Source organism: Sporosarcina sp. SG10008 (assembly GCF_044569405.1).
Taxonomy (GTDB): Bacteria; Bacillota; Bacilli; order Bacillales_A; family Planococcaceae; genus Sporosarcina; species Sporosarcina psychrophila.
This window is the reverse complement of sequence record NZ_CP172607.1, coordinates 2,580,123-2,637,793: the sequence shown is the minus strand read 5'-3', so window position 1 is coordinate 2,637,793 and position 57,671 is coordinate 2,580,123. Positions and strand designations below refer to the sequence as shown.

Annotated in this window: 61 protein-coding genes (2 of these 61 cut by a window edge); 60 read left to right on the top strand and 1 reads right to left on the bottom strand. The window is 43.1% G+C overall.

Features of this window, described 5'->3' with window-relative positions; all coding sequences use genetic code 11:
* The 7 genes in view from rsmB to ACGLYD_RS12685 are tightly spaced (at most 34 nt apart) and all read left to right on the top strand, a layout consistent with a single transcriptional unit that may run on beyond the window.
* Positions 1 to 1,230, top strand: the 3' portion of a protein-coding gene (rsmB, locus tag ACGLYD_RS12715) for a 16S rRNA (cytosine(967)-C(5))-methyltransferase RsmB (RefSeq protein ID WP_399628253.1). It extends 135 nt beyond the left edge of the window; the window shows 1,230 of its 1,365 coding nt (coding positions 136-1,365); the start codon falls outside the window, past its left edge; its stop codon occupies positions 1,228 to 1,230.
* Positions 1,231 to 1,263: 33 nt separating this feature from the next.
* Entirely contained in the window at positions 1,264 to 2,022 is a 759-nt protein-coding gene (locus tag ACGLYD_RS12710) for a Stp1/IreP family PP2C-type Ser/Thr phosphatase (protein ID WP_067211345.1), read from the top strand.
* Positions 2,019 to 4,034, top strand: a complete 2,016-nt coding sequence (gene pknB, locus ACGLYD_RS12705) for a Stk1 family PASTA domain-containing Ser/Thr kinase (protein WP_399628249.1) — start codon at positions 2,019 to 2,021, stop codon at positions 4,032 to 4,034. Before ACGLYD_RS12710 ends, pknB begins: the two co-directional genes overlap by 4 nt.
* Positions 4,035 to 4,062: 28 nt before the next feature.
* A complete protein-coding gene (gene rsgA, locus ACGLYD_RS12700; protein WP_399628246.1) occupies positions 4,063 to 4,956 on the top strand; it encodes a ribosome small subunit-dependent GTPase A in 894 nt (297 codons plus the stop codon).
* Positions 4,949 to 5,617 carry a ribulose-phosphate 3-epimerase gene (gene rpe / locus ACGLYD_RS12695; protein ID WP_340767431.1) on the top strand — a complete coding sequence of 223 codons (669 nt, stop codon included), beginning with the start codon at positions 4,949 to 4,951 and terminating at the stop codon, positions 5,615 to 5,617. The genes rsgA and rpe overlap by 8 nt, the downstream gene beginning before the upstream one ends.
* Positions 5,614 to 6,267, top strand: a complete 654-nt coding sequence (locus ACGLYD_RS12690) for a thiamine diphosphokinase (RefSeq protein ID WP_399628243.1) — start codon at positions 5,614 to 5,616, stop codon at positions 6,265 to 6,267. Before rpe ends, ACGLYD_RS12690 begins: the two co-directional genes overlap by 4 nt.
* Positions 6,268 to 6,301: 34 nt before the next feature.
* On the top strand, positions 6,302 to 6,427 hold the full coding sequence (locus tag ACGLYD_RS12685; protein WP_399633226.1) for a hypothetical protein: 126 nt from the start codon (positions 6,302 to 6,304) through the stop codon (positions 6,425 to 6,427).
* A gap of 72 nt (positions 6,428 to 6,499) precedes the next feature.
* Here the strand turns inward: ACGLYD_RS12685 and rpmB are convergent, their stop codons facing one another.
* Complete coding sequence (gene rpmB / locus ACGLYD_RS12680; RefSeq protein ID WP_067211334.1) at positions 6,500 to 6,688, bottom strand: 50S ribosomal protein L28; 189 nt, start codon at positions 6,686 to 6,688, stop codon at positions 6,500 to 6,502.
* A gap of 217 nt (positions 6,689 to 6,905) precedes the next feature.
* Here rpmB and ACGLYD_RS12675 point away from each other — a divergent pair, with 217 nt between their 5' ends.
* The 53 genes from ACGLYD_RS12675 to ACGLYD_RS12415 all read left to right on the top strand — a co-directional run.
* Positions 6,906 to 7,268, top strand: coding sequence for an Asp23/Gls24 family envelope stress response protein (locus ACGLYD_RS12675; protein WP_067211331.1), 363 nt, complete (start codon positions 6,906 to 6,908; stop codon positions 7,266 to 7,268).
* Between the two features lie 18 nt (positions 7,269 to 7,286).
* Positions 7,287 to 8,954, top strand: a complete 1,668-nt coding sequence (locus ACGLYD_RS12670) for a DAK2 domain-containing protein (protein ID WP_399628239.1) — start codon at positions 7,287 to 7,289, stop codon at positions 8,952 to 8,954.
* A 138-nt stretch (positions 8,955 to 9,092) separates the two neighbouring features.
* On the top strand, positions 9,093 to 9,755 hold the full coding sequence (sdaAB, locus tag ACGLYD_RS12665; RefSeq protein WP_187045421.1) for an L-serine ammonia-lyase, iron-sulfur-dependent subunit beta: 663 nt from the start codon (positions 9,093 to 9,095) through the stop codon (positions 9,753 to 9,755).
* A 28-nt stretch (positions 9,756 to 9,783) separates the two neighbouring features.
* A complete protein-coding gene (gene sdaAA, locus ACGLYD_RS12660; protein ID WP_067211327.1) occupies positions 9,784 to 10,692 on the top strand; it encodes an L-serine ammonia-lyase, iron-sulfur-dependent, subunit alpha in 909 nt (302 codons plus the stop codon).
* The gene (gene recG / locus ACGLYD_RS12655) at positions 10,679 to 12,721 is read left to right on the top strand and encodes an ATP-dependent DNA helicase RecG (protein ID WP_399633224.1); all 2,043 of its coding nucleotides are present in this window, start codon (positions 10,679 to 10,681) and stop codon (positions 12,719 to 12,721) included. Before sdaAA ends, recG begins: the two co-directional genes overlap by 14 nt.
* 407 nt (positions 12,722 to 13,128) lie before the next feature.
* Positions 13,129 to 13,713, top strand: coding sequence for a transcription factor FapR (gene fapR / locus ACGLYD_RS12650; protein WP_067211325.1), 585 nt, complete (start codon positions 13,129 to 13,131; stop codon positions 13,711 to 13,713).
* Complete coding sequence (gene plsX, locus ACGLYD_RS12645; protein ID WP_067211322.1) at positions 13,710 to 14,699, top strand: phosphate acyltransferase PlsX; 990 nt, start codon at positions 13,710 to 13,712, stop codon at positions 14,697 to 14,699. Before fapR ends, plsX begins: the two co-directional genes overlap by 4 nt.
* The gene (gene fabD, locus ACGLYD_RS12640) at positions 14,699 to 15,643 is read left to right on the top strand and encodes an ACP S-malonyltransferase (RefSeq protein ID WP_399628234.1); all 945 of its coding nucleotides are present in this window, start codon (positions 14,699 to 14,701) and stop codon (positions 15,641 to 15,643) included. The genes plsX and fabD overlap by 1 nt, the downstream gene beginning before the upstream one ends.
* Positions 15,643 to 16,389, top strand: coding sequence for a 3-oxoacyl-[acyl-carrier-protein] reductase (gene fabG, locus ACGLYD_RS12635; protein ID WP_399628231.1), 747 nt, complete (start codon positions 15,643 to 15,645; stop codon positions 16,387 to 16,389). Before fabD ends, fabG begins: the two co-directional genes overlap by 1 nt.
* 189 nt (positions 16,390 to 16,578) lie before the next feature.
* Positions 16,579 to 16,815, top strand: coding sequence for an acyl carrier protein (locus ACGLYD_RS12630; protein ID WP_067211315.1), 237 nt, complete (start codon positions 16,579 to 16,581; stop codon positions 16,813 to 16,815).
* Positions 16,816 to 16,961: 146 nt separating this feature from the next.
* A complete protein-coding gene (gene rnc / locus ACGLYD_RS12625) occupies positions 16,962 to 17,729 on the top strand; it encodes a ribonuclease III (protein ID WP_067214016.1) in 768 nt (255 codons plus the stop codon).
* 2 nt (positions 17,730 to 17,731) lie between these two features.
* Positions 17,732 to 21,289: a chromosome segregation protein SMC gene (smc, locus tag ACGLYD_RS12620; protein WP_399628228.1), complete on the top strand. Its 3,558-nt coding sequence runs from the start codon at positions 17,732 to 17,734 to the stop codon at positions 21,287 to 21,289.
* A 14-nt stretch (positions 21,290 to 21,303) separates the two neighbouring features.
* The gene (ftsY, locus tag ACGLYD_RS12615) at positions 21,304 to 22,296 is read left to right on the top strand and encodes a signal recognition particle-docking protein FtsY (RefSeq protein WP_067211310.1); all 993 of its coding nucleotides are present in this window, start codon (positions 21,304 to 21,306) and stop codon (positions 22,294 to 22,296) included.
* A 99-nt stretch (positions 22,297 to 22,395) separates the two neighbouring features.
* Positions 22,396 to 22,731, top strand: a complete 336-nt coding sequence (locus ACGLYD_RS12610; RefSeq protein WP_067211307.1) for a putative DNA-binding protein — start codon at positions 22,396 to 22,398, stop codon at positions 22,729 to 22,731.
* 12 nt (positions 22,732 to 22,743) lie between these two features.
* Positions 22,744 to 24,099, top strand: coding sequence for a signal recognition particle protein (gene ffh, locus ACGLYD_RS12605; RefSeq protein ID WP_340740418.1), 1,356 nt, complete (start codon positions 22,744 to 22,746; stop codon positions 24,097 to 24,099).
* A 112-nt stretch (positions 24,100 to 24,211) separates the two neighbouring features.
* Positions 24,212 to 24,484, top strand: coding sequence for a 30S ribosomal protein S16 (rpsP, locus tag ACGLYD_RS12600; RefSeq protein ID WP_067211301.1), 273 nt, complete (start codon positions 24,212 to 24,214; stop codon positions 24,482 to 24,484).
* 15 nt (positions 24,485 to 24,499) lie between these two features.
* A complete protein-coding gene (locus ACGLYD_RS12595; protein ID WP_067211298.1) occupies positions 24,500 to 24,733 on the top strand; it encodes a KH domain-containing protein in 234 nt (77 codons plus the stop codon).
* Positions 24,734 to 24,972: 239 nt separating this feature from the next.
* Positions 24,973 to 25,488: a ribosome maturation factor RimM gene (gene rimM / locus ACGLYD_RS12590; RefSeq protein ID WP_067214014.1), complete on the top strand. Its 516-nt coding sequence runs from the start codon at positions 24,973 to 24,975 to the stop codon at positions 25,486 to 25,488.
* Positions 25,488 to 26,225, top strand: coding sequence for a tRNA (guanosine(37)-N1)-methyltransferase TrmD (gene trmD / locus ACGLYD_RS12585; RefSeq protein WP_340767708.1), 738 nt, complete (start codon positions 25,488 to 25,490; stop codon positions 26,223 to 26,225). Before rimM ends, trmD begins: the two co-directional genes overlap by 1 nt.
* Before the next feature lie 132 nt (positions 26,226 to 26,357).
* Positions 26,358 to 26,702 carry a 50S ribosomal protein L19 gene (rplS, locus tag ACGLYD_RS12580; protein WP_067211295.1) on the top strand — a complete coding sequence of 115 codons (345 nt, stop codon included), beginning with the start codon at positions 26,358 to 26,360 and terminating at the stop codon, positions 26,700 to 26,702.
* A gap of 95 nt (positions 26,703 to 26,797) precedes the next feature.
* Positions 26,798 to 27,358, top strand: coding sequence for a signal peptidase I (gene lepB, locus ACGLYD_RS12575; protein WP_067211292.1), 561 nt, complete (start codon positions 26,798 to 26,800; stop codon positions 27,356 to 27,358).
* Positions 27,359 to 27,375: 17 nt separating this feature from the next.
* On the top strand, positions 27,376 to 28,239 hold the full coding sequence (gene ylqF / locus ACGLYD_RS12570; protein WP_338655849.1) for a ribosome biogenesis GTPase YlqF: 864 nt from the start codon (positions 27,376 to 27,378) through the stop codon (positions 28,237 to 28,239).
* Positions 28,240 to 28,363: 124 nt separating this feature from the next.
* Positions 28,364 to 29,155 carry a ribonuclease HII gene (locus tag ACGLYD_RS12565; RefSeq protein WP_338655850.1) on the top strand — a complete coding sequence of 264 codons (792 nt, stop codon included), beginning with the start codon at positions 28,364 to 28,366 and terminating at the stop codon, positions 29,153 to 29,155.
* Positions 29,152 to 31,152, top strand: a complete 2,001-nt coding sequence (locus tag ACGLYD_RS12560; protein ID WP_399628217.1) for a hypothetical protein — start codon at positions 29,152 to 29,154, stop codon at positions 31,150 to 31,152. Before ACGLYD_RS12565 ends, ACGLYD_RS12560 begins: the two co-directional genes overlap by 4 nt.
* Complete coding sequence (locus tag ACGLYD_RS12555; RefSeq protein WP_067211281.1) at positions 31,149 to 31,445, top strand: EscU/YscU/HrcU family type III secretion system export apparatus switch protein; 297 nt, start codon at positions 31,149 to 31,151, stop codon at positions 31,443 to 31,445. Before ACGLYD_RS12560 ends, ACGLYD_RS12555 begins: the two co-directional genes overlap by 4 nt.
* 117 nt (positions 31,446 to 31,562) lie before the next feature.
* Positions 31,563 to 32,723, top strand: coding sequence for an ADP-forming succinate--CoA ligase subunit beta (gene sucC / locus ACGLYD_RS12550; RefSeq protein ID WP_067211279.1), 1,161 nt, complete (start codon positions 31,563 to 31,565; stop codon positions 32,721 to 32,723).
* Between the two features lie 18 nt (positions 32,724 to 32,741).
* Entirely contained in the window at positions 32,742 to 33,644 is a 903-nt protein-coding gene (sucD, locus tag ACGLYD_RS12545) for a succinate--CoA ligase subunit alpha (protein WP_067211276.1), read from the top strand.
* Between the two features lie 65 nt (positions 33,645 to 33,709).
* Positions 33,710 to 34,597 carry a DNA-processing protein DprA gene (gene dprA, locus ACGLYD_RS12540; RefSeq protein WP_187045413.1) on the top strand — a complete coding sequence of 296 codons (888 nt, stop codon included), beginning with the start codon at positions 33,710 to 33,712 and terminating at the stop codon, positions 34,595 to 34,597.
* Between the two features lie 393 nt (positions 34,598 to 34,990).
* Positions 34,991 to 37,066, top strand: a complete 2,076-nt coding sequence (topA, locus tag ACGLYD_RS12535; protein ID WP_067211271.1) for a type I DNA topoisomerase — start codon at positions 34,991 to 34,993, stop codon at positions 37,064 to 37,066.
* Positions 37,067 to 37,284: 218 nt separating this feature from the next.
* Entirely contained in the window at positions 37,285 to 38,595 is a 1,311-nt protein-coding gene (trmFO, locus tag ACGLYD_RS12530; RefSeq protein ID WP_067211268.1) for an FADH(2)-oxidizing methylenetetrahydrofolate--tRNA-(uracil(54)-C(5))-methyltransferase TrmFO, read from the top strand.
* Positions 38,596 to 39,067: 472 nt separating this feature from the next.
* Positions 39,068 to 39,967, top strand: a complete 900-nt coding sequence (xerC, locus tag ACGLYD_RS12525) for a tyrosine recombinase XerC (protein WP_187045411.1) — start codon at positions 39,068 to 39,070, stop codon at positions 39,965 to 39,967.
* A 9-nt stretch (positions 39,968 to 39,976) separates the two neighbouring features.
* Positions 39,977 to 40,522: an ATP-dependent protease subunit HslV gene (gene hslV, locus ACGLYD_RS12520; RefSeq protein ID WP_156476072.1), complete on the top strand. Its 546-nt coding sequence runs from the start codon at positions 39,977 to 39,979 to the stop codon at positions 40,520 to 40,522.
* The gene (gene hslU / locus ACGLYD_RS12515) at positions 40,522 to 41,919 is read left to right on the top strand and encodes an ATP-dependent protease ATPase subunit HslU (protein ID WP_399633219.1); all 1,398 of its coding nucleotides are present in this window, start codon (positions 40,522 to 40,524) and stop codon (positions 41,917 to 41,919) included. The genes hslV and hslU overlap by 1 nt, the downstream gene beginning before the upstream one ends.
* An 87-nt stretch (positions 41,920 to 42,006) precedes the next feature.
* Complete coding sequence (gene codY, locus ACGLYD_RS12510; RefSeq protein WP_067211258.1) at positions 42,007 to 42,783, top strand: GTP-sensing pleiotropic transcriptional regulator CodY; 777 nt, start codon at positions 42,007 to 42,009, stop codon at positions 42,781 to 42,783.
* A 329-nt stretch (positions 42,784 to 43,112) separates the two neighbouring features.
* The gene (gene flgB / locus ACGLYD_RS12505; protein ID WP_067211257.1) at positions 43,113 to 43,505 is read left to right on the top strand and encodes a flagellar basal body rod protein FlgB; all 393 of its coding nucleotides are present in this window, start codon (positions 43,113 to 43,115) and stop codon (positions 43,503 to 43,505) included.
* Between the two features lie 2 nt (positions 43,506 to 43,507).
* The gene (gene flgC / locus ACGLYD_RS12500; RefSeq protein ID WP_067211254.1) at positions 43,508 to 43,969 is read left to right on the top strand and encodes a flagellar basal body rod protein FlgC; all 462 of its coding nucleotides are present in this window, start codon (positions 43,508 to 43,510) and stop codon (positions 43,967 to 43,969) included.
* Between the two features lie 75 nt (positions 43,970 to 44,044).
* Positions 44,045 to 44,308, top strand: a complete 264-nt coding sequence (gene fliE, locus ACGLYD_RS12495) for a flagellar hook-basal body complex protein FliE (RefSeq protein ID WP_231885696.1) — start codon at positions 44,045 to 44,047, stop codon at positions 44,306 to 44,308.
* Between the two features lie 59 nt (positions 44,309 to 44,367).
* Entirely contained in the window at positions 44,368 to 45,960 is a 1,593-nt protein-coding gene (gene fliF, locus ACGLYD_RS12490) for a flagellar basal-body MS-ring/collar protein FliF (RefSeq protein ID WP_067211250.1), read from the top strand.
* A 14-nt stretch (positions 45,961 to 45,974) separates the two neighbouring features.
* A complete protein-coding gene (gene fliG / locus ACGLYD_RS12485; RefSeq protein ID WP_067211247.1) occupies positions 45,975 to 46,988 on the top strand; it encodes a flagellar motor switch protein FliG in 1,014 nt (337 codons plus the stop codon).
* A complete protein-coding gene (fliH, locus tag ACGLYD_RS12480; protein ID WP_342538744.1) occupies positions 46,981 to 47,751 on the top strand; it encodes a flagellar assembly protein FliH in 771 nt (256 codons plus the stop codon). Before fliG ends, fliH begins: the two co-directional genes overlap by 8 nt.
* A 2-nt stretch (positions 47,752 to 47,753) precedes the next feature.
* Positions 47,754 to 49,085: a flagellar protein export ATPase FliI gene (gene fliI / locus ACGLYD_RS12475; RefSeq protein ID WP_067211246.1), complete on the top strand. Its 1,332-nt coding sequence runs from the start codon at positions 47,754 to 47,756 to the stop codon at positions 49,083 to 49,085.
* A complete protein-coding gene (gene fliJ, locus ACGLYD_RS12470) occupies positions 49,082 to 49,531 on the top strand; it encodes a flagellar export protein FliJ (RefSeq protein ID WP_399628204.1) in 450 nt (149 codons plus the stop codon). The genes fliI and fliJ overlap by 4 nt, the downstream gene beginning before the upstream one ends.
* Before the next feature lie 7 nt (positions 49,532 to 49,538).
* On the top strand, positions 49,539 to 50,141 hold the full coding sequence (locus ACGLYD_RS12465) for a MotE family protein (RefSeq protein WP_399628201.1): 603 nt from the start codon (positions 49,539 to 49,541) through the stop codon (positions 50,139 to 50,141).
* A gap of 40 nt (positions 50,142 to 50,181) precedes the next feature.
* A complete protein-coding gene (locus ACGLYD_RS12460) occupies positions 50,182 to 51,498 on the top strand; it encodes a flagellar hook-length control protein FliK (RefSeq protein ID WP_399628199.1) in 1,317 nt (438 codons plus the stop codon).
* Between the two features lie 3 nt (positions 51,499 to 51,501).
* Complete coding sequence (flgD, locus tag ACGLYD_RS12455; RefSeq protein ID WP_399628196.1) at positions 51,502 to 52,170, top strand: flagellar hook assembly protein FlgD; 669 nt, start codon at positions 51,502 to 51,504, stop codon at positions 52,168 to 52,170.
* A gap of 19 nt (positions 52,171 to 52,189) precedes the next feature.
* Positions 52,190 to 52,570 (top strand): TIGR02530 family flagellar biosynthesis protein, encoded by a 381-nt coding sequence (locus ACGLYD_RS12450; protein ID WP_067211234.1) that lies wholly within the window; start codon positions 52,190 to 52,192, stop codon positions 52,568 to 52,570.
* Between the two features lie 85 nt (positions 52,571 to 52,655).
* Positions 52,656 to 53,783, top strand: a complete 1,128-nt coding sequence (locus tag ACGLYD_RS12445; RefSeq protein WP_067211231.1) for a flagellar hook-basal body complex protein — start codon at positions 52,656 to 52,658, stop codon at positions 53,781 to 53,783.
* A 79-nt stretch (positions 53,784 to 53,862) separates the two neighbouring features.
* The gene (locus ACGLYD_RS12440; RefSeq protein WP_399628192.1) at positions 53,863 to 54,084 is read left to right on the top strand and encodes a flagellar FlbD family protein; all 222 of its coding nucleotides are present in this window, start codon (positions 53,863 to 53,865) and stop codon (positions 54,082 to 54,084) included.
* Positions 54,074 to 54,499 (top strand): flagellar basal body-associated protein FliL, encoded by a 426-nt coding sequence (gene fliL, locus ACGLYD_RS12435; protein WP_338655872.1) that lies wholly within the window; start codon positions 54,074 to 54,076, stop codon positions 54,497 to 54,499. The genes ACGLYD_RS12440 and fliL overlap by 11 nt, the downstream gene beginning before the upstream one ends.
* 152 nt (positions 54,500 to 54,651) lie before the next feature.
* Entirely contained in the window at positions 54,652 to 55,650 is a 999-nt protein-coding gene (gene fliM, locus ACGLYD_RS12430) for a flagellar motor switch protein FliM (protein ID WP_399628188.1), read from the top strand.
* The gene (gene fliY / locus ACGLYD_RS12425; protein WP_399633216.1) at positions 55,643 to 56,869 is read left to right on the top strand and encodes a flagellar motor switch phosphatase FliY; all 1,227 of its coding nucleotides are present in this window, start codon (positions 55,643 to 55,645) and stop codon (positions 56,867 to 56,869) included. Before fliM ends, fliY begins: the two co-directional genes overlap by 8 nt.
* Positions 56,870 to 56,888: 19 nt before the next feature.
* Complete coding sequence (locus tag ACGLYD_RS12420; RefSeq protein ID WP_067211221.1) at positions 56,889 to 57,251, top strand: response regulator; 363 nt, start codon at positions 56,889 to 56,891, stop codon at positions 57,249 to 57,251.
* 7 nt (positions 57,252 to 57,258) lie between these two features.
* On the top strand, positions 57,259 to 57,671 hold the 5' portion of the coding sequence (locus ACGLYD_RS12415; RefSeq protein WP_399628185.1) for a flagellar biosynthetic protein FliO. It continues 298 nt past the right edge of the window; 413 of the gene's 711 nt are visible here — the first part of the coding sequence; it begins with the start codon at positions 57,259 to 57,261; its stop codon lies beyond the right edge, outside the window.

Sequence of the window (57,671 nt, the reverse complement as noted above, 5' to 3'; positions counted from 1 at the left end):
GGTATAGAAACGAAAGATCGTGGCTTGTTAACGGAATTGACGTATGGCACACTTCAACACCGCATGACACTCGATTATTATCTTGAGCCGTTTGTCCGTGGTAAATTGGATGGCTGGGTTCGAGAGCTTCTTCGGTTATCGTTATATCAAATCGTTTATTTAACAAAAATCCCACCGCATGCTGTTGTTCACGAAGCAGTTGAAATTGCGAAAAGACGCGGTCATAAACGGATAGCACCAACTGTAAATGGTATTCTTCGCTCCGTGTTGCGTAAAGGTGTCCGTTCACTTGATGAAATGCAAGATGGTACGTTGAAAACTTCTATCGAAACGAGTCATCCGGAATGGTTGATTAAGCGTTGGAATGAACAATTTGGTGAAGAAGACGCGGCCATTATGGCACATGAAAATAATCATCCAGCAGCGATGACAATTCGCGTCAATACAGCAAAAACAACGCCAGACGAAGTCATTGCTTTACTCGAATCAGAAGGTGTTGAAGTAAGAAAAGGCGAAGTTGTACCGGAGTGCATCATTTCAGATAGTGGCAATCCTGCAAATACGCAAGCCTATAAAAAAGGACTTATCACTATTCAAGACGAAAGTTCGATGCTACCTGTTCTTGCTCTTGATTTATCGCCAGGTATGAGAGTACTCGATATGTGTGCGGCACCTGGTGGGAAAACAACCCACATCGCTGAAAAAATGAACGATAAAGGTGAAGTTTTTGCACATGATTTACATGAACATAAACTGAAACTTATTGAAGCAAATGCGACTCGCCTTGGCTTAACGTCAATCAAAGCATTGAGTGGAGACAGCAGGAAATTGACTGAGCTATACGAGTTGTCCTCATTCGATCGTATTCTTGTCGACGCACCTTGTAGCGGTCTTGGTGTCATCCGTAGAAAGCCTGAAATTAAGTACAATAAAACACAAGCTGATTTCGATGCGTTGACGTCGATACAATCAGACCTTCTAGATACTGCTCGTGAATTGATTAAAACTGACGGGGTTATTGTCTATAGTACGTGTACAGTGGAGTATGCCGAAAACCAGGGAATGGTTGAACGATTCCTTGTGCGTCATACGGATATGGAGAAAATCCCTTTACCGCAACTAACTGGAAACGAGAAATTGGCGATTGAAGATAACACGCTTCAAGTACTTCCGCAACACTTTGGCAGCGATGGCTTTTTTGTTGCTGCTTTCCGGAAAAAAAGTAAGTGAGCTAAGAATTCGAGGCAAAAGGTGGGATGGACGTTGCAATTTGAAGTCTTGACGGATATCGGCAAGAAACGAACGGTCAACGAAGACAGTGCGGCTGTATACACACTTCCAAAGGGCGTTATGCTTGCCGTGATAGCGGACGGTATGGGTGGCCACCTTGGGGGGGATTACGCGAGTTCGACAGCAGTCAGAGTAATTGGCGAGCAATTCATGAAACTTGATAGTTCGACGTTTGAAGCAGAAGATAAGTTGGCGCAGTGGCTGCAGGAAGCGGTCATTCTCGCAAATGACATACTTTACAAACATGCAAACGAAAATGAAGCGTATAAGGGAATGGGAACGACGCTTGAAGTAGCTCTCATTCGTGGACGTTCTTGTCTTATTTCGCATACTGGTGATAGCCGTGTCTACGCAATCGATGGGAAAGGTGTGCGGCAAGTAACGCGAGACCATTCCTACGTAAATGCACTTCTTGACAGTGGGGAAATTACCTTGGAAGAGGCAGCAGTTCATCCACAACGAAACTGGATTATGAAAGCAGTTGGTTCTGAAAAAACGATTGTACCCGATCTTTATTCGCTTGAGTTAGAAGAGGGCATGTATATGCTTATTTGTACGGACGGTCTGAGCAATAAAGTAAGTCAACAATCGATGAGTGAAATTGTTCTATCAAACGCTACGTTGCATGAAAAGACGGAAGAACTTGTGGATTTAGCGAACAAGATGGGCGGGGAAGACAATATCTCCGTAATTCTAATCGACTCGACTGAAGTGGAGGCGACTAATCCATGATTGGATCAAGAATAGGTGGACGTTATGAAATTGTAAGGAATATTGGTGACGGCGGCATGTCAAAAGTATATCTAGCACATGACGTCATCCTGGACCGCGATGTTGCCATTAAGGTTCTTAATTATGATTTTGCGAATGAAGAGGCATTGAAAAGAAGGTTTAAACGAGAAGCACTTTCCGCAACGAGTCTGACGCACCCGCACATTGTTGATATATTCGATGTGGGCGAAGAGGGTGAACTGCATTACCTGGTGATGGAATATATCGAAGGACAAACCTTGAAGAAGTTTATCCAAGATAATGGGGCCTTGACGCCTAAGCAAGCTTTGCCGATTATGCAACAGATTGTATCTGCAATTGCGAATGCTCATCATAATGGAATCGTCCATCGTGATGTTAAACCGCAGAATATTTTAATGGATTCGGATGAGAATGTTAAAATTACTGATTTTGGTATCGCGATGGCACTTAGTGCAACAGCACATACAAAAACGAATTCAGTCATTGGGACGGTTCACTACTTGTCACCCGAACAAGCACGTGGCGGAATGGCGACAAAAAAGTCTGATATCTATTCATTAGGCATCGTACTTTACGAATTACTGTCAGGTGAATTGCCATTTACAGCGGATACTGCAGTTGCGATTGCATTGAAGCATTTACAAGAAGAGACGCCCTCAGTAAGAATGGTATTCCCTTCAATTCCACAAAGTTTAGAAAATGTTATTTTGAAGGCGACTATGAAAGATGCTACATATCGATATGATTCAGCAGATGAAATGTATGATGATTTGCTAACTGTACTGTCACCCGAACGGGCAAATGAGAAGAGATTCGCAATTGTCTTCGATGATGACCGCACGCGCGCGATACCAATCGTTAGTGAAACTACAAAATTTGATAGCGTTGAAGTGACTAAGAAGATCGAACCAGTAACAATTGAACAATCCCCGCCGCCAACACCACCGAAAAAACGCAAGAAATGGCCATTCATTGTTGGTGGAATTGCTGGCATTGCTATCCTGATATTTGTGTTGTCCCTTATTCCAGGTATATTTGGCCCTAAAAAGGCTGTTATTCCGACTGTGGCAGGAATGGAAGAAGCGCAGGCTAGGGATGTGCTCTCTGACGCAGGCTTTAATACGGTTGTAACTGAGGGACAGCAATCCGATGATGTTGATGAAGGGGAAGCCATTAAAACGATACCCGAGGCAGATAAGAAACGGGGTGTTGACTCCGAGATCACCTTGTATATTAGTACCGGTAAAGAAAAAAGCACTTTAGCAGATTATATTGGCGATGATGCCGATAAAGTTATGGCTTCTTTAGACGATACACTTTTTAAGTCGATTGATTCGATAGAAGAATTTTCTGATAAACCAGAGGGTACAATCATTGGACAAGAACCAGATGCAGGGGAAGTAATTCTCAGTGAAACCGATTTACTGTTTACTGTTAGTAAAGGCCAAGAAAAGCAAATTCTTGACGATCTAAGAGGATATGACAAGGACCGGCTGGAAGATTATGAAGAGTCATCTGGTTTAACTATAAATACAGTGAGAGAAGATTATTCTTCAACAGTGCCTAAAGGTAGTGTCATTTCGCAAACACCAAATGGGAAAACAGAAATTGTAAAAGGTGGGAAAGTCGAAGTCGTCGTATCAAAAGGTCCAGAGAAAAAACCCGATAAGTTCGTTGTCAAAAAGGTGACAATTGAGTATGTACCTGAAGTGATTGAGCCTAGCCCTAGTCCTAGCGATGAAGATGGTGACGAAGGTGATGGAGAGGATGATGGAGACAACTCGGGAGTAGTGGAACAGCCTGCTCCAGTCCCACAACTTATTAAAATTTACATTCAAGACAAAAATAATAAGATAACGGATGTTTTTGATGAGTTTTCAATCACAGAAACGACGGAAAGATCAATTTCATTTAACTTGGAAGAAGGACAGACTGGGTCATATAAGGTTACGCGCGATTCAAAACCTATTATTGCAGAATTGGTCAATTAGAGTGACTCTAATTAGAAGGGGTGAAAGAATGCCAGAAGGACAAATCAGAAAAGCAATCAGCGGGTATTATTATGTAGAAAATGACGGGGAAATCATTCAATGTCGAGGACGTGGAGTATTTAGAAACCGTGGTATTCATCCGCTGGTTGGAGATTTCGTGACCTATGTACGTGTTGAAGATAATGATGCAACAGTCACTGAAGTCCATGAGCGGTTCAATGAACTTGTCCGTCCGCCAATCTCGAATGTTCACCAGGCGTTGCTTGTATTCTCCATAGTGGAACCGGCATTCAGCCTTTATCTATTAGACAGGTTTTTGGTTGTCGTCGAATCGTTCGACGTAAAACCAATTATCTGCCTAACGAAAAAGGATCTTGCGAATGCTGATGAACTGAAAATGGTAGCTGAATCAGCGGCGTATTATAAGAAAATCGGTTATGATGTTATAGAGACTTTTATTGACGATCCTCAACTGACTGACTTATTGAAACCTTATTTTGAAGGCAAGACTACAGTTCTTGCCGGTCAATCAGGTGTTGGTAAATCAACGTTGTTGAACACGGTATTGCCTGTGCTTGAATTGAAAACAGGGGTAATATCGGAAGCGCTTGGACGCGGAAAACATACAACGCGACATGTTGAGTTGCTTGAGATATCAGGTGGTCTTGTCGCGGATACCCCAGGCTTCAGCTCTCTCGAATTCGATCATATCGAAAAAGAAGAATTGTCTCGTTACTTTGTAGACATGGATGAAGTTGCGCCAAACTGTAGATTCAGAGGTTGCTTGCACTTGAAAGAACCAAAGTGTGTAGTAAAAGAGTTGGTGGAGACTGGAGGAATTCCACGTCATCGCTATGATCACTACTTGCAGTTCATGCAAGAAATACTTGACCGAAAGCCGAGGTATGAAAAACATGATTAAAATTGCACCTTCAATTTTAGCAGCAGACTTTTCAAAGCTTGCCGAAGAAGTAAAAGAAGTGGAAGCAGCGGGCGCTGCACTAATCCATATCGATGTCATGGACGGACATTTCGTTCCGAACATTACAATGGGAGCGATTGTTGTTGAGGCACTTCGACCAGTAACGAAGTTGCCGCTGGATGTCCATTTAATGATTGAAAATCCAAACCTGTATATTGAACAATTTGCAAAAGCCGGAGCTGATTATATTACGGTTCATGTAGAGGCGTGCCCTCATTTGCACGGCACATTGCAACTGATTAAGTCTTACGGGGTGAAATCGGGCGTTGTTTTGAATCCGCATACACCGATTGAAACGATTCTTCATGTTCTAGATGAAATTGACTTAGTCCTAATCATGACAATCAATCCCGGATTCGGTGGCCAGAAGTTTCTTCATTCTGTCGTTCCGAAAGTGAAACAGCTAGCCGATATTATTCGTGAGCGAGGACTTCCGATTGAAATTGAAATCGATGGCGGCATTAATGAAGAAACGATTATACCGTGTGTTGAAGCGGGTGCTACAATCTTAGTTGCAGGATCAGCTATCTACAATGCACCTGATCGTGCAGAAGCTTTACGCCGGATAAAAGCTGCTGGTGAAGGTGCGCTAAGAAAATGAAGTATGCAGTCGTTTGTGCGGGCGGGCCCGATTCAGAAATAGCCGACTTGACGGAATTTCACTATAAAGATACGGTGTTCATCGGAGCGGATAGAGGTGCACTTCACTTGCTGCAAAGAGGTATTGTTCCTCTTGAAGCAGTGGGGGATTTTGATTCGGTTTCGAAAAGTGAATACGATGAGATAGCCGCCGCAGTCCGCATAATCGGACGATTTCGTTCGGAAAAAAATGAGACTGATACGGAACTTGCGGTAGATCGTGCTCTTTCCTACGGGCCAGAGTGTGTCATTTTGACGGGAGTTACAGGAGGGAGGCTGGATCATATGGAATCAGCCCTTCATCTTCTGTACCGGCTTCAAATAGCTCATAATGATACGTCATTCTCGATTCGTAATGGGACGAATGAACTTTTTATACTTACACCTGGAAGTTATCAAGTGACGTCGGATGATCGTTTTAAATACATATCATTTTTTTCATTCAATGGGGTAGTTAGTGGACTTACACTTACCGGTTTCAAATTCGAAATGGTAGATGCTACGCTCGAAACTGGCATGACGTTATTTACTAGCAATGAACTGGCTGAAGAAGTCTGTACTATATCGTTCCATGAGGGCATATGCTTAATGGTAAGGAGTTCAGATTCCTGAAAGGAGTGGGGAATTGCGAGTTTATACTTTCACAATGCCGAAATTTGTGAGTGGAGTAGTAAGGAAGTGTATGGTTGTTTTCCAGAAGGATGATTCACCGAAAGCTACTGCGAGCAACACCAAGAATAAAAAAAGGAAAAAAGAAAAAACGTCGGGCTGAAGAAATTCAGCCCGGCGTTTTATTTTCTTTAAAGTTTAAATACCAAGGCGCTTAAACTTTAATTACAGTCCTTTACACACGTTGAACTTTACCTGATTTAAGGGCTCTAGCAGAGACCCATACACGTTTAGGTTTACCGTTAACGAGAATTCGGACTTTTTGAAGGTTCGCACCCCATGAACGACGAGTTGCGTTCATTGCGTGGGAGCGTGCATTGCCTGTACGGGCTTTGCGTCCTGTAATAACACATTCTTTAGACATAATAGTACCTCCTTGCGAATGTTGATTAAGTGATTTACTTCTTTATTCGCATACCATAATAATGTATCATATGCGTAAACGTGTTGCAACCTTTTTTGTGACATCTTTCAAGGTAAAAGCCTTTACACGTTTAAAAGTCATAGAATCGCTTTCTTTTATTATTATAACAGGTATAGTACAATGGGGTTAGTGAAAAAGGATCCAGGGGGTATTACACATGTCAATCGAAGTAAAGAATGAATACGGCAAAATCGATATTACGAATGACGTCATTACCCAAGTGGTTGGTGAGGCGGCTATCGAGTGTTATGGGATTGTCGGAATGGCTTCAAGGCATCAGATAAGAGATGGCCTTACTGAAATCCTAGGGAAAGAAAATTTCACGCGGGGAGTCATCGTTCGTAATCTTGGCGATGATACGCATATCGATATGTATATCATTGTTGGATATGGTACTAAAATTTCAGAAGTCGCCTACCAAGTACAATCAAAAGTGAAGTATACATTGAAAAAGACAGTCGGCATGACTGTGAAATCTGTTAATATTTTTGTCCAGGGAGTCCGAGTGACGAACCTGTAAGAGGAGGAAATAATTTCTATGAAGACCATAGATGGTTTGAAATTTGCGGAAATGATAAAGTTGGGTGCACATCATCTTTATCAAAATGCCGATTATGTCGATTCACTAAATGTTTTTCCGGTACCTGATGGTGATACAGGTACGAATATGAATTTATCGATGACTTCAGGAGCGAAGGAAACTGAAGAAAATGCGGTTGCCCATATCGGTCAAACTGCACAAGCGTTATCGAAAGGATTGCTGATGGGCGCGCGCGGTAATTCCGGCGTTATTCTTTCACAGTTATTCCGTGGTTTCGGAAAAGCGATTGAAAATGAAGCGACTGTCAATGGAGGACAATTTGCAGGTGCCTTGAAGTATGGCGTTGAAACGGCCTATAAAGCGGTTATGAAACCTGTTGAAGGAACAATTTTAACCGTCGCAAAAGATGCCTCTACTATCGGAGTAGAAAAAGCTGCGACTACAGATGACATTATTGAAGTAATGGAAGCTATAGTGAAAGAAGCACAAGCATCACTTGAGCGGACACCGGATTTATTAGCTGTATTGAAGGAAGTTGGAGTTGTTGATAGTGGTGGACAAGGTCTCGTTTATGTATACGAAGGCTTCTTGGCATGCTTAAAAGGTGAAGAACTACCAGCAAGAACTATCGTCGATTCCATGGACGACTTAGTGAGTGCGGAACATCATCGCAGCGTCCAAGGGTTCATGAATACGGCAGACATTGAATTCGGATATTGCACGGAATTCATGGTTAAGTTCGAGGATGATAAACTGCAAACGAGTCCATACGATGAATCCGAATTCCGCCAAGGATTGAGTCAATTCGGTGATTCTTTACTTGTTATTTCTGATGATGAAGTTGCGAAAGTACATATCCATACAGAAGAACCGGGTGACGCACTTAGTTACGGGCAGAAATTCGGTTCCCTTATTAAAATTAAAATTGAAAATATGCGTCAGCAGCATCTCGAAATCGTCGGAGAAAATTATTCGGTACAAAATGCGGCGAAAAAAGAAGTTGTAAAACATCCATACGCGGTCGTAACAGTTGCTATGGGAGCAGGTATTTCTGAATTACTGAAAAGCGTAGGTGCCTCTGCCATTATTGAAGGCGGGCAGACGATGAATCCATCGACAGAAGATATTGTCAAGGCAATTGAGGCAGTCGGTGCTGAACGAGTGCTCATTTTACCTAACAACAAAAACATCATTATGGCAGCACAGCAAGCGGCCGATGTGATCGGTATTGAAGCAGCTGTCGTTCCTACAAAAACAGTACCCGAAGGACTTGCTGCTATACTTGCATTCAATCCGGAAGCGGAAGTGAGTGTAAACGTCGCAGCGATGACAGAGGCTGCATCGTTCGTGAAAACGGGACAAGTTACACATGCAGTAAGAGATACATCGATTGACGGGGTTGAAATTACAAAAGACGACTTCATGGGTATTTCAGGTGGTAAGATTATTACATCTGCGCCTTCACTTGAAAATGTCATGCAAACACTATTGAACTCGATCATTGATGAAGATGATGAAATTGTTACAATTATTTATGGTGAAGACATTAGCGAGAAAGATGCTTCTGCAATCGTAAGTTATGTAGAGGATAACTTTGATCACGCAGAAGTTGAACTTTATAACGGAAAACAACCATTGTATCCATATATCATTTCAGTTGAATAAACTAGTAACGAGCAGTGCGCCTGTAAAAAGCCGCACTGCTTTTTACTTGCGTCGACAAGGAACAACATCTTTTGTCTTTAAAGCAAAACTCATGTAAAATGAATAACAGTACGTGCTTATTAAGAGGGGGTAGCGTTTATGAAATTCAGATCAGTTTTCGATATAATTGGACCAGTTATGATAGGGCCATCATCTTCACATACTGCCGGCGCTGCAAGAATCGGCCGTGTCGCACGAACACTGTTTGGCAGACAGCCGGAATGGGCTCGGGTTCATCTTTATGGTTCTTTTGCAGAAACGTATAAAGGACACGGTACGGATGTAGCAATTATTGGTGGATTATTAGATTATGATACATTCGATGAGCGTATAAAGTCTGCGTTTGCTGATGCAGAGAAACTTGGATTGACTTTTGAATTTATTCCTGAAGAGGAAGAGGCGGTACATCCGAACACGGCCCGTCTTGTAATTGGGGACAGTGAGGGAGTTATGGAACTGACTGGAATTTCTATAGGTGGCGGAACGATGGAAGTTGTTGAACTTAACGGATTCCCGCTTCGATTATCGGGGCATTACCCAGCACTTCTCATCGTTCATAATGACCGTTCAGGTGTTATTGCAAGCGTTTCCAACGCAATTGCAAAACTAAATATAAATATTGCACATATGGAAGTTGACCGAAAAGAAAAAGGGGATATGGCCCTTATGGTGATTGAAGTTGATCAAATGATCGACGCAGCACTGATAAATGAGTTGGAATCATTGCCGAATGTAACGCAAGTTTCGACATTGGCAAACTAAAGAACTGTAAAATAGGAGGCAAACATAGATGGACGTTTTATTTAGTAACGTTAAAGAGCTCGTTGCACTTGCAGAGTCGCAGAACAAGCCTATTTCAGAAATCATGATTGAACAAGAAATTCTTATAACAAAACGTACAAGAGAAGAAATCATCGCGCAGATGGACAATAACTTAACGGTGATGGAGAAGGCGGTAGAAAGAGGATTGCAGGGGGTGCATTCAGCATCCGGTCTTACGGGTGGCGATGCGGTTCTTATTCAAAAGTATATGGCATCAGGAAAATCTCTTTGCGGCGATGTGGTCATGGATGCTGTCAGTAAGGCAGTCGCTACGAATGAAGTAAACGCAGCAATGGGGACGATTTGTGCAACGCCAACAGCGGGTGCAGCAGGAATTGTACCTGGTACTTTGTTTGCGGTGAAAAATAAATTGAATCCTTCACGGGAACAAATGATTAATTATTTATTTACGTCTGGTGCTTTCGGATTTGTCGTTGCGAATAATGCATCGATATCAGGCGCAGCAGGTGGATGCCAAGCGGAAACGGGTTCAGCAGGTTCAATGGCGGCCGCTGCAATTGTTGAAATGGCGGGTGGGACTCCACAACAAAGTGCAGAAGCATTTTCTATCGTTATGAAGAATATGTTAGGTCTTGTCTGTGATCCGGTTGCTGGACTTGTTGAAGTACCATGTGTGAAACGGAATGCAATGGGAGCAGCAAAGGCACTCGTTGGAGCAGATATGGCACTAGCGGGCGTAGTTAGCCGTATTCCTACAGATGAAGTAATTGAAGCAATGCATAAAATAGGTAAGTCTATGCCTTCTGCGTTACGGGAAACAGCTAAAGGCGGATTGGCTGCTACGCCAACCGGAAAAGCGCTTGAAGCGAAGATATTTGGTAAGGATAAGGTAGATAGTGACACTGTCAATTCATGATTCTGTCACGACGATAAAAGGAGTCGGAAAAGCGGCCGGCGAACAGCTTGAGGCACTTGGAGTTTCAACGCTTCAAGACCTCTTCATGACGTTCCCGTACCGTCATGAAGACTTCAGGTTGAAAGATTTGACTGAAACCCCGCATAATGAACGAGTCACAATTGAAGGAAGGGTCGAAAGTGAGCCTTCCATTCTTTTCTTAGGGAAAAATAGATCCCGTTTACAAATCCGTCTTCTTGCCGGAAGGCATCTTGTGAAGGCGGTTTTTTTCAATCAACATTACTTAAAAGAGCGTTTGTCACTTGGGACGATTGTCACAGTCACTGGGAAATGGGATCGGGGCAGGCAAGTAATCAATGTAAGCAACTTCAAGGACGGCCCAAAAACAGATCAAGCTGATTTTGAGCCGGTATACAGTTTGAAAGGTGTTATGCATCAGAAGACATTTCGGCGCTTCATGCGAAGTGCATTGGATGCAGCTGTCGGTCAGCACGCAGAATCACTACCCGCTGATATTCGTGAAATGTATCGATTGCCAGCCATCGGAAATGGACTTGAGATGATTCATTTTCCAACAAGCCCTGCTGATGTGAAACATGCGAGAAGACGTTTTGTCTATGAGGAACTGCTCATGTTCCAGCTGAAGATGCTGGGCATGAAGAAAGCACGAAAAGAAGCGGAGAAAGGTGTAGCTATCGACTATGACCTTGCCAAAGTGAAGACTTTCATCGCTGCATTGCCATTTGAATTGACAGGGGCTCAAAAGCGGGTTGTCAATGAATTATGTGGGGAACTAAAAAGTCCGACTAGGATGAACCGTCTCCTTCAGGGAGATGTTGGTTCCGGAAAGACAGTCGTAGCGGCAATCGCTTTGTATGCTACTATCACGGCAGGATTTCAGGGGGCCCTTATGGCACCTACAGAAATCCTTGCCGAACAGCACGCATCTACGCTTGCAGAATGGCTTGAACCGCACGGCATTACAGTTGCTTTCCTCGCTGGATCTACAAAGGCGAAGGCGAGAAGAGATTTGCTTGAAAAACTTGAATCAGGTGAAGTGGATTTGCTTATCGGCACGCACGCCCTCATTCAACCTGATGTCATCTTTAAAAATCCTGGGTTGGTTATTACGGATGAACAGCATCGTTTCGGTGTCGAACAACGGCGCGTTTTACGGGATAAAGGATTGAATCCTGATGTTCTATTCATGACTGCAACTCCGATTCCACGAACGCTTGCTATTACTGCTTTTGGTGAAATGGATGTCTCCATACTCGATGAGTTGCCGGCTGGCCGAAAACTTATTGAAACACATTGGTTGAAAGAGGATTCCCTTCTTCCAGTTTTACGGAAGATGGAAAATGAATTAAGTGCCGGACGTCAGGCATATGTTATTTGTCCATTAATCGAGGAATCCGACAAATTAGATGTCCAAAATGCAGTGGATGTCCATAGTCAGCTTTCGACTCATTTTAGTGGTAAATACACAGTCGGTCTCATGCATGGCCGTCTTCATTCGGACGATAAAGATGCCATCATGCGCGATTTCAGTGAAGGTAAAATCGATGTTCTAGTGTCGACGACTGTCGTTGAAGTCGGAGTCAACGTACCAAATGCGACGTTCATGCTTATTTACGACGCGACGCGCTTTGGACTTGCTCAACTCCATCAGCTGAGGGGGCGAGTAGGTCGGGGCGCCGAGCAATCCTATTGCGTTCTGCTTGCTGATCCCAAAACCGAAGAGGGAAAAGAGCGGATGCAAACGATGACAGAAACGAATGATGGATTTGTTTTAGCAGAAAAGGACCTCGAACTAAGAGGTGCCGGCGATTTCTTTGGGAAAAAGCAAAGCGGTATGCCTGAGTTTAAAGTAGCAGATCCCGTCCACGATTATAGGGCGCTCGAAACGGCAAGGAAAGACGCGGAACAACTATTAGAGTCGCGTCACTTTTGGGAAGATCAGGAATACGGCATGCTGAGATCGCATCTTGAAGAGTCGGGTGCTCTTAGTGGCGATAGGATTGATTGAGGGCCTGCAGGATGTCGGTCATGCAGCTGTTGCCACAGGACGTGGCGAACTTAGGCTGAGTTCCTTAAAAACGGTCGTCTCCGCATTTCTGTGCTGTCTAGCTACAGGCGTCAGCCCCTCGAGTCGCTTCAGTCCACAGGATAAAGGCAAAGTACGCCTTTTTCCTGTGGACTTCCAGCGCTTTTCGGGGCTAAACGACGCCTTCCGCATTTCTGTGCTGTCCAGCTCCAGGCGTCAGATGCTCGGACATAAGCCAGCTCATCTGTGCGGCAAAGTGCGCCGCTTCGATGATCCGTCTTATGTCTGCCGCATCTAAACGGCGCCTTCCGCATTTCTATGCTTGCTTTCTTTTTTCTATTTTTATATACTGCTATTAGTACCAAGTGCTAATCCGGAAGGTGAACCGATTGAGAATGCCTAAAAAGGAAAGGCAACGACTGCTTGGAAAGTTGCTTGAAGAAAATCCATTCCTGACAGATGAAGAATTGTCGGAACATTTTACTGTAAGTGTCCAGACGATACGTTTGGACAGGCTAGAGCGCGGAATTCCCGAACTTCGGGAACGTTTGAAAACGGTTGCGTCTCGAACGATGAAAGAGGAAGTGAAGTCTCTTCACTCCGATGAGGTCTTTGGGGATATCATCGATATGGAACTCGATAAGAGGGCGCTGTCGATATTTGATGTGACTGAAGATCATGTCTTCCAGCGTAACGGAATTGCGCGTGGACATCATCTGTTTGCCCAGGCAAACTCGCTTGCTGTTGCAGTTATGAATGATGATCTTGCTTTGACTGTGAAGTCGACCATTGACTTTTTGAAACCGGTGAGAGCTGGCGATAGAGTTGTTGCACGTGCAGAAGTGAAGAAAGAAAGTCTGGGAGAAAAGCGGACATTAGTCATGGTCGCATCGACGGTCAATGACGAAACGGTATTCACTGGCGAATTTCACATGTACCGGACGACTGATAGGAAGCAGGGGGAATTAAAATGATCATAGCTGTAGATGGAATGGGCGGAGATCATGCGCCTGGTGAAATAATTGCCGGTGCGCTTAAAAGTCTCGCTGAGTTCGAAGATATAAACATACATATTTATGGTGATGAACAGGCGATGGCACCTTTCTTGAAGGAGCATGCCCGCCTTAAAGTGATTCACTGTACAGAGAAAATTGAACCAGACGATGAGCCGGTTCGTGCTATCCGCCGGAAAAAAGATGCGTCAATGGTAAGGATGGCTCAAGCTGTTAAAGATGGCGAAGCTTCAGCTTGCGTCTCTGCTGGTAATACAGGTGCTTTAATGGCGGCAGGTCTATTCATCGTAGGTAGGATTGATGGTATTGAGAGACCTGCCTTAGCGCCTACACTTCCGACGATCGATGGAAAAGGATTTGTCATGCTGGACCTTGGTGCAAATTCGGATGCGAAACCATCTCATCTTGAACAATATGCGGTTATGGGAAGTATCTACGCCACAAAGGTGCGGGGGCTTGAAAATCCACGCATCGGCTTATTAAATATCGGAACCGAAGAAGGAAAAGGGAATGAATTGACAAAGGCTGCTTTTGACTTGCTTTCGAAAGCGCCCATTAATTTTATCGGCAACGTTGAGTCGCGTGATCTATTGACTGGCGTGGCGGACGTCGTCATTACAGATGGCTTCACGGGTAATATGGTTCTGAAAACGCTGGAAGGGACTGCATCTGCTTTCTTCTCTATGTTGAAAGAAGTGTATAGCGCTTCATTGAAGTCAAAACTGTCTGCAGCACTTGTGAAAGACGATTTGCGTGGACTGAAAAACAAAATGGATTACACAGAGTATGGTGGGGCGGGTTTATTTGGTTTGAATTCGCCTGTTATTAAAGCACATGGTTCTTCAAATGCGAATGCTATATTGAACGCCGTTCGGCAAGCGAGAACAATGGTGGAATATGATGTTTGTGGAACAATTCGTGAAACGATAAGAAAGGTGGAAAATTGATGACAAAGATTGCATTCATTTTCCCAGGACAAGGTTCACAATCAACTGGCATGGGAAAAGAGTTCGCGGAAACGCATGACAAAAGTAAGCAATTCTTAGAACAGGCAGACCGTGTACTTGATTTTCAACTTAGTCAATTAATTCTAGAAGGACCTCAAGATGAACTGACGCTGACATACAATGCACAGCCAGCACTACTTACCGTCGGATCGATGATTTCTTCGCGATTGATAGACGAAGGCGTTACGCCAGACTTTACGGCAGGACATAGTCTTGGGGAATATACGGCACTCGTTGCCTCGGGTGTAATGTCATTTGAAGACGGAGTGTCGGTCGTTCATAAGCGGGGCTTGTACATGAATGAAGCGGTGCCTGCTGGTGAAGGGGCAATGGCGGCAATTCTTGGACTTGATGGGCAGAAGTTAAAAGAAGTAACAGATGCTATTACAGCAGATGGTTTCGCTGTACAACCGGCCAACTTGAATTGTCCGGGACAAATCGTTATTTCCGGTACGAAAGCAGGCGTCGAGAAAGCGTGTGTCCAATTGAAAGAAGCGGGCGCAAAAAGAGCGATTCCACTGGATGTAAGCGGACCTTTTCACTCTTCACTTATGCAACCGGCGGCAGAAAAACTGCGGGCTGCACTTGATGAGGTCGAGATGAAGGATGCATCCATTCCAGTTGTTGCTAATGTGAATGCTGCGGTCGTTACTGATCGTGTTGATATAAAAGGCTTCCTCGTCGAACAACTTTATTCCCCGGTACTTTGGGAAGATTCAGTACGTACATTGCTTGACCTCGGTGTTACTCATTTCATCGAATGTGGTCCAGGAAAAGTATTAAGTGGCCTCGTTAAAAAGATTGACCGGAGTGTAACGGTGTTCCCAGTCTATGATGAAGAGACATTGCAAACGGTAATCGAAGCTTCGAAAGGGTGGTCGTAATGGGTAGATTTGATGGGAAATCCGCAATTGTCACGGGAGCATCACGTGGAATTGGCCGTGAAATAGCACTACTTCTTGCTAAAGAAGGCGCACGAGTTGCTGTCAACTACAGCGGAAGTAAGGATAAAGCGGATGACGTCGTTAAGTTGATTACAGAATCCGGTGGAGAAGCGTTCGCTATTCAGGCAGACGTATCCGATGCTGACGGTGTTAAAAACATGGTTGATAAAACTTTGGAAATGTTTGGATCTATTGATATCCTTGTCAATAATGCAGGTATTACGAGAGACAATTTGCTCATGCGTATGAAAGAAGACGAATGGGACGATGTCATTAATATCAATTTAAAAGGTGTTTTTCTTTGTACAAAAGGCGTCACTCGCCAAATGATGAGACAACGTGCAGGAAGAATCGTCAACGTTGCATCGATTGTCGGTGTTTCTGGAAATCCTGGACAAGCAAACTATGTAGCAGCAAAAGCTGGCGTCATCGGTTTTACAAAGACGGCGGCAAAAGAACTTGCTTCACGCAACATTAATGTAAACGCAGTAGCGCCTGGTTTCATTACGACGGATATGACGGATGCATTGAGCGAAGAAGTGAAGAATCAAATGCTATCGGTTATTCCGCTAGGCAAACTTGGCAGACCTGAAGATGTAGCACGTACTGTCCTGTTCTTATTATCGGATGATGCGGTTTATATTACGGGTCAGACGATTCATGTTGATGGCGGTATGGTAATGTAATAGAGGCTGACTGAACATCCAGCCCCTCGAGGTCGCTTCCGCATTTCTATATTGTCTAGTTCCAGCGCCTAGATGCTCGGGTCATAAGTCGGTCTAGCTATGCAGCAAAGAACGCTGCTCCGCTGGTCCGTCTTATGCCTGTCGCCTCTGACCAGGCGCTTCCACTTTTCTTGAGAGGAGGTGACAAATTTGTCAACAGTACTTGAACGTGTAACTAAAGTAATTGTCGACCGCCTTGGCGTCGATGAAAGTGAAGTTAAAATGGAAGCTTCTTTCCGTGATGATCTAGGCGCCGATTCATTGGACGTCGTAGAATTAGTAATGGAATTAGAAGATGAGTTCGAAATGGAAATTTCCGATGATGAAGCTGAAAAGATTGCAACTGTCGGTGACGCAGTTTCGCATATCGAAACGAAAGTGAACTAATTGCTATTCTGATTGAGACTCTTTCATCCTTTCTACTTGAAAGGATTGAAAGCGTCTCTTTTCGGGTTTATAGCAAACTTTTTTTGCACTGTGGCGTTGAAAAGGGTAAAATTATAAACATTATGTACCGAAAGGCAGAATCGATGATGACCCATACAAACAACTTCAAAGGAAAAAAAACAATTGCGCTTTTACCCGTAGCGATTCGAAACAAATTCGATGACTTACAAAATGAATTGGACGTCCATTTCAAAAACAAATCACTACTGTATAATGCATTTACACATTCATCTTATGTGAATGAGCATCGGAGAAAAAATTTCACGGATAATGAGAGATTGGAATTTTTAGGTGACGCGGTTCTTGAGTTAGGTGTGTCCCGATTCCTTTATTCGACAGAGCCTAATATGACTGAAGGGGAACTTACGAAACTAAGGGCTGCGATTGTTTGCGAACCGTCCCTTGTGAAGTTTTCTAACGAACTTGGGTTAGGTCGCTTTATCCTGCTTGGGAAAGGGGAGGAGCAGACGGGTGGACGAATGCGCCCTGCATTACTCGCTGACGTATTTGAGGCGTTTATAGGCGCTCTGTACATAGATCAAGGGATGGAGGCGGTTATCCCATTCCTTGAAAAAGTCGTCTTCCCTAAAATTAGTGTCGGTGCTTTTTCGCATGTGATGGATTATAAAAGCCGTCTTCAGGAAATCGTTCAACAGACGAATAATGGTCAATTGCAGTATGAAATCGTTGAAGAGAAAGGTCCTGCTCATGCGAAAAGTTTCGTAACTGTCGTGCGACTTGGCGATGAACAACTTGGAACTGGTCTCGGTAAATCAAAAAAAGAGGCCGAGCAAGAAGCAGCCCGCCATGCAATTCAAGATTTAAAGAGTCGGCAGGCTGAAGGAGAGAATTAATCGTGTTTTTGAAAAGACTTGAAATTATGGGATTCAAATCATTCGCTGAACGGATTGCGATTGATTTTGTCCCTGGTGTTACAGCTGTAGTTGGTCCAAATGGAAGTGGAAAAAGTAATATTACAGATGCTATTCGTTGGGTTCTTGGCGAACAATCGGCGAAATCGCTCCGTGGTTCTAAAATGGAAGATGTCATCTTTGCGGGGAGTGATTCACGTAAATCACTTAATTTTGCAGAGGTGACGCTTATTCTTGATAATAGTAAAGGTCTTTTTCCACTCGACTATACGGAAGTAAGTGTCAGCAGGCGCGTTTTCCGATCAGGGGAGAGCGCTTATCTATTAAACGGCCAACAGTGCCGGCTGAAAGATATCAATGATGTGTTCATGGATTCTGGACTTGGGAAAGAAGCATTTTCAATGATTTCTCAAGGGCGCGTAGATGAAATTTTAAATAGCCGCCCTGAAGACAGACGAAGCATTTTTGACGAAGCGGCGGGAGTTCTGAAGTACAGAACGAGGAAAAAGAAAGCGGAGCACAAATTATTTGAGACGGAAGACAATCTTGACCGTGTGCTTGATATTTTAAAAGAGCTTGAATCGAGAATTGAGCCGTTACGGAATAGTGCAGAAGCTGCTAAAAAACATAAAGTGCTTTCGGAAGAGACGCGTGAAGCGGATGTGTCTCTGCTGACCTTTGACGCGGGAAATCTCCGCAATGAAATTTTGAAAAAATCGCAAGAAGCCGAAAATTTTCAGGAGAAGAAGATTTTACTTGAGGCTGAATCAAGGAAAGCTGAAGAAGCGTCCGAATTTGCGAAGAAAGAACTTGCGAAAATGGACGAACAATTGGATGCGTTACAAAAAAAACTTGTAGTCACAAGTGCAGAGACAGAAAAGTGGGAAGGAAGACGTCTTTTATCACTTGAAAAACGTCGCAATGCTGACCAGTTAATTGAAAGGTCTCGATTTGAACTTGCTAATACCGAAACTGAGTTGGCAACACTTTCAGAAAAACTTGGTGCGGCCCGTGAAAAGCAGCAACAGTCAGAAATAGAATACGAAAAAACAAAAGTTGAGATGGATGGTATTTCTCACATACTGAAACGCTCTGTCAAAGAGACGGAAAAAGAAATAGATGAATTGAAATCAGCTTATATTGACAGGTTGAACGAGGAAGCGACGATCCGCAACGACTTGAAGCACGCGGAAGAGCGTCTTCAAGGGGAGCAGTCTTCATCCGAAAAAATTATACTTCAGACATCTATTTTGCAGGAACGCTATGAAAAACTTACACAGGAAAAATCTGTGAAAGCGAATTCGTTGACTGTCTTGAAACGGAAATTGAAGGAATCGGATTCGGCCTATCGTGAATTGTCAAAGGCGTTGCGTAAGACTGAAGATGAACTCGCTTCACAGCAGGAACTCATGCAAAAGGCACTTAACAAGCAACATGAAATGCATGGTAGAGTTCGTGCACTTGAAAGTATGGAAGCGGATTTCTCAGGTTTCTATTCAGGTGTAAAAGAGATTCTTGTTGCGAAAAAGTCAGGAAAACTAGCCGGAATTGACGGTGCAGTCGCAGAACTTATTTCCGTTGAAAAAGAGTATATAAAAGCGGTGGAAACAGCGCTTGGCGGTGCGATGCAACATATTGTGACGGCAACTGAACCGGAAGCGAGAAAAGCAATCGGCTACTTAAAAGCGAAGAACGCTGGAAGGGCAACATTCCTGCCGAGAGATGTGATGAAATCCCGGAAAATTCAACCAGCAGCATTGCGCTCGGTTGAACTGCATCCCGAATACATCGGAACTGCCGATCGTCTTGTACAGACTGATGCTACATATGCACTTATCACTGAAAACTTACTTGGTAATACGATTGTCGCAAAAACGCTCGTAGGGGCATCCGCCATTGCGGGGATACTCGGCTATCGTTTCCGTGTCGTGACGCTTGACGGGGATGTTGTGAATGCTGGTGGTTCACTTACAGGTGGTGGAGTCAAAGGACAGGCATCCGTCTTCACAAGAAAAGCTGAACTCGAAACGTTACAGCTGCAACTAACTCGTATGGCTGATTCAATTGAGTCCGCTACTAAGAAAATAGGCGACACGAAAATGGGCGTTGCCAAGCAGATATACGAAGTGGATCAGTTACGTAAACTAACGGACAGTCTGCAAATTGAAATTGCAGCAGCGGAATCTGGCATTCGTGAAACTGACATCGCCATTAAGTCGGTGGAATCAGAGATAGCATCGACTGAGATGGGAAGACGCGGTGTCGAGAATACTGGATCGGAATTGTTAGAAAAGAAAGCAGCATTACATCAAAATCATAAACGCGTGAAAAGTGAGCTAGAAGCAATTCAATCCAAAGTGGAGTCACTTGAACGTCTAGCTACTAATCGGAGGAACGAAGAGGCTACATTAACAAGTCGATACAATGAGCTTCGAGAGTGCATAGCTGTTTTGCGTGAACAGAAAGCACATCTGCAAGTGACAATCGACGAAATGGAAGATGCTTCTGCTCAAGCCAAAGTTAAATTGACTGCCTTGCGTGATGAAATGCAGTATTTCACTGGTAATGAAAATGGTGGAGAGTTGAGCGCGGAACAAATCGCAATGGAGATTGAAAGGGCATCTGCTGACAAGAAATTAATCGAGAAATCGATTATGACAGACAGGGAAATCCGCACAAAGCTTGCAAATTTACTTGAAGAGAAAAGTGCAACGCTTCAAAAACTTCGAGCTAGTACGGGAGAAACAATCTCTGCATTGAATGCGGTCTCTATCGTGCTATCACGTCTCGAAGTGAAATATGAAGCGGTCACGCAGCAGCTTCTAACTGAATATGGATTGTTTGCGGATGGAATTATTGCGGACGATTTTGATGAAGTGAAGACCAGAGAAAAAGTTGAATCTTTAAAACGTCAACTGGCAGTTTTGGGACCCGTTAATCCCGGAGCTATTGTGGAGTTTGAAGAAGTATCTGAACGTCATCTCTTTTTGGATGAACAGCGTAATGATTTATTAGAAGCGAAAACGACACTTCACGAAGCGATGAGTGAGATGGACGCTGAAATGACAACGCGTTTTTTGACGACATTCAATGCTGTCCAGAACCGCTTCCGACATGTGTTTAAGGAAATGTTTGGGGGCGGTGAGGCGGATTTGATACTTACGCAACCTGACAATTTACTTGAAACTGGTGTGGAAATTGTCGCACGTCCGCCAGGGAAAAAGCTGCAAAGTTTAAGCCTTTTATCAGGTGGAGAACGTGCGTTAACTGCGATTTCGTTGTTATTTTCAATTATCGAAGTACGACCAGTACCTTTTTGTATTCTTGATGAAGTCGAAGCCGCGCTCGACGAAGCGAATGTCATACGCTACAGTAAATACCTGAAGAAGTTTTCGGAGAAGACACAATTCATCGTTATTACACATCGGAAGGGTACGATGGAAGGTGCGGATGTGCTCTATGGAATCACGATGCAGGAATCAGGCGTGTCCAGGGTTATTTCGGTTAAAATTTCCGAGGTGCCGGAAGAAGCAATCATGTAAAGGAGTGACTATAATTGTCTTTTTTTAAGAAACTCAAGGAAAAAATCACGGGTACAAACGAAGCAGTAACAGAGAAATTTAAAGATGGTTTATCAAAAACGCGAGATCAGTTCACATCCAAAGTGAATGATCTTGTTGCGCGTTTCAGAGTAATTGACGAAGAATTCTTTGAGGAATTGGAAGAGCTACTGTTACAGGCCGATGTCGGTTTTGAAACAGTCATGGAGCTCATCGATTTACTTAAAGTTGAAGTACAGCGAAAAAATATTAAAGATACAGCGGGCATTCAATCAGTTATTTCTGAAAAACTGGTTGAAATCTACCAAGCTGGCGAAGAACTCGACAACGAACTGCGTATTCAAGAAGACGGTCTAACTGTTATCTTAATGGTAGGCGTTAATGGCGTTGGAAAAACGACGACAATTGGGAAGTTGGCAGCGCGACTTATGGCAGAAGGCAAGACGGTTATGCTTGCGGCCGGCGACACATTCCGTGCTGGTGCTATCGATCAACTTGTCGTCTGGGGTGAACGTGCTGGAGTAGAAGTAATCCGTCAATCGGAAGGGTCTGACCCTGCTGCAGTCATGTACGACGCAATCCGTGCTGCAAAAAACCGCAAAGTGGACGTTCTTATTTGTGATACCGCGGGAAGGCTTCAAAATAAAGTGAATCTGATGAATGAACTTCAAAAAGTGCACCGGGTTATCAGTAAAGAAGTAGAAGGCGCACCGCATGAAGTACTCTTAGCGCTCGATGCAACAACGGGGCAAAACGCATTGATCCAAGCGGAGACATTCAAAGAAGCGACGAATGTTACAGGCATCGTCTTGACGAAGCTTGATGGCACAGCAAAAGGCGGCATCGTACTTGCTATTAGGAAAAAGTTAAATATCCCAGTTAAATTCGTTGGACTCGGTGAAGGTGTGGATGATCTACAACCGTTTGATCCAGAAAAGTATGTCTACGGCCTATTTGCGGATGGACTTGAACAAGAAGATAATGTCTAGGCGTTTGCGCTTTTCCACACAGACAAGTAAAATGACTTGACAGTACGAGGTTGTCATACTATGATGACTTAGGAAGAACATAGCGGGGAGGCAAAGCGTATGACGCTTGCAAAAACGACACGCATTAACTTCCTCTTTGATTTTTATCAGTCACTTTTGACTGATAAACAAAGACTTTATATGCAACTTTACTATTTAGAAGATCTTTCACTCGGTGAGATTGCTGGTGAATACGGCGTATCGCGTCAGGCTGTCTATGACAATGTTCGCCGGACGGAAGCGATGCTCGAAGATTATGAAATGAAGTTGAATTTATTTTCAGAATTCCAGAAGCGAGCAGAAATTGTAGATTATCTTGAGCAGCTCATAACCGATACAGATAAAAAATCGGAAACAATCAAAGAATTGTTAAGTGCGTTAAGAAATCATGAGTAGGAGGCTCTGTGCATGGCATTTGAAGGATTAGCCCAGCGCCTGCAAGGGACGCTACAGAAAATTAGGGGCAAAGGTAAGATTGACGAAGCTGATGTCAAGGAAATGATGCGTGAAGTACGTTTTGCGCTTATTGAAGCCGATGTTAACTTGAAAGTTGTCAAAGAGTTTGTCAAAACAGTAAGTGAACGTGCAGTCGGACATGACGTCATGAAGAGTCTAACTCCCGGTCAACAGGTTGTTAAAATTGTTAAAGATGAACTAACGAATCTGATGGGCGGCGAGCAGAACCCAATCCAGTTTGCACGAAAATCACCTACTGTCATTATGATGGTCGGTCTGCAAGGTGCGGGTAAAACGACAACCACGGGGAAACTGGCAAGCGTACTTCGCAAACGGCACAATAAAAAGCCGCTACTTGTCGCGGCAGACGTTTACAGACCCGCTGCGATTCAGCAGTTAGAAACACTCGGTAAGCAGTTAACAATGCCTGTGTTCGCACTGGGAACTGACATTTCACCTGTTGAAATTGTACGCCAGGCGCTTGCAGAGGCGGAGAAAGAACATCATGATGTCGTGATCATTGATACAGCTGGAAGGCTACATGTTGACGAAGTACTGATGCAGGAACTGAAGGATATTCGGGACCTTAGTACACCGGACGAAGTATTCCTTGTCGTTGATGCAATGACTGGGCAGGATGCTGTAAATGTCGCTAAAAGTTTCGATGATACTGTCGGAATAACAGGCGTTATCCTGACTAAACTTGACGGGGATACTCGAGGCGGAGCGGCGCTTTCTATCCGAGCTGTTACAGACAAACCGATTAAGTTTGTCGGGATGGGCGAGAAGATGGATGCACTGGAACCGTTTCATCCGGAACGTATGGCATCCCGAATTCTTGGTATGGGCGATGTCATGTCACTTATTGAAAAAGCACAGGAGAATGTCGATGAAGAGAAGTCGAAGGAACTTGAAGAGAAGTTCCGGACGCAATCATTTACGCTCGATGACTTCCTTGATCAGCTTCAGCAAGTCAAGAAGATGGGGCCACTCGACGAAATTTTGAAAATGATGCCCGGTGCCAATAAAATCAAAGGTCTCGAAAATGCTAAAGTTGACGAAGGCCAAATGGGGCGCGTTGAAGCGGTAATCCAATCGATGACTACGGCGGAGCGCAATACACCTGAGATCATCAATGCAAATCGTCGCAAGCGAATTGCAAAAGGGTCAGGAACAACCATTCAAGATGTCAATCGGCTATTAAAGCAATTCGAAGACATGAAAAAAATGGTTAAACAAATGACCGGCATGCAACAAAAAGGTAAAAAGAAGATGAAAATGCCTGGATTGGATTCGTTTTTTAAATAAAATCCCGGATTTTTGAAAGAAATTCAAGGTGTTAAGAAAAAACACTTTACAAACAACAGAAAGCTTGATAATATACTATCTTGTGTGAAACTATTCGGAGGTGCAAGTAAAAATGTCAGTAAAAATTCGTCTTAAACGTATGGGAGCAAAGAAAACTCCTTTCTATCGTATTGTAGTAGCAGATTCACGTTCACCACGTGATGGTCGTCAAATCGAAACGGTTGGTACTTACAACCCGCTTACAAAACCAGCTGAAGTAAAAATCAATGAAGAGCTAGCTCTTAAATGGCTTCAAGAGGGTGCGAAACCATCTGATACTGTCCGTAACCTGTTTTCCGACAAAGGCATCATGGAAAAATACCATAACGCTAAACTCGGTAAGTAATCAGGAGGGGTGTACATGAAGCAGCTGATTGAGACAATCGTTAAACCGTTAGTCGATTATCCAGAGGATGTTCGGATTGCAATGGATGAACATGATAATCGTGTCATCTATAAACTATCCGTAAATCCCGAAGATATGGGAAAAGTTATCGGAAAGCAGGGACGTGTTGCGAAAGCGATACGCACCATTGTTTATTCAGCAGCAGGCAGTCACCACGGCAAGAAGGTTTATATCGATATTATAGATTGATACAGAAAAGGAGGGAGCCTATGTTCCTTCCTTTTTTGTCTATTTAAGTTGAACACATGAATGCCTATATTAACTGAGCGTAGGCGCCTCAATGGGGTAGCCGTAGCCATTAGCCTGGTAGCGAAGCTGCTTGGCTTATGGCGGGAGGCATCCCCGAGCGCCGTAGCGGATTCAATGGAATTCTTTATTTCGGCATATATAAGTTATTATTATTTAAAATAAAGGAAGGTGTGATTTTTATGCAATGGTTTAACGTTGGTACAATTGTTAATACGCACGGTATCCGTGGAGAAGTCCGCGTTATCTCGCGTACTCATTTCCCGGAAGAACGCTATACGGTCGGAAACAAGCTTGCCTTGTTCATGCCGGACAGCAAGACACCTATTTACTTAACTGTAGCAAGTCATCGTCAGCACAAGACCTTTGACTTGTTAACATTTGAAAATCATCCAAATCTTAACGATGTTGAAAAGTATCGCAACGGTATTTTCATGATACCGGAAAACCAACTTGGCGATTTGGACGAAAACGAATTCTACTACCACGAAATCGTTGGTTGTACAGTGTTCACGACTGAAGGTATCGAACTAGGTGAAGTGACTGAAATTCTTGAAACCGGTGCGAATGATGTGTGGACGGTAACGCCTGAAAAAGGTAAGCCTCACTACATTCCTTATATCGAAGACATCGTTAAAGAAGTCGATATAGCTGGTAAGAAAATCATCATTGATCCGATGGAAGGACTTCTTTCATGATGAAAATCGATGTCCTTTCACTGTTTCCGGAAATGTTCGAAGGTGTTCTTCATTCCTCGATCATGAAAAAGGCGCAGGCGAACGGTGCAGTCACATTTGGTGTCACCGATTTTCGTGATTATTCTACAAGCAAGCATCGTAAAGTTGACGATTATCCTTATGGCGGAGGCGCGGGTATGGTCCTTAAACCTGAACCGCTCTTTGCAGCAGTCGAAGCTATATCTGAAGGGCTTGAAAAACCACCACGTGTCATTCTGATGTGTCCTCAGGGAGAAACATTTACACAGAAGAAAGCGGAAGAGCTTTCTGCTGAAGAGCATGTCGTGTTCATATGCGGCCATTATGAGGGCTATGACGAGCGGATACGCCAGTATCTGGTCACGGACGAGTTATCCATTGGTGACTTCGTCCTAACGGGTGGAGAGATCGCTGCAATGGCTGTGATTGACAGTGTTGTCCGGCTGTTACCGAATGTCCTTGGCAATGCTGATTCACCCGTGCTCGATTCATTTTCGACAGGATTGCTTGAACATCCGCAATACACACGCCCATCTAATTTTAATGGGATGGAAGTACCGGATGTATTGTTATCCGGCAATCATGCAGAAATCGATAAATGGCGTGAACAGCAGTCATTGCTCCGGACGTTCGAACGCAGAAAAGATTTGCTGAAAGATGCACCGCTTACTGAGCATCAACGCAAGTTCCTTCATCAATTAAAGCGAGAAAACAAATAAGTAGATGACCTTGCAACGACTTGTGATTTGTGGTACTATCTACTATGTGCTTCTATGTAAGTGCATACTGACAGATGTTCCGCTGCAAAGGCAAGAAGTGTAAGAGCACCTGAGGATAGGGAGAGATTAACTATGCAACAAATTATTGCAGCAATCACAAAAGATCAGCTTCGTTCTGATCACCCAGCTTTCCGTGCAGGAGATACAGTTCGTTTGCACGTAAAAATCGTAGAGGGAACGCGCGAGCGTATTCAGCTATTTGAAGGAATTGTTATATCACGTCGTGGAGGCGGAATCAGTGAATCATTCACGGTTCGTAAAATCTCCAACGGTGTAGGTGTTGAGCGTACATTCCCTGTACACACACCAAAAATCACACTACTTGAAGTAATTCGTCGTGGTAAAGTACGTCGTGCGAAATTGTACTACCTTCGCAGTCTGCGCGGAAAAGCTGCACGTATCAAAGAACTTCGATAAAAAATGCAGGAGGCCCACAAACGGCCTCCTTTCTTTTTGCCTCAAAAATAAATAGACTGTACAATAAGAACAGTAGTAAGCAGGAGGCCTTGCCAATGAATGATGAAAAGAAGAAGAAAAACGAAACATGGGAATGGGTCAAGGCGCTTTTAATCGCATTCGGCCTTGCAGCAATCATCCGAGTTTTCCTCTTTACACCGATCGTTGTCGATGGTGTTTCGATGATGCCAACACTTGAGAATGGCGATCGAATGATTGTTAATAAAATTGGTTATACAATTGGAGAACCAAAACGGTTTGATGTCGTTGTGTTTCATGCACCTGAAGAGAAAGATTACATAAAAAGGGTAATTGGACTTCCTGGCGACGAAGTAGAATACCGGGATGACGTTTTATACGTCAATGGAAAACCGTTCGAAGAGCCTTATCTCGATCAATACAAATCGGAAGTGGCAGACAGTCCGCTGACTGAAGATTTCACACTTGAAGAGAAAATCCAAAGCACGACAGTCCCGGCAGATCATGTGTTTGTCATGGGGGATAACAGAAGAAAGAGTAAAGACTCCAGGCATATTGGAGCTGTTGCCATCGATGAAATCATTGGTAGTACAAAAGTCGTTTTCTGGCCGATTAAAGATTTTGGAATTATTAACTGACGGGAGGAACTAACAACATGACAATTCAATGGTTTCCCGGACATATGGCGAAAGCTCGCCGAGAAGTAACCGAAAAACTGAAGCTTGTTGACATCGTTTTTGAATTAATCGATGCTAGGCTTCCACTATCTTCTAGAAATCCGATGATTGACGAAGTCATTCATCAAAAACCAAGACTTCTTATACTGAACAAGATGGACCTTGCGGATGAAACGGAAACAGCACGCTGGATCCGTTATTTTGAAGCGCAAGGAATGCGTGCAGTTGCCATCAATTCATTTGAAGGAAGAGGGCTTCAGACTGTTATAAAAGCTGCGAAAGAGATTTTGGAGCCGAAGTTGGAAAGAATGCGTTCAAGAGGCATTCGTCCGGGCGCCATGCGTGCGATGATAGTGGGGATTCCGAACGTTGGAAAATCGACACTTATTAACAGACTTGCCAAGAAAAATATCGCGAAAACAGGTAATACGCCTGGCGTTACAAAAGCTCAACAGTGGATTAAATATGAAAAAGAGCTTGAACTTTTAGACACGCCAGGTATTCTTTGGCCTAAATTCGAGGATAAAGAAGTTGGCTTTAAGCTTGCACTGACAGGCGCTATTAAGGATAAAATTGTAAATATGGAAGACTTGGCAGTGTATGGCCTTCGTTTCCTCGAGGCGAATTATCCAGCTCGGCTGACAGACAGATATGGATTAACAACCGTCGGCGACGAAATCCTTCCGATTTTTGAAAAGATTGGTTCACTTCGTAAAGTGTATGCTGTCGGTGGAGAAGTTGATTATGACAAAGTGGCAGAGTTGGTTGTCCGTGATATTCGTAATGAATACCTTGGTAAACTGACATTTGACTTCACATCACAACAATCACAAAATGACTAGGCCGATGCCGGCACGGAATTAATTCCGCGGCAATCGGCCTTTTCTTTTATGGGAGTCGAAAAGTGACAAAGATAGCCGATATACTAATAAAGAGATGGATCGATAAGTCGACTGTTACTGGAGAGTGATCAGATTGAAAACGATAAAGGAAATTACGGAACGGCTGACACATGTTAAAGAACCGGAGTCTTGGATGGAAGTGCTGGCGCAGGATTCAAGAACAGGCGTGCAAAATGCACTTAGTCGCTGGAAGCGCCAGTATGAAAAGCGGAAAGCCATAGAACATAATCATATGCTGAAAGAAGCGTTTGATAGGTCTTATGCGCCGTTTGAAGGTGCGTTGATCGCTGGGGTAGATGAGGCGGGGAGAGGACCGTTAGCGGGTCCTGTGGTCACCGCAGCGGTTATTCTGCCACGCGAAACGCCGGAACTTATTGGACTGGATGATTCAAAGGCTATATCAAAGGCAGAACGAGAACGGCTTGCAGAACAGATAAAAAGCGTCGCTATCGCTTATTCAGCGCATATCCAATCAGCCCATATGATTGATGATATGAATATTTACGCCGCAACAAGGGATTCGATGGAACAGGCGGTAGAGGGACTTACTGTCAATCCTGATTTCGTAATCGTGGATGCCATGAAACTCGCTGTAAACTGTCCTACAGAATCAGTCATTAAAGGTGATGCGTTGAGTTTAGCTGTGGCGGCTGCATCGATTATTGCAAAAACAACGAGAGATGCCATTATGGATAATTTACATAACGACTTTCCTATGTATAATTTCAAGAAAAACGCGGGATATGGGACTGGGGAACATGTTCTAGCGCTTCAAACACATGGACCGTGTGAACATCACCGTACAACTTTTGAACCTGTTAAATCAATGTTGGACGGAGGGAGGAAGAACCGATGAATTTTCCTGCTGCGGCAGTATCGGCAAGTCAGGCGGCGGGCGCAGTCCCAAATAGGCCGCTTGTCTTGAATGAAGGTCAAATGGTCCATGGGCAGATTAAGCAGCTTTTTCCCGGCCAAATGGCTGAAGTCCAAATTGGTGGACAAAAGGTATTCGCTAAATTGGAAATTCCGATGAGAGCGGGTGACTCCTACTACTTTCAAGTAAATGCAGTTAAGCCAGAATTGCAACTGAAGATCATTTCAGGACCCCTTCAAGCTACAGAAGGGCAGGCGCGGCAACTCGGCGGATTAATGGATGCAATGCAATTGCCAAAGACGCCAGAAATGCAAGCATTGTTGGCGTTCGTCATGAAGAATAAAATTCCGATGACGCGGGATAGTTTGCTGGAGGCGGAAACGTTATTAAAAGGCGTACCGCCAGCCGCGCGCAATGAAGCACTCGCGTCACTTCAGAAGATGATTGAGCTGAAATTGCCGCTTACTGAGAATATCTTTCGGTCACTTTTAGGAGTCGAAACAAAAGAAGGGTTGCATAGTGTTTTGACTTCGTTGCGAAATGCGTTGGCCCTGGATAACACGGTTACGTCGCAGGTCAAAGATGCGATTTTATCTGCGCTAGAGAAGATGGCCAAGCCGTTTGCCCAGGTGACAGGAGGAGCGCTACTAGGTCAATCTATCCTCACGTTATTGGATCGTTCCGCGCCTGGAGAAGACCGTTTTGCTACCCTGCAAATGTTGAAAAGTGCAGGTGTTTTACCGGAACGGACATCTCTTGCAAACTTGCCGCAAGTGCTCGCTTCATTGATTTCAGGAGAAGGCGTTGCACGACCAAGTAATGCCTTAACTGCATCGCAATCAGTCCTGGCAGGACCGCAGGACGTTCCCGTCACAACTATGAATAGACAGGCTGCCATTCAGCCTCAAGCGCCTTTAGCGTCAATACCGATTGTGCAGCAGGTGCTGACAATGCTCAAGCAGATTGGAGAAGCTCCGCCAGCTCAACAGAAAGTCCCGATGGAAAACTTGAAAACGTTAATTTCATCCGATCCGGGGACAAATGCACAGCAGAAAACGGTGCTCACGGCAATGATTGATCGTGCCGTAAATGCACAGCCAATTGCACAATCGCCAACGAAGTTTGTTCAGGAATTCAGTCAGGCATATATGCGGATAACGGCAGAAAATGCAGCCGTAACCCCTTTCCAAACTAGTACCTTAGCGGAGGGGCATAAAGAACAATTACTCACTCTACTCGGTCAGCAAGGGACTGAGAAGTTAGCGGTACTACTGCAAACGGCGGAACGATCTGATAACCCAGCTATCCAGAAAACGGTGCAGGCAGCAGAAGTCGCTGTTGCTTCGATGATTGATGGAAAAGCGTTGAAAGATGCGCTACAAACGGTCATACGTTCATTCGGGCTCAATTATGAGGCGGGGTTACTCGGAAAAGAACCTGATTTTGGACGTCTTGCGGAAATGTTGAAACCGCAGCTACTGGCTCTGATGCATGATCCATCTGTCTCGGCGGCTCTCCGTGATGCTGCAGAAACAGTCGTCACGAGGATGAATGGGCAGTTACTCCAGTCGGGGGAAAACGGTGTGCAACATCAACTGATTATGCAAGTTCCACTTGAGTTTTTTGGCAAGCGTATCGATGCGACATTGCAGTGGAATGGACAAATGCAAAAAGATGGAAAAATAGATGCTGACTATGCACGAATTCTTTTTTATCTCGAACTCGACTCTATTAACAAGACGATTATCGATATGCAAGTCCAGAATAGGGTCGTAATGGTGACCATCTTTAATGCAGATGAGACGCTTAAGTCGATTGGAGGAGGGCCTCTTCAGGAGAGATTGAAAGTGGGACTCGAGTCGACGGGCTATAAATTGTCAGGGGTATTCTTTAAGAATTTTATCGAGGAAGAAAAAAACGTGCAGAAACAGAAGAAAACAATGAAAATTGATGGGCAAGGAGTTGACTTCCGCATATGACAGAAGAACGTCATACTCGAAAAGAGGCGGTCGCCCTTTCGTATGAACCGTTTTCGGCAGGCGCTCCAAAAGTAGTCGCGAAAGGGAAAGGGAAAATCGCCGAAAATATATTGGAAAAAGCAAAGGCGAATAATATTCCCATTCAGGAAGATCCAAGCCTCGTTGAAATTTTAGGGCAACTAAACGTTAACGAATCAATTCCAGAAGAATTGTACAAAGCAGTATCCGAAGTATTTGCCTACATTTATCAGATTGACCGCGAACATGGAGCAAAACGAAAAATGAAAGTTTGAAATAGATTCGACAAATTTCTACATTTGGAATTCAATTGTGGACATTGTTTGACATGTTTACTACAATGGATAAGGCAGTAAATTAAATAGCTTAGAAGTACGAATGGAGGATGTAAGATGAATATCCATGAATATCAAGGCAAACAGCTACTAAGAGAATATGGTGTAGCAGTTTCTAACGGTCTTGTTGCTTTCTCTCCTGAGGAAGCAGTAAAAGCTGCAAAGGAACTAGGTACAGACATTATCGTAGTTAAAGCACAAATCCACGCGGGTGGACGTGGGAAAGCGGGCGGCGTTAAGATTGCAAAAAATCTTGATGAAGTTCGTGCTTATGCTAAAGAATTGATTGGTAAGACACTTGTGACTCACCAAACAGGCCCAGAAGGTAAAGAGATCAAACGTCTTCTTATCGAAGAAGGTTCTGATATCAAAAAAGAATACTATCTTGGACTTGTCCTTGACAGTGCAACAGACCGTGTAACACTTATGGGTTCTGAAGAAGGCGGAATGGACATCGAGGAAGTTGCGGAAGCAACACCTGAAAAGATTTTCAAAGAAGTCATCGACCCAGTTGCTGGTTTGACTGGATTCCAAGCACGCCGCATGGCATATAACATGAACATCCCTACGCACCTTGTAAACAAAGCAGCGAAATTCATGCTTGGACTTTACCAAGTGTTCGTAGAAAAAGACGCATCTATTGTTGAAATTAACCCACTAGTTGTAACAGCTGGTGACGATGTACTTGCTCTTGACGCGAAATTCAACTTTGACGACAGTGCACTATACCGTCATAAAGATATCCAAGCACTTCGCGACTATGATGAAGAAGATCCAAAAGAAATCGAAGCTTCAAAATTTGACCTAAGCTATATTTCTCTTGACGGAAACGTTGGTTGTATGGTTAACGGTGCAGGTCTTGCAATGGCTACAATGGATACGATTAACTACTTCGGTGGTTCACCTGCTAACTTCCTTGACGTTGGTGGTAGTGCAACGGCTGAAAAAGTTACAGAAGCGTTCAAAATCATCCTTTCTGACCCGAATGTCAAAGGGATTTTCGTCAACATTTTCGGTGGTATTATGAAGTGTGACGTTATTGCTGAAGGTGTTATTGCTGCATCTAAAGAAGTAGGTCTACAAGTACCACTTGTTGTTCGTTTGGAAGGTACAAACGTCGACTTAGGTAAAGCACTATTGAATGAATCAGGTTTGAACATCATCGCTGCTGACACGATGGCAGACGGTGCTAAAAAGATTGTAGAACTAGTAGGTTAAGAAAGGCAGGGACAAACGATGAGTATTTTTATTAACAAAGATACAAAAGTTATCGTACAAGGAATTACAGGTGCTACAGCACTTTTCCATACAGAACAAATGCTAGAGTACGGAACGAAAATTGTTGGCGGAGTTACACCTGGTAAAGGTGGAACTGAAGCGGCGGGTGTTCCTGTTTTCAACACAGTTGAAGAAGCTGTAAAAGCAACAGGCGCAAACGTATCAGTTATTTATGTTCCAGCTCCATTTGCTGCAGATGCAATCCTTGAAGCAGTAGAAGCAGAACTTGACATGACAATCTGTATTACAGAACATATCCCAGTACTTGATATGGTCAAAGTTAAGCGCTACATGGAAGGCAAGAAAACACGTCTTGTCGGTCCAAACTGTCCGGGTGTTATCACGGCAGACGAATGTAAAATCGGCATCATGCCTGGCTACATTAATACAAAAGGTCATGTAGGCGTTGTTTCACGTTCAGGTACACTGACGTATGAAGCGGTTCTTCAATTGACGAACGCTGGAATCGGACAGTCAACTTCTGTTGGTATCGGCGGAGACCCAGTTAATGGAACAAACTTCATCGATGTACTAAAAGAATTCAACGAAGATCCTGAGACATATGCAGTAGTTATGATCGGTGAAATCGGCGGAACTGGTGAAGAAGAAGCAGCTGCGTGGATTCAAGCGAACATGACGAAGCCTGTTGTTGGCTTTATCGGTGGTCAAACAGCTCCTGAAGGAAAACGTATGGGCCATGCTGGTGCCATCATTTCCGGCGGTAAAGGAACAGCTGCTGAGAAAATCAAAGCACTTAACGCTGCAGGCGTTGAAGTTGCGGACACGCCATCTGTTATCGGCGAAACATTAATTAAAGTAATTAAAGAAAAAGGTCTATACGAAAAGTGTAAAACACATTAATATGAAAGATGCAGCGTGCTAGTTTATGCGCTGCATCTTTTTTTTACTTAAAAAGGAGGGATTCGATGGTACTGTCAGATGCCGAAAGGCGATTACTAGCGCTCCACTATGTATTTCCGGTGCCTTTGAACAGATTAAACAGACTTTACGAGATAGACCCCAATCTTGAAAAGTTATATGTTTACAAGGCGGTTGAACTTGCTCATATCCTAAACATCTCTGTGTCAAAAGCGAGTCAATTGAAAGACAGTCTAGACCGTAACGCAGACACCCCCTACGAAGCGTTATATGAGCGGAATGCAATCACCCCAATCCCGTTCACCAATCCCTTATATCCTGACCAGTTACACGTACTTATTGATCCTCCGGCAGTTCTCTATGCAAAAGGGGACCACACATTACTCGCGAAACAATTTAAAGTGGCTATTATTGGAGCCCGGAAAGCAACTGTTTATTCACGAGAAGTGATGTCGCTTATTGTACCTCCACTTGTAGAAAATGGAGCTATTATCGTATCGGGATTAGCAACGGGAGCCGACACGATGGCGCATATAGCAGCACTTAAATACGGTGGTAAAACAATTGCAGTACTTGGGCATGGATTTTTCCATCTTTACCCTAAAGAAAATCGTGCACTCGCCGAAAGAATAGCACTAAATCATCTTCTAATTACAGAATACCCACCATATGTAAACCCGGAACGTTGGACTTTTCCGATGCGCAATCGTATCATAAGCGGGTTGTCAGATGCGGTCGTTGTCACCGAATCGGCAGATAAAAGTGGAACGATGAGTACGGTCGAACATGCACTTGATCACGGGAAAGATATCTATGCAGTTCCCGGGCCAGTCACATCATTGTTATCAGCTGGTCCAAATAGGTTGATAGATGAAGGTGCAAGACCGGTATGGAACGGGTTCCAAATCGTCGAATCACTCGTTTTCAATGGATGAATAAAACTCTTTTTCATTGAAAAGGTTGCTTTAATCTTAAAACTGGTATACATTTTGCAACAGATATTCTTTTGGGTTAAAGTTCAAAAGGAAGGACAAAAAAAGCCGAGGAGTAATAAGAAGCGTAGCCTTCGAGCACCGCAGCGTATGTTGTTTATATGTGAGGAGCGGAAGAGCAAGCTGACAAGAACGCAGCCTAAGATCGCCACGTCCTGTGGCAACAGCCGCGTGACCCGCTTCGAGCGGCCCTTCGACAGTTATTAATGAACTTCTGTTAAAGACTCCGCGTCCTGCGGCAACACAGAAGTCAGCATGTCCTGTGCAAGTCCGGACTTTTTGAACTACCTCTTTTGATGAATAAATACAAAACCTCTTTAAGGAGGCATACACTTAATGGCAGACTACCTAGTAATTGTGGAATCGCCCGCAAAGGCAAAAACGATTGAACGCTATCTCGGAAAAAAATATAAAGTGCGTGCATCACTCGGGCATTTACGTGATCTTCCACGAAGTCAGATGGGCGTAGATACCGAAAATGATTTCGAACCGAAATACATTACGATTCGCGGCAAAGGCCCGATTCTTCAAGACTTGAAAAAAGAAGCTAAAAAAGCTAAAAAAATCTTTCTCGCAGCTGACCCCGACAGAGAAGGGGAAGCGATTGCATGGCATTTGGCAAACCAGCTTGGCGTAGATATCGAATCAGATTGTCGAGTTGTTTTCAATGAAATAACAAAAGAAGCAATTAAAGAATCATTTAAGAATCCACGTCCAATCGATATGGATCGTGTCGATGCTCAACAAGCTCGCCGCATTTTAGATCGACTTGTAGGCTACAACATCAGCCCTATACTTTGGAAAAAAGTGAAAAAAGGGTTATCCGCTGGCCGGGTTCAATCCGTCGCACTTCGCATGATTATCGACAGAGAAAATGAAATCAATGCATTCGTTCCTGAAGAATACTGGAGCATCTCCGGTCAATTCGAAAAAGACGATACAACATTCGAAGCGGATTTCTTCGGCGATTCGAAGAAAAAAGTAAAACTTACAGACAAACAACAGGTCGATGAAATCTTAAGCCGGTTAAGCGGAGATACATTCGATATTGCGAATGTGGTTAAAAAAGAGCGCAAACGAAATCCAGCATTGCCGTTCACGACTTCATCTTTGCAACAGGAAGCGGCACGAAAGCTAAACTTCCGAGCGAAAAAAACAATGATGCTTGCCCAACAGCTTTATGAAGGGATCAACCTTGGTAAAGAAGGTCAAGTTGGTCTAATTACGTACATGAGAACTGATTCGACTCGAATTGCCGATAGCGCAAAAGAGGAAGCAAGATCATTCATCGAAACAATGTATGGGCAAGAATTTGTAGCGACATCAAAGCCAGCAGCTAAAAGCAGTACCGCAAAAACGCAGGACGCACACGAGGCAGTACGCCCGACATCTGTTATGCGACCACCAGCAGCTATGAAAACAGTATTGTCACGGGATCAACTACGGCTTTATAAACTCATATGGGAACGACTCGTCGCCAGTCAAATGGCGCCAGCGGTACTCGATACGGTTGCGGTCGATCTTGTGAATGGTGATGTTCGCTTCAGGGCGAATGGTTCGCAAGTTAAATTCCAAGGGTTCATGAAAGTGTATGTTGAAGGTGATGATGATAAAGAAGAGGAGAAAGACCGTATCCTCCCGCCGCTTGAAGAAGGCGAACAAGTGAAGTTTAGTGAAATCGATCCCAAACAGCACTTTACCCAGCCACCACCGAGGTTTTCGGAAGCGAGATTGGTCAAGACGCTTGAGGAGCAGGGAATAGGTCGTCCATCAACATACGCACCGACGCTCGACACAATCCAAAAACGAGGCTATGTCGTCCTCGATGCGAAAAGATTCCTTCCGACAGAACTTGGCGGTATTGTTCACCAGGCCGTAGATCAATACTTCCCTAATATTATCGACCTTGAGTTTACAGCTCAAATGGAAAAAGAACTTGATAATGTGGAGCATGGTCTGATTAAATGGAAGAAGGTTATTGATAACTTCTATGGCGATTTTGAGAAGCATGTGCAAATCGCAGATGCAGAGATGGAAAAAATAGAAATCAAAGATGAACCAGCTGGCGAAGACTGTGAGAAATGCGGTTCTCCTATGGTCTATAAATTGGGTCGATACGGCAAGTTTATGGCTTGTTCCGATTTTCCGGATTGCCGCAATACGAAAGCTATTATCAAACCAATCGGTGTGACTTGTCCAACATGTAAAGAAGGACAAGTCGTCGAACGGAAAAGTAAGACAAAACGTATATTTTATGGCTGTGACAGATATCCGGAATGTGAATACGTTTCATGGGATAAGCCAATTACAAGACCATGTCCGAAATGCGAAAGCACGCTAGTTGAAAAGAAATTGAAAAAAGGTGTACAGATTCAATGTACAGAATGTGACTATAAAGAAGATACGCAGTAAAAAAGAAAAGCGGAGGGCGCCGCCTAGATGCGGCAGGCATAAGGCGGTTTGGCGAAGTGGCGTACTTTGCCGCGCAGCCGAAACGACTTATGACCCGAGCATCTGGCGCCCGGAGTCTGGACAATGAGAAAAGTGGAAGCGCCTGGTCAGGGGCTTATGACCCTAGCCCTTAGGCGCTGAAGCCAAGACAACAAGAACATTAGAGAGAAGGTGACGGGATGACACCCATCGTAAATGTGATAGGTGCAGGCCTCGCTGGGAGTGAGGCTGCATGGCAAATTGCTAGCCGTGGAGTGAACGTACGTTTATATGAAATGCGACCGGTAAAACAGACGCCTGCGCACCATACAGACAAATTTGCTGAGCTCGTGTGCAGTAACTCGTTGCGCGCGAACAATTTGACGAATGCAGTTGGAATTATCAAAGAAGAAATGAGGATGCTCGACTCTCTCATTATTCGAGCAGCTGACGCTTGTGCGGTTCCTGCTGGAGGGGCATTGGCAGTCGACCGCCACGAGTTCGCTGGCCATGTTACCGACACGATTCGAAACCATCCACTTATCGAAATTATAAATGAAGAAGTGACGGAACTACCGGAAGGTATTACGATTATTGCAACGGGTCCGCTGACATCACCGGCACTTGCTGAACAAATTCGTAAACTGACAGGCGAGGAATATTTATATTTCTATGATGCTGCAGCACCAATTATAGAAAAAGACTCCATCGATATGGACAAAGTCTATTTAAAATCTCGTTATGATAAAGGCGAAGCAGCCTATTTAAACTGCCCAATGAATGAGGAAGAATTTGAACGATTCTATAATGCGCTTGTGGCGGCAGAAATTGTACCCCTTAAAGAGTTCGAAAAAGAAATCTACTTCGAAGGATGTATGCCGGTGGAAGTGGTTGCCCAGCGCGGAGCACAGACTTTGTTATTCGGCGCACTTAAACCAGTTGGACTTGAACATCCGGTAACAGGAAAACTTGCAAAAGCAGTCATTCAGCTTCGTCAAGATGATGCTGCTGGTACTCTATTCAACATCGTAGGGTTTCAAACGCATATGAAATGGGGCGCGCAAAAGGAAGTAATCAGGCTTATCCCGGGTCTTGAAAACGTTGAAATCGTCCGCTATGGTGTCATGCATCGTAACACATTTATTAACTCGCCACGTGTGCTCGATGCGACTTATCAGTTAAAGGCAAACTCCAATGTATTTTTCGCAGGACAGATGACTGGTGTAGAAGGGTATGTTGAATCGGCAGGTTCGGGCTTAATAGCCGGCATTAACGCCGCCAATCTGGCACTTGGTAAAGAATTAATCCTTTTCCCGCACGAAACAGCACTCGGGAGCATGGCGCGATATGTCACTGAAGCCAATCCGCAGAACTTCCAGCCCATGAATATCAATTTTGGTCTTTTCCCGGAACTTGGTAAACGCGTTAGGACCAAATTGGAACGTGCTGAGAAGCATGCAGAACGTGCACTTAAAGCGATTAGTGAGTTTCAGTTAGTATCACTATCTTGAATAATTTGATATTAAAAGGAGAAGGCTAGGGATGTATTCCAAGCCTTCTCCTTTTAATTGTCTAAATTACGTTGGCCATGAATACCTATATAAACTAAGCGAAGGTGCCTTACAAGGAATTATTCATTTCAATTTATATTGGAAATTATAAAATCTAGTACGATGGATAAGTTGCGAATAAGAGAATTGACGTCTAGATTACAGTGCTTTTGCTCTGTATATGAACAAATTGTGTCAGGAACATGAACAAATTGAAAGAGGTCAGACTTCTTGGCTATTGATAGTTGCCGTAGGATCAACATGTATTGTATAGTGAATCGTGGATGACTTTTGAATTTCTGGATTAGTCGCTTTCTTTCGGCTATTAGTCAACTCGCTTTACTATGACGTTTCGTAAATAATGTGTTATTATTCAAATGACTCGAAATACTTTAATAACTTAAAGGCTTTTTATTCAGGGAGGATGAAGTGTATGACAGTACAACCTTCTATCATCCGTGATGAATACATTTCGTACGTACGCTTAGAAAAGAACTATTCATATCACACAGTATCAGAGTATGAAAAAGATGTTGATGCATTTCTGTCGTTCCTGGAAGTCGAAGGAATTACAGATTTGAACGATGTGACTTACCCTGAAGCAAGACTTTATGCTACTGAACTGTATGACTTGGGTTTATCGAGAGCATCGATTTCTAGAAAAATATCTTCTATCCGTTCCTTTTTTAAATTTTCAAATGACAGGTATGACATTAGTGATAGCGCATTTCGTTCTCTCCATCACCCGAAGAAGGAAGAAAGACTTCCGGCTTTTTTTTATGAAGAGGAAATGGAGTCCTTATTTTCATCCTGTAAGGGGGAAGATAGAAAGTCTTTGCGTGATTATGCACTCCTTGAATTACTCTACGCAACCGGCATGCGGGTCAGCGAGCTGACTGCTGTCAAAACGCATGATATCGATGATCACCTTGGCATTGTTTTGGTAATGGGAAAAGGACGTAAGGAACGATATGTACCATTCGGTAGTTTTGCGCAATCTGCACTGGATGCTTATCGTGAGAAAAGTAGACTGAATTTGATGAAACAGAAAGAGCACGACATGCTGTTCGTCAATTTGCGGGGAGACCCACTGACTGATCGAGGTGTGCGCCATATCTTAAGCATGATGATGGAACGCGCATCACTTCACTCTAAAATCTATCCACATATGATTCGCCACTCTTTTGCCACCCACCTTTTGGCGGGGGGCGCCGACATGAGAACCGTTCAGGAGCTACTTGGACACAGTCACTTATCTTCAACGCAAGTGTATACACATATAACAAAAGAGCATTTAAGGAAAACATATATGAATACGCATCCGCGAGCATAGGAGGATGATCTGATGGAATTCCATGCAACGACAATCTTTGCCATTCGCCATGAAGGGTCTTGTGCCATGTCAGGCGATGGGCAAGTGACGGTAGGAAATGCAGTCGTCATGAAACATACGGCAAAAAAAGTCCGCCGAATTTTTGGTGGTAAAGTACTGGCAGGTTTTGCGGGATCGGTAGCGGACGCTTTTACGCTATTCGAATTGTTCGAAGCCAAACTGACAGAGTACAATGGCAACCTTCAAAGGGCTTCTGTTGAACTTGCGAAAGAATGGCGTGGTGACCGGATTCTACGGAAACTTGAGGCGATGCTCCTTGTAATGGATAACGAGCGTTTGTTACTCGTGTCTGGAACAGGAGAAGTAATTGAACCGGATGATGGTGTTTTGGCAATCGGTTCAGGTGGCCATTACGCACTTGCGGCTGGCCGGGCTTTGAAAAAGTACAGTGGGCATTCGCTCACTGCAGCAGAAATTGCCCAAGCGGCACTAGAGACGGCTGCAGAAATATGCGTTTTCACAAATGATCATATTATTGTGGAGGTACTCGAATGATAAAGAGACAAGAGCTGACACCCAAGGAATTGACTGCACATCTCGATAGATATATTATCGGTCAAGACAAAGCCAAGCGTGCAGTGGCTGTAGCCATTCGTAACAGGTACAGAAGAAGTCTGCTTTCTGATGACGAGAAAAGTGAAATCATACCGAAAAACATACTTATGATTGGCCCGACAGGTGTCGGGAAAACTGAAATCGCGAGAAGAATCGCTAAGCTAGTAAATGCTCCATTCCTTAAAGTAGAAGCGACGAAGTTTACAGAAGTAGGTTATGTAGGCCGTGATGTCGAGTCGATGATAAGAGATTTAACAGAAGCGGGCGTTCGAATTGTTCGGGAAGAGCAGCGTGAAGCTGTGAAAGGGCATGCGGTTATTCTTGCAGAAGAACGACTAATCGAATTACTTGTTCCTGAAAAAAAGAAAATGGGCGGTATGCAAAACCCATTTGAAATGTTGTTTGGCCAAAAAGCAGAGCAGGAAGAACCTGATTATGCAGAAGTAGCCGAAGTGAAGCGTAAACGCTCTGAGATTGCGACAAGCCTCAAAGCGAGGGAACTTGAAGAACAAATGGTCACTGTAGAAGTTACTGCACAGCAGCCATCTATGTTTGACGCTTTACAAGGGTCGGGTATGGAACAGATGGGTGCGAATATGCAAGACGCATTTTCTTCTCTTATGCCGAAAAAGACAGTCAAGCGCAAAATGAAAGTAAAGGATGCCCGCATCGCACTTGAAGCGGAAGAGGCTGACAAGCTGATTGATCATGATGAAATCTCAAGACGAGCAATCGAGCTTACAGAGCAGTCAGGTATCATCTTCATTGATGAAATGGACAAAATTGCTAGTCGGGGCGGAAGTGGTTCGTCAGCAGATGTATCACGGGAAGGCGTTCAGCGGGATATATTACCAATCGTTGAAGGCTCGACTGTTTCGACTAAGTACGGTACAGTAAAGACCGATTTCATTTTGTTTATTGCGGCAGGGGCGTTCCATATGTCAAAACCCTCCGATATTATTCCGGAACTGCAAGGACGCTTTCCAATTCGGGTCGAACTTGAAAAGCTGACGAAGAATGACTTTGAACGTATTTTAAAAGAGCCTGATTTTTCTCTTATCCGTCAATATGAAAAATTGCTCAATACGGAAAATGTTGTTTTGGATTTTACTGACGAAGCAATTAGCCGACTTGCTGAAATTGCATTTGAAGTGAATGATGATACGGAGAATATCGGTGCAAGGCGTCTACATACTATCTTGGAGAAATTACTCGAAGAACTATCGTATGAAGCGGCTGATATCGGACCGACAACGATTAAAATAACACCCGCGTATGTCGATGAAAAGCTGAAAGATATCGCGAAAAATAAAGATTTATCACATTTTATACTTTAATTGAAACGTTTTAGTTTATTTAATGATTAAAAACCTTTAGAATATTCACTAAACGCTAAGCAACTATTATGAGGAGGAAAAAAACAAATGAATTTATTATCAAAAACACGTGAAATTAACGCAATGCTACAAGAATCGGCAGGAAAACCTGTAAACTTTAAGGAAATGGCTGAGAAGCTTAGTTCTGTTATCGACTGTAATGCATTTATCGTAAGCAGAAAAGGGAAATTACTTGGTTTAGAAATACACCACCAAATCGAAAACGAACGCATGAAGCAAATGTTCGTTGATCGTAAATTCCCTGAGGAATATACAAATCGTTTGTTTGAAGTAAGAGAAACATCTTCAAATCTGGATGTATACAGTTCACACACAGTCTTTCCAGTTGAAAATCGTGAACTCTTCAAAGATGGCTTAACAACAATTGTTCCAATCGTTGGTGGCGGTGAACGTCTTGGTACACTAATCTTGGCTAGACTTAAAGAAGATTTCCAGGATGATGATTTGATCCTTGCGGAATACGGTGCGACTGTTGTCGGGATGGAAATTTTACGTGAGAAATCAGAGAAAATTGAAATCGAAGCACGTAGTAAAGCAGTTGTTCAAATGGCTATCAATTCCCTTTCTTATAGTGAACACGAAGCGATTGAGCACATTTTCCATGAGCTTGATGGTAATGAAGGTCTACTAGTCGCATCTAAAATTGCAGACCGTGTAGGTATTACACGTTCTGTAATCGTAAATGCACTTCGTAAACTAGAAAGTGCTGGCGTTATCGAATCTCGTTCCCTAGGAATGAAAGGGACATATATCAAGGTCCTTAATAATAAATTCCTTGAAGAACTTGAAAAACAAAAATCATAAGTATGTATTAGGTATAAAGGCACTTCTTCCGGATTTGGGGAGAAGTGCTTTTTTGTTCTTAATATAAATCAAAATAAAAAGAATAAACTGACACTTGGAGGGTATGTATAAGAGTAATGGATAAATGAAGGCTTTGGAACTAAGTATTCTATTTATATAATTAATCTACTATAAAAAAGGTTGTTTTGAACTAATAGATATTACCCTTCTAATATAGACAAGAATCAACAAAATCCGCTACAATAGAAGTATGTGTTAAGAGTAATAGATTAGTACTGGGGAATGAATACTATTTGATTCACCAATAGAGGGAACAAGAGGTGGTAACAATGAATTTGTTTGGATCGACGATAACGCAATTGGAGCGCGGATTGGATTATTCTGCAACAAAAGGGAAAGCAATTTCGCAAAATATAGCAAATGTCGACACGCCGAATTATAAAGCGAAAAATGTCAGCTTTAAAGATGTTTTTGCAAACGTTCAAGCGAATTCGTTGGAAGCTTATAAAACAGACGAGCGGCATATCAATTTCAAGCCTAATACGGCGCATTCAGGTGTTTTTAATTACTCAAATCTTCGTTATCGACAAGATGGAAATGGCGTAGATATGGATAAGGAACAGGCTGATCTTGCGGCTAACCAAATTTACTATAACGCAGTTGTCGACCGTATTAACGGAAAGTTCAATACGTTACAAAATGTAATTAAAGGAGGTCGTTGACGTTGACGATATTCCATAGCTTGAATACGTCTGCATCTGCATTGACAGCGCAACGCATGCGGATGGATGTCATTTCGTCCAATATGGCGAACATTGATACAACGCGGGGGAAAATGGTAGACGGTGAATGGCAACCCTATCGCCGTAAATCAGTTACATTTCAACCGCGTGAAGGGCAATTCTCATCGATGCTAAATGCCTCGATGGGTAAATCAATAAAAGGGTCGGCAGGATATGGCGTTACGGTTTCTAGGATTAAAGAAGATACCGAAACGCCATTTAAACTTGTCTTTGATCCGTCTCATCCCGATGCGAATGACGAAGGATATGTTTCGATGCCAAATGTTGATCCGCTGCGGGAAATGATTGACCTGATGTCCGCTACACGTTCTTATGAAGCAAACGTAACAGTGATTAATGCTAATAAATCAATGCTTATGAAAGCTCTTGAAATCGGCAAATAATGATACTGGAAGGATGTTACCTTAATGGCTATACAGTCTATTTTTAATCCTGTGCAATCAGCAGGAGTACTTAAAATGGAAAATCAAATGAAACCAACTCCAACACCATATGAAGCGCAACAAAGTTTCGGAACCTTTTTAAAAGATGCGATTCAAGAAGTTAATAATAAACAATCAGATTCAGATATGATGACGGAAAAATTAGTGCGTGGTGGCGATGTCGAACTTCATGATGTCATGATTACAGCACAAAAGGCGTCGATTGCGTTAAATGCAACGATGGAAGTTCGAAATAAAGTAATTGAAGCGTATCAAGAAGTCATCCGGATGCCTGTTTGAGTGTACGCGACATATAAGTTGTCCATTATTGAATTACGCAAGTTGACCGGGGGATTACAATGAATGAAAGATTGACGAAAATCAAGACGGATCTACAAACGTTTTGGTCGAGTCGTACAAAAATACAAAAAGGTACTTATATCGGATCCACTATCGCCGTTATTTTAATCGCTGCTTTCTTGACGTTCTTTCTATCAAGGACGGAATATGTGCCACTCTATTCGGAGGTGTCTCGGGCGGAAATCGGACGCATTAAAGAACAGCTTGATGCTCAAGGGGTTAAAAATAAAGTTGCACCAGGTGGGACATCGATACTAGTGCCGCGGGACAGCGTAGACTCTTTATTGGTGTCCCTTGCGGCAGAAGGTTTTCCAAACTCAGGAATGATTGATTACTCGTTCTTTGCAGAAAATGCAGGATTTGGAACGACGGACAATGAGTTCAATATGATTAAACTTGCTTCGATGCAAACTGAACTTGCGAACCTGATTAAAGGTATCGAAGGTGTAAAAGATGCAAAAGTAATGGTCACATTGCCAACAGAGAGTGTTTTTTTGAATGAGAGTACGCAACAGGCAAGTGCATCAATCATGTTGAAAACTGATGCGGGACACCAATTCACTGAACCACAGATTACTGCACTTTATAATCTAATATCGAAAAGTATACCGAATCTGTCGACTGATGATATTGTCATCATGAATCAGTACTCCGAGTATTTTGATTTGAAAGCTACAGATAATGCGTACGGACCTAGCATTACGGATCAAATGACGCTTAAAAAAACAATCGAACGTGATTTGCAACGCCAAGTACAGATGATGCTTGGAACAATGATGGGACAAGATAAAATTGTGGTCTCAGTCACAACTGATATTGACTTCCAACTTGAAAACAGGGAAGAGAATCTTGTACAGCCCGTCGACGAGGAGAGTATGGAAGGCATTGCACTTAGCGTACAGCGTCTTACTGAATCGTTTACAGGAAATGGGCCAGTTGCGGGTGGAACTCCTGCAGGAGAGGACCCTACAGATAATGGAACAGGCTACGTGGAAGGGTCCTTTTCAAACGGCGATTATGAAAAAATCGAAGAAACGGTTAACAATGAAGTGAACCGCATTCGTAAAGAAATTGTTGAAAGCCCTTATAAGATTCGTGATATCGGAATCCAAGTAATGGTTGAACCACCAACAGCAGATGATCCAACATCAATGCCACCGGGAATGCAAGATGATGTCCAGCGCATATTGGAAACAATCATTCGTACATCTATCGACAAAGAGGCTGCTGGTGCGCTGACGATGGCGGAATTGAATGACAAGATTGCTGTTTCCGTACAGCCTTTTAATGGGAAAACAGTTGACTTGTCTACACCGAAGTCCGCAATCCCATGGTGGATTTACGTGATTGGTGGGGTCCTACTTCTTATTATCGGTATTCTAGTGTTTATGTCCATTAGGAATCGCCGAAAAGCGGAAGAAATGGAAGAAGAATTGATTATGGAAGAACAGCTTGCAACATTTGACGTAGATGACATTAATAATGAACTTGAAACAGAAGGAACTGTCCGTAGGAAACAACTCGAGAAGATGGCAAAAGAGAAACCAGAAGAGTTTGCCAAACTATTGCGTACATGGATAGCCGAGGAATGACGGAGGGATGAACTGTGGTTAAGAAAGAAAAAGGGATGACAGGAAAACAAAAAGCAGCACTTCTGCTCATATCCCTCGGTCCGGAAGTGTCAGCAGCAATTTATAAGCACTTGAATGAAGACGAAATTGAGCGCCTAACGCTTGAAATTTCAGGTGTCAAAAAAGTTGAGGCAACCGTGAAAGAAGAAATTATCGAAGAGTTTCATCACATAGCACTTGCTCAGGATTATATCTCGCAAGGCGGTATAGGCTACGCGAAAACTGTACTTGAAAAAGCACTTGGTAAAGATCATGCGCAAGCAATTATCAACCGCTTAACATCTTCATTACAAGTGCGACCTTTCGATTTTGCTAGACGTGCTGATCCATCACAAATTTTGAATTTTATTCAAAACGAGCATCCGCAAACAATTGCGCTTATCTTGTCTTACTTAGAGGCAGAACAGGCTGGACTGATTTTATCGGCATTGCCACAGGAGATGCAGGCGGATATCGCGAGAAGAATTGCGACGATGGATTCAACTTCACCAGAGGTCATCAGTGAAATCGAAGCGGTACTTGAGAGAAAACTATCTTCAACCGTAACGCAAGATTACACGGAAACTGGCGGCGTCGATGCAGTTGTCGAAGTGCTTAATGGAGTCGACAGGACAACAGAGAAAACGATTCTTGATGCACTTGAAATTCAAGATCCCGAACTTGCAGAAGAAATTCGGAAACGCATGTTTGTCTTCGAGGATATTGTTACATTGGATAACCGTTCGATTCAACGTATTATCCGCGACTGTGAAAATGAAGATTTAATCCTCTCTCTGAAGGTTTCTAGCGAAGAAGTGAAAGAAGTCTTGTTCAGGAATATGTCCCAACGGATGGCGGAATCATTCCAAGAAGAGATCGAAGTCATGGGACCTGTTCGATTGAAAGATGTCGAAGATGCTCAATCTCGTATTGTGAGCACGATTCGCAGACTGGAAGAAACAGGTGAAATCATAATCGCTCGTGGTGGAGGAGATGACATCATTGTCTAACGTATTTCGTTCATTCAATACGATATTGGAGGATGGAGAAACGAAAGAAATCTCCATTCGGAGCCTTTACGTTTCGCAAGAAGTCGACGCGGAAGTGAGTTTGTCCTTAGAATCCATACTTGTTGAACGGGACCGCTTGTTGAAAGAAGCCAACACGATAAATGAGCAGGAAAAAGAGGCAATTGAACAACTGAGACAAACTGCCACTGAAGATATCTTATCGATGCAAGCAGCCTGGCAGAACGAAAAAACTGTACTTCAACAACAAGCATATGATGAAGGGTTTCAAGTCGGTTACGAAGAGGGGCGTAATAAGTCATTATCGGATATGGCAGCTTCTATTAGTACTGCAAATGAAACGACGGTGTTATCCTATGAAAATGCGCGTCAATATCTTGTGAGCCAAGAACGCATCATTCTCGATCTTGCAATGCTTTCTACAGAGCGGATTATTGGACAAGCACTTCAAGATGATAAGGAAGTTTATTTATCGGTTGTAAAAAGAGCCTTAAAAGAAACGCGTGAAATGAAAGAGATTAAGTTGTATGTTTCTCTAGATTACTTCGAACTTGTATCCGATAATCGTTCTGAATTGGCATCGATTTTCCCGCCGAATGTGCCATTCCTTATTTTTGCAAATGATGATTTTGAATCAAACGAGTGCTATATCGAAACAAATCATGGGCGGATTGTTGTCAGCATTGACGAACAGTTGAATGAACTAAGGGAGAAACTCATCGGTATCATGGAAAGTGGTGATTGACGATGAAAAAAGCAGAGGACTTAATTGCGGTCATTCCAAATATAAAGACTTTTAAAAAGCTTGGACGCGTTGTCCGCGTTGTTGGTTTGATGATTGAGTCACAAGGACCTGAAAGTTCAATCGGTGATGTCTGCCATATCCATTTAAATAATACAGGCAAGGCCGACTCGATTATTAAAGCAGAAGTTGTCGGATTTAAGGAAGAAATCGTCATTCTGATGCCTTACACAAATATCCGTGATATTTCTAGCGGTTGCCTTGTTGAAAGTTTGGGGAAACCGCTTGAAATCAAAGTAGGTATGAATTTAGTAGGGAAAGTGCTTGATTCGATGGGGAACCCAATCGATAACAGCATCCTTCCGAGAGGGTTGACGACTGTTCGGACAGAACAAGACCCTCCTAATGCCCTTACCCGTCCGCCAATCAGCGAAAAGCTTGCGGTGGGTGTCAAGGCGATTGATGGTATGTTGACAGTTGGAAAAGGTCAGCGTGTCGGAATTTTCGCGGGATCTGGTGTTGGAAAAAGTACGTTGCTTGGTATGATTGCTCGTAATACGACAGCCGATTTGAATGTCATAGCACTAATAGGCGAGCGTGGCCGTGAAGTCCGCGAATTCATCGAACGTGATCTTGGACCTGAAGGCATGAGTAGGTCGATTGTTGTTGCTACAACATCGGACCAACCTGCGCTTATGCGTATTAAAGGAGCGTTTACCGCAACAGCAATCGCTGAGTATTACAGAGACAAAGGCATGAACGTCATGCTTATGATGGACTCAGTAACACGGGTAGCGATGGCGCAGCGGGAAATAGGACTCGCTGTCGGAGAACCACCTGCTACGCGCGGTTATACCCCTTCTGTCTTTGCTATCTTACCAAAATTGCTGGAACGTACGGGCACCAATGAGAATGGATCCATTACGGCATTCTATACAGTACTTGTAGATGGCGATGATATGAATGAGCCAATTGCTGATGCAGTTCGAGGAATCCTGGACGGTCACATTGTACTCGATCGGACACTTGCGAACAAAGGACAATATCCTGCAATCAACGTATTGAAAAGCGTTAGCCGGCTTATGAACCATATTGCGGATCCAGAGCATGTCAAAGCAGCAGAAAGATTGCGCGAACTTTATTACACCTACAATAAATCCGAAGATCTGATTAATATCGGAGCCTATAAACGCGGGACATCTAAAGAAATTGATCAAGCAATTGAATTCGAACCACTTATTACAAACTTTTTAAAACAAGGTTTCAAAGATAATATTTCAATTGAGGACAGTATAGCTGAGCTCGTGTCACTCGGTGCGGGAGGCGGGAACGTATGAAGCCTTATAATTACCGTTTTGAAAAAGTACTGACTTTCCGTGAACAAGAAAAAACCGAAACTGAAGTGGAATTTAAAGGGTCAGTCGAGGCATTCGAAACAGTTGCCACTAAACTGTATGACTTGCTGAAAAAGAAAGAAGATACGCTCACCGAACAACAGGTCAAGATGGCGGTCGGTTTTTCGGTTAATGAAATTCATTACTATGCTCGATTCATTAGTAGCTTAGAGAAAAGAATAGCAGTGGTACAACAGCAAGTCGTGCAGGCTCGCTCGAAAATGAATTGGTACGAGAATAAGCTGTTGGAAAAGACGCTTGAAGTTCGAAAGTTTGAAAAGATGAAAGAAAAAGATCGTGAACATCATCGAGCTGAAATGGAACAGCTAGAAGCGATTCAGCTCGATGAATTGTCGACGTTGAAGTTCCGCAGAAGAGAAAATAGGTGATAATGTGGTGAAAAAGACTAAACAAACAGAACGAGTACCAAAGGTAGAACAAGAGGGGAAAAGTAGTGCCTTTCAAAAATTGTTACTTTGGGTACTAATTCCATTGTTATTCACAACGGCACTCGTTCTAATCATTGCGAAATTCGCAGATGTCAACGTATTCGACAAGGCGAAAGAGTTGACTGGTAATTTACCGTTCATCACTGAAAAGAAAGAAGAAGATCCTATAGCAGGTGATTTGGTCCTCGAAGAGAGGGTCGTGACGATGCAGGCGGAAATTCAAGAGAAAGAAGCCCAACTATTCAAGGTTCAGCAGGATCTCGATAAATCAGCTACTGAAAATGAAAAATTGCTAATTGAACAAGAGAAACTCCTTGACGAAATTGCGGTGCTAGTGCGCGATAAAGACGATTCCAAACGGAAATTTAGTGATATCGTAACGACATTTGAGCAAATGTCTGCAAAATCTTCTGCACCTGTCATTACGAAAATGAGTGATGCTGAAGCAATACGAATTTTGACGAACTTGAAATCGGATACACTTGCTTCGATTCTGGAAAAAATGTCGCCGGAAGATGCGGCGAAATATACGACGATGATGACCAAGTAATTGGGACTTTGTACAGCTGCTTTTGAAGGGAGGTGAATAAGTGAACATCGCATCATTACAAGCAATGGTTGGGATGAACGTGCAGGCTTCGTCGAATAATGTTCAGTCAGGTCAGCCAGCAACAAATTTATTTGGATCGGTTTTCAGCAGTATCGCTGGAAATGTCCAATTAGCTGTCGCTCCTGTACAGGAACTGACTGTCAGCGGGATAACCGATGAATCGATAATGGCGATTTTTAATGCAACTTCTATTGAAGAGCTTGGGACTGCTATTAAAGACTTAACAGATGGCGAAAGTAAACTAGATTCAATTTCTAATCTAGGTAATCTAGAAGAGCTTGCAAGTCTACTCAATCTTGAACCGAAACAACTGATTGAAAGCTTGCTTCAACTATTAGAACAAGCAGGTCTTGACGAAGAGGAATTGTCAGCAGTAGCCAATACGAATGACTTTTGGACGGTATTGAACGCCATTGATAAAGTGGCTCCACAGTTTTTCTCTCAATTGACAGATGCGCTTGAAGGGAAAGGCGAAATATCGAAACAACAGGCAATCGAATTATTGACGTTGCTTAAAACAGCAGAACTTACCGCGCCGAAAATCGATTTGCTTTTGAAGCAGGAACAGCAAGTATTTACACTACAAGGCTATCTTGCAACAACAGGTGAACGTTTCGAAAATGTCCTTAATTCTAGCAGTTCTGCGAAGAATGGCATGGTACAATTGATAGAGTCGAAAAACATAGTCCGATTTGTCGTTCCAGTAGATGCCGCTCGAACTTTGACAGATGATGGAACTATGGAAAAAGGTTCAGAATCATCGCCTAGCACGGTGAGTACCAAAGATGCATCGCAACAAGTTGTAAGTAGTGCATTAGGCACTGTTGTAGCAACTAAAGGTGAACTTACACTTACTGAAGTGGAAAATCGTACGAATGCACGAAATGAAGCCTTGATTAAAGAAATGCAAACTATTTTCAAACGTGCGAATTTCGGTCAAGCGGACGGAACGAACCGCCTTCTCATTAAACTGTATCCTGAACATCTGGGACAAGTTCGAATTGAATTGCTACAGGTAAATGGCATCATGACAGCACGGATTCTTGCATCCACCGCACTCGGTAAAGATATGTTAGAAAGTCAGTTGCATCAGCTAAGAAGCGCATTCCTTCAACAAAATCTGCAAGTAGAACGAATCGACGTTTCTCAAACATTGCAAGATACAACCAAAAACGATCGCGACCAAGCGTTTAATCAGCACTTCAGAAAAGAAGGACAAGAAACAGAAGAGCAACATGAACAAAACGATGAAGAAGAAATGACGTTTCAGGAGTATATGATTGATTTGGGGGTATAACGAATGGCAATTGAAGGACAAAAAGCGATTTCAGGAACGGATTATTTAGTCAATAAAAAGCGGGATGAGCGTAAAACTGGCGATGGAGTTATGGGTAAAGATGATTTCATGAAGTTACTCATCACCCAATTACAAAACCAGGACCCGACAAATCCGATGAAAGATAATGAGTTTATCGCACAAATGGCTCAGTTCTCAGCACTTGAACAGACGATGAACTTATCGAAGTCGTTTGAAAAGTTCGCGGAAGCACAAGGTCAATCACAACTCATTCAGTACAACAGTTTTGCCGGTAAAGAAGTCCGTTGGCATGAACTAAGAGTTGATGATAAAGGTAATTCGGTTGTAGGTGAAGATGGCAATCCTATCGTTGATGAAGGTACTAATCGTATCGTGTCTGTTAAGTATGACAATGGTTCTGTCAAATTCATTATGGATGACGGCAAAGAATTGACACCAGGTAATATTTCAGAAGTAATGTCTGGTTCAAGTGGAACGAACAGCCTTGTTGAAGCGAGCATGCTAATCGGCAAGAAAGTCGGCTATATCGACGGTGAAGAAGAGAAGATAGGTATAGTCGCTTCGGTTTCCAATAAAGATGGAAAACTGCAATATATCTTAGAAGACGGTACCCGCATTGACGGTAAAAACTTTACATCGATAAGCAAATAACAAAGAACGGAGCGATTGTATGGACAAACTAAACCTCCATCGTATTCCATCACAGCCGCTTATTCGTCAAGGACAGGCACTGGCATCAACACCAAGCCCAAAGCAATCGTTTCTCGAACATCTGAACAAAGCGGCGCAGCCTTCTGAACTTAAAATAAGCAAACACGCATCAGAGCGTTTGGCAGAAAGAAACATCCAGATAACGGATGCTGAGTGGGCACATGTCACTGAGAAGGTGAACGAGGCAAAGTTAAAGGGAATTAAAGAATCGCTCGTTTTGATGGACCAGGCAGCACTTATCGTAAGTGCAAAGAACTCTACAGTCATTACAGCGATGGATCGCATGGAAGCGAGAGATCAATTATTTACGAACATCGACGGCACAATTGTGCTTAGTTAAAATTCGGCAGGACCTTTATGGATGCCATAACCGCTGACTGATAGATGCGGTTACACTTTTTAAAATCGAAAGGGGAAAAATATAAATGTTACGTTCAATGTACTCAGGGATTTCAGGTCTACGAAACTTCCAAACAAAACTAGATGTAATTGGTAACAATATCGCAAACGTTAATACGTACGGATTTAAAAAAGGTCGTACGATTTTTAAAGACTTGATATCACAAACTGTAGCAGGCGCTTCGGCACCGGGCGATGCACGCGGTGGGGTCAACCCAAAACAAGTTGGACTTGGATCCCAAATTGCTGCGATTGACACGCTTCATACAGGTGGGTCTACACAATTTACAGGGAATACATTAGATCTTGCCGTTGCTGGAGATGGTTTTTTCCAAGTGATGCAAGGCAATGAAACTATGTATACAAGAGCAGGGAATTTTTACATGGATAGTAGTGGAGATCTAGTTGATGGTGACGGGAGATATGTGCAAGGTGAGTTAGGCAAGATTACGATACCTACTACGGCATCATCTATGTCAGTAGGTCAAGATGGTACTGTTTATTTTGTGGATCTACCACCAGGCGGTGCCGCTAAAATTGCAGCGGCAGAGGTTATATTTAATCCAATTGAAAAGAATTTTAAAGCTGCTGAAGTGGTTTTGAATACAGCTGAAGCTACTTTGAAAAAAGCTGAAACAGATGTGAAAAAAGCTCAAGCAGATGTGAAAAAAGCTGAAGCTTTGGTTCCAGCAGATGCGACTGCAGTGTCAGCAGCTAAAGCTGTGGAAGTCACAGCTTTAGCTGCTGAAGTCGCAGCTACAACTGCAGTAGGCGCAGCTACAACTACGTTAACACCACTTCGAGGACCATATAATACAGCTAAAGATGTTTTCGACAAGGTAATGTCAGACAATAAGGCAACTCTTCAAGAAGCAGGTCAAATTCAAATGGCAAAATTCTCAAACCCAGGTGGTCTTGAGAAAACAGGCGGTAACCTATTCAGAGAAACTGCGAACTCTGGTGAAGTATTAACTGGTGTTGCACTTCAACAAGGTTTTGGAAAAGTAGAATCTGGTTTCCTAGAAATGTCCAACGTCGACCTAGCTGAAGAATTCACAGAAATGATTGTCGCACAACGTGGTTTCCAAGCAAACACGCGGATTATCACAACATCCGATGAAATCCTACAAGAACTTGTTAACTTGAAACGATAACTAATCACAACACAGGTAATCTAACATAGCTTCACTAGAAAAGGAGGGTCGGGCCGGCTCTGTGCCCGGCCCCTTACATATGATACGAGTTACGCGTCTAAATAAAACCGAATTTACATTGAACGCGCTGTACATAGAGAAAGTCGAGTCATTTCCTGATACGACGATTACTCTTACGACAGGAACGAAATATGTTGTCCTTGATACGGCTGTCGAGGTGAATAGCCGTATTATCAAGTTTTATAAGGCGGTCCAGTTATTATCAAATCCGCATATTTGGAGTGAAGAAGATGAAGAATAAAGTGCTGTCGGTATCTCTTATTATACTAGTTTGTATCACACTTATCGGCGCAGTTATACTCATTCTCGTTATGCAGCTGAATAAAGGTGATGAAGTAAAAGAGCCAACAATTGATGAGATTATCGAATCATCAGTTGATATAGAAGAAATTACGACAAACCTTGGCAATCAACAATTTGTACGACTCACTTTGAAAATCCAGACAGATAATAAGTTGGCTGGAGAAGAACTTGCAAAAAGGGACTTCCAAGTGAAAAATATTGTTATCCAAGAACTTTCCGAGATGACGTCGAAAGACCTTGAAGGGAAAGCGGGAAAAAAGGCATTTGAGGATGCCTTGAAAGCACATCTCAACCCACTAATGCAAAATGGGGAAGTTCAAAAAGTCTATATCGTATCTTACATTATTCAATAACTAGTCAAGTTGAACAAATGAATAGCCATATTACTATATAAACTGGGCGAGAGGCATCCCCTAGCGCAGCTACGGATTCAATTGAATTCTTTATCTCAAACTATATAGTTAAGTAGTTACACTAGAGTCTGATAGCGGGAGGTGACCATATAATGGCCGGGGATATATTATCCCAAAGTGAGATCGACGCATTATTATCTGCGATTTCAACAGGGGAAATGTCTGCAGAAGACATGAAAAAAGAAGATGAGACACGGAAAGTAAAAGTGTATGATTTTAAACGTGCCCTTCGATTTTCTAAAGATCAGATTCGCAGTTTAACGAGAATTCATGAGAACTTTGCAAGACTATTAACAACGTATTTTTCAGCACAACTACGAACGTATGTCCAAATTAGTGTTGCATCGGTTGATCAGATTCCGTTCGAGGAATTTATACGGTCAATTCCGAATATGACCTTAATTAATATTTTTGAAGTTCCACCGTTAGACGGTAATATCCTGATGGAAGTAAATCCGAATATTGCTTATACGATGCTCGATCGAATGATGGGTGGGGTTGGAGAAAGCCCGGGAAAAGTCGATAATCTGACTGAAATTGAATTGAAGATTATGACAAACTTATTTGAACGTTCATTTGACAATTTACGCGAGGCATGGTCTGGAATTATTGATATTGACCCATTCCTAACCGAGATTGAAGTCAATCCTCAATTCCTTCAAATGATATCGCCGAATGAAACGGTCGTCGTTATCTCTTTCAATATTATCATCGGAGAATCTAGTGGAATGATCAATATCTGTATTCCACACGTCGTTCTTGAACCAATCGTTCCGAACTTATCGGTACGTTATTGGATGCAGACCAACAAGAAAGAGCCTACGACAGAGCAAAGTATGGTTATTGAAAAACGTTTAAAACAAGCTCCTTTGTCTGTTGTCGCGGAACTTGGCAATGCAGAGATGACAATTGAGGATTTCCTCTACCTTCAAGCGGGGGATGTCGTAAAGCTAGACCGTAAAATTGATGATCCACTTGTTATAAACATTGGTGGTATTCCTAAATTCACGGCGCAGCCAGGGCAATTGAAAAATAAGATGGCTGTTCAGATAATAGATACAAAGATCGGAGGGGATGAAGATGATGAGTGATAATATCCTTTCGCAGGAAGAAATTGAAGCATTACTTCGTGGGGAGCCTTTGTCGACCGATGAGCCTAAGGACTCCGCCACTAAGGGAATAATTACTGCAGATTATTTAGACGATATGGAAAAAGATGCGCTTGGTGAAATTGGCAATATCTCTTTCGGTAGTTCTGCAACAGCATTATCTGCATTGCTCGGACAGAAAGTTGAAATAACGACGCCGACTATATCGGTTGTGGATAAAGAAGCTTTAGAAGTAGAATTCATTCATCCATATGTGGCCATTAAGGTAGACTATACAGTGGGTCTTAGTGGTATGAACTTACTTGTTATAAAACAAAGCGATGCAGCGATCATTGCGGATCTTATGTTAGGCGGCAATGGTTTAAATCCAAATACAGACCTTGGTGAAATCCATTTGAGTGCGGTCCAAGAGGCGATGAATCAAATGATGGGTTCTGCGGCGACTTCGATGTCGACATTGTTCAATAAAAAAGTCGACATTTCACCGCCAACAATCGACTTGATGGACGTTCTTGAAGACCAAGGACGAGATCTTATACCCGAAGATGATTTAATGATTAAAGTATCGTTTGCACTTAAAGTAGGCGACCTGATCGATTCAAACATTATGCAATTAGTTCCACTAGGATTTGGGAAGAAATTAGTTGCCTCTCTCATGGGTGGTGATGCAGAAGAGGAAACTGCGGCAGTTGCCGAGATGACTCGACCAACAGAACAGCAATCCACTCCAATCCAACAGCCTGCACATCAACAACAAGTGCAGCAACAGTCGTACGAACAAAATGATTATGACCATGGTAAGCAGCAACCGTCATATGACACACAATACGAACAGCCAGCACCGCAACAGCAGATGCAAATGCGTCCGCAACAACCGCAGGTACAAGTTCAACAGGCACAGTTTGCCAACTTTGAAAGTCCATCTTTAAATAAGTCAGAGTCCAATAACTTGAACATGCTCCTTGATATACCTTTACAAGTAACGGTCGAACTTGGCAGAACAAAGCGTTCGGTTAAGGAGATTTTGGAAATGTCGAGCGGTTCCATTATTGAATTGGACAAACTTGCGGGAGAACCGGTTGATATATTAGTAAACAACCGCCATATCGCAAAAGGGGAAGTTGTCGTTATCGACGAAAACTTCGGGGTACGAATCACAGATATTCTAAGCCAAGCGGAACGTTTAAATAATTTAAGATAATTTAACGGGGGTAATGATAATGAGTAGACGTATATTAATAGTAGACGATGCAGCTTTCATGCGAATGATGATAAAAGATATTTTGACAAAAAACAATTTCGAAGTGGTTGGTGAAGCAGCAGACGGTGTACAAGCTATTGAAAAGTATTTCGATTTAAAACCTGATCTAGTCACAATGGACATTACAATGCCTGAAATGGATGGTATTGCAGCTTTAAAAGCAATAAAAGAAAAAGATCCTGCGGCAAAAATCATCATGTGTTCAGCAATGGGGCAGCAGGCAATGGTAATCGATGCGATTCAAGCTGGTGCAAAAGACTTTATTGTCAAACCATTCCAGGCAGATCGTGTTGTTGAAGCAATCGAAAAAGCATTAGGATAATCGAAGGATGAAATTAACGATTGTACAAAAATTCTTGTCAGCTTTTATTCTACTTATCTTCCTAGCAACCCAATTGCCATACGTATCCGTCCACGCAGACACCGACACTGATCCGAATAAACCGGTGTCCGAATTATTTAACAAAGAACCGGAAAAGGGTACCAGTACGGACACCGATGAGGACGCTATAACACCGCCCGCTGAAGATCTTACTCCGGACAAGGCGGATGTCGGTTCCTCCGCGGGGGACTACATAAAAACGTTATTCGCTTTAGTGTTTGTCCTTGGATTATTATTTGGTCTATTGAAGTTCGTTAATCGGAAAAATAAGCTCTACGATAAAAATCGACTTATGAAAAACATGGGTGGTATTTCGCTAGGACAGCATAAATCGATTCAACTGGTCGTCATAGGCGAATC

Bases quoted from the DNA above. Each gene is read 5' to 3' on its own strand.
- pknB (WP_399628249.1), top strand. From the start codon at position 2,019: ATGATTGGATCAAGAATAGGTGGACGTTATGAAATTGTAAGGAATATT.
- rsgA (WP_399628246.1), top strand. From the start codon at position 4,063: ATGCCAGAAGGACAAATCAGAAAAGCAATCAGCGGGTATTATTATGTA.
- rpe (WP_340767431.1), top strand. From the start codon at position 4,949: ATGATTAAAATTGCACCTTCAATTTTAGCAGCAGACTTTTCAAAGCTT.
- ACGLYD_RS12690 (WP_399628243.1), top strand. From the start codon at position 5,614: ATGAAGTATGCAGTCGTTTGTGCGGGCGGGCCCGATTCAGAAATAGCC.
- ACGLYD_RS12685 (WP_399633226.1), top strand. From the start codon at position 6,302: ATGCCGAAATTTGTGAGTGGAGTAGTAAGGAAGTGTATGGTTGTTTTC.
- rpmB (WP_067211334.1), bottom strand. From the start codon at position 6,688: ATGTCTAAAGAATGTGTTATTACAGGACGCAAAGCCCGTACAGGCAAT.
- ACGLYD_RS12675 (WP_067211331.1), top strand. From the start codon at position 6,906: ATGTCAATCGAAGTAAAGAATGAATACGGCAAAATCGATATTACGAAT.
- ACGLYD_RS12670 (WP_399628239.1), top strand. From the start codon at position 7,287: ATGAAGACCATAGATGGTTTGAAATTTGCGGAAATGATAAAGTTGGGT.
- sdaAB (WP_187045421.1), top strand. From the start codon at position 9,093: ATGAAATTCAGATCAGTTTTCGATATAATTGGACCAGTTATGATAGGG.
- sdaAA (WP_067211327.1), top strand. From the start codon at position 9,784: ATGGACGTTTTATTTAGTAACGTTAAAGAGCTCGTTGCACTTGCAGAG.
- plsX (WP_067211322.1), top strand. From the start codon at position 13,710: ATGATCATAGCTGTAGATGGAATGGGCGGAGATCATGCGCCTGGTGAA.
- fabD (WP_399628234.1), top strand. From the start codon at position 14,699: ATGACAAAGATTGCATTCATTTTCCCAGGACAAGGTTCACAATCAACT.
- fabG (WP_399628231.1), top strand. From the start codon at position 15,643: ATGGGTAGATTTGATGGGAAATCCGCAATTGTCACGGGAGCATCACGT.
- rnc (WP_067214016.1), top strand. From the start codon at position 16,962: ATGACCCATACAAACAACTTCAAAGGAAAAAAAACAATTGCGCTTTTA.
- ACGLYD_RS12610 (WP_067211307.1), top strand. From the start codon at position 22,396: ATGACGCTTGCAAAAACGACACGCATTAACTTCCTCTTTGATTTTTAT.
- ffh (WP_340740418.1), top strand. From the start codon at position 22,744: ATGGCATTTGAAGGATTAGCCCAGCGCCTGCAAGGGACGCTACAGAAA.
- rpsP (WP_067211301.1), top strand. From the start codon at position 24,212: ATGTCAGTAAAAATTCGTCTTAAACGTATGGGAGCAAAGAAAACTCCT.
- ACGLYD_RS12595 (WP_067211298.1), top strand. From the start codon at position 24,500: ATGAAGCAGCTGATTGAGACAATCGTTAAACCGTTAGTCGATTATCCA.
- rimM (WP_067214014.1), top strand. From the start codon at position 24,973: ATGCAATGGTTTAACGTTGGTACAATTGTTAATACGCACGGTATCCGT.
- trmD (WP_340767708.1), top strand. From the start codon at position 25,488: ATGAAAATCGATGTCCTTTCACTGTTTCCGGAAATGTTCGAAGGTGTT.
- rplS (WP_067211295.1), top strand. From the start codon at position 26,358: ATGCAACAAATTATTGCAGCAATCACAAAAGATCAGCTTCGTTCTGAT.
- lepB (WP_067211292.1), top strand. From the start codon at position 26,798: ATGAATGATGAAAAGAAGAAGAAAAACGAAACATGGGAATGGGTCAAG.
- ylqF (WP_338655849.1), top strand. From the start codon at position 27,376: ATGACAATTCAATGGTTTCCCGGACATATGGCGAAAGCTCGCCGAGAA.
- ACGLYD_RS12560 (WP_399628217.1), top strand. From the start codon at position 29,152: ATGAATTTTCCTGCTGCGGCAGTATCGGCAAGTCAGGCGGCGGGCGCA.
- ACGLYD_RS12555 (WP_067211281.1), top strand. From the start codon at position 31,149: ATGACAGAAGAACGTCATACTCGAAAAGAGGCGGTCGCCCTTTCGTAT.
- sucC (WP_067211279.1), top strand. From the start codon at position 31,563: ATGAATATCCATGAATATCAAGGCAAACAGCTACTAAGAGAATATGGT.
- sucD (WP_067211276.1), top strand. From the start codon at position 32,742: ATGAGTATTTTTATTAACAAAGATACAAAAGTTATCGTACAAGGAATT.
- dprA (WP_187045413.1), top strand. From the start codon at position 33,710: ATGGTACTGTCAGATGCCGAAAGGCGATTACTAGCGCTCCACTATGTA.
- topA (WP_067211271.1), top strand. From the start codon at position 34,991: ATGGCAGACTACCTAGTAATTGTGGAATCGCCCGCAAAGGCAAAAACG.
- trmFO (WP_067211268.1), top strand. From the start codon at position 37,285: ATGACACCCATCGTAAATGTGATAGGTGCAGGCCTCGCTGGGAGTGAG.
- xerC (WP_187045411.1), top strand. From the start codon at position 39,068: ATGACAGTACAACCTTCTATCATCCGTGATGAATACATTTCGTACGTA.
- codY (WP_067211258.1), top strand. From the start codon at position 42,007: ATGAATTTATTATCAAAAACACGTGAAATTAACGCAATGCTACAAGAA.
- flgB (WP_067211257.1), top strand. From the start codon at position 43,113: ATGAATTTGTTTGGATCGACGATAACGCAATTGGAGCGCGGATTGGAT.
- fliE (WP_231885696.1), top strand. From the start codon at position 44,045: ATGGAAAATCAAATGAAACCAACTCCAACACCATATGAAGCGCAACAA.
- fliF (WP_067211250.1), top strand. From the start codon at position 44,368: ATGAATGAAAGATTGACGAAAATCAAGACGGATCTACAAACGTTTTGG.
- fliI (WP_067211246.1), top strand. From the start codon at position 47,754: ATGAAAAAAGCAGAGGACTTAATTGCGGTCATTCCAAATATAAAGACT.
- fliJ (WP_399628204.1), top strand. From the start codon at position 49,082: ATGAAGCCTTATAATTACCGTTTTGAAAAAGTACTGACTTTCCGTGAA.
- flgD (WP_399628196.1), top strand. From the start codon at position 51,502: ATGGCAATTGAAGGACAAAAAGCGATTTCAGGAACGGATTATTTAGTC.
- ACGLYD_RS12450 (WP_067211234.1), top strand. From the start codon at position 52,190: ATGGACAAACTAAACCTCCATCGTATTCCATCACAGCCGCTTATTCGT.
- ACGLYD_RS12445 (WP_067211231.1), top strand. From the start codon at position 52,656: ATGTTACGTTCAATGTACTCAGGGATTTCAGGTCTACGAAACTTCCAA.
- ACGLYD_RS12440 (WP_399628192.1), top strand. From the start codon at position 53,863: ATGATACGAGTTACGCGTCTAAATAAAACCGAATTTACATTGAACGCG.
- fliL (WP_338655872.1), top strand. From the start codon at position 54,074: ATGAAGAATAAAGTGCTGTCGGTATCTCTTATTATACTAGTTTGTATC.
- fliM (WP_399628188.1), top strand. From the start codon at position 54,652: ATGGCCGGGGATATATTATCCCAAAGTGAGATCGACGCATTATTATCT.
- fliY (WP_399633216.1), top strand. From the start codon at position 55,643: ATGAGTGATAATATCCTTTCGCAGGAAGAAATTGAAGCATTACTTCGT.
- ACGLYD_RS12420 (WP_067211221.1), top strand. From the start codon at position 56,889: ATGAGTAGACGTATATTAATAGTAGACGATGCAGCTTTCATGCGAATG.